The sequence below is a fragment of the Kitasatospora herbaricolor genome (genome assembly GCF_030813695.1).
GTDB lineage: Bacteria > Actinomycetota > Actinomycetes > Streptomycetales > Streptomycetaceae > Kitasatospora > Kitasatospora herbaricolor.
In genome coordinates this window covers 3,479,386-3,535,445 of the sequence record NZ_JAUSVA010000002.1, presented here as the reverse complement: position 1 = coordinate 3,535,445, position 56,060 = coordinate 3,479,386, and the positions used below count along the sequence as shown (strand labels likewise).

49 protein-coding genes, 1 tRNA gene, 1 other RNA gene and 1 riboswitch (2 of these 52 only partly in view) are annotated in these 56,060 nt (G+C 73.9%); of the genes, 40 read left to right on the top strand and 11 right to left on the bottom strand.

Annotation, left to right across the window (positions count from 1 at the left end):
* The 8 genes from J2S46_RS15800 to J2S46_RS15765 form a co-directional block, all read left to right on the top strand.
* Positions 1–101: the 3' end of a S41 family peptidase gene (locus tag J2S46_RS15800; RefSeq protein ID WP_191290116.1), read on the top strand. The gene continues 1,048 nt to the left of window position 1, outside the view; only the last 101 of its 1,149 coding nucleotides appear in the window; the start codon falls outside the window, past its left edge; the stop codon is at positions 99–101.
* Between the two features lie 115 nt (positions 102–216).
* Complete coding sequence (smpB, locus tag J2S46_RS15795; RefSeq protein ID WP_073923016.1) at positions 217–693, top strand: SsrA-binding protein SmpB; 477 nt, start codon at positions 217–219, stop codon at positions 691–693.
* Between the two features lie 159 nt (positions 694–852).
* Positions 853–1,232: a transfer-messenger RNA gene (ssrA, locus tag J2S46_RS15790) on the top strand.
* 196 nt (positions 1,233–1,428) lie between these two features.
* Entirely contained in the window at positions 1,429–2,805 is a 1,377-nt protein-coding gene (locus J2S46_RS15785; protein WP_191290115.1) for a nitrate/nitrite transporter, read from the top strand.
* A 135-nt stretch (positions 2,806–2,940) separates the two neighbouring features.
* Positions 2,941–4,155, top strand: a complete 1,215-nt coding sequence (locus tag J2S46_RS15780) for a uroporphyrinogen-III synthase (protein ID WP_191290114.1) — start codon at positions 2,941–2,943, stop codon at positions 4,153–4,155.
* A gap of 150 nt (positions 4,156–4,305) precedes the next feature.
* Positions 4,306–6,591 carry a HelD family protein gene (locus J2S46_RS15775; protein WP_229912722.1) on the top strand — a complete coding sequence of 762 codons (2,286 nt, stop codon included), beginning with the start codon at positions 4,306–4,308 and terminating at the stop codon, positions 6,589–6,591.
* A 525-nt stretch (positions 6,592–7,116) separates the two neighbouring features.
* On the top strand, positions 7,117–8,592 hold the full coding sequence (locus J2S46_RS15770) for an NAD-dependent malic enzyme (protein WP_191290113.1): 1,476 nt from the start codon (positions 7,117–7,119) through the stop codon (positions 8,590–8,592).
* Positions 8,593–9,112: 520 nt separating this feature from the next.
* Positions 9,113–9,394 carry an HU family DNA-binding protein gene (locus J2S46_RS15765; RefSeq protein ID WP_030059737.1) on the top strand — a complete coding sequence of 94 codons (282 nt, stop codon included), beginning with the start codon at positions 9,113–9,115 and terminating at the stop codon, positions 9,392–9,394.
* A 163-nt stretch (positions 9,395–9,557) separates the two neighbouring features.
* Here the strand turns inward: J2S46_RS15765 and murA are convergent, their stop codons facing one another.
* The gene (gene murA / locus J2S46_RS15760; protein WP_073923020.1) at positions 9,558–10,898 is read right to left on the bottom strand and encodes a UDP-N-acetylglucosamine 1-carboxyvinyltransferase; all 1,341 of its coding nucleotides are present in this window, start codon (positions 10,896–10,898) and stop codon (positions 9,558–9,560) included.
* Between the two features lie 296 nt (positions 10,899–11,194).
* On the opposite strand from murA, the gene J2S46_RS15755 reads away from it, so the two are divergent.
* From J2S46_RS15755 to J2S46_RS15730, 6 genes are all read left to right on the top strand, one after another.
* On the top strand, positions 11,195–11,764 hold the full coding sequence (locus tag J2S46_RS15755; RefSeq protein WP_191290112.1) for a YqgE/AlgH family protein: 570 nt from the start codon (positions 11,195–11,197) through the stop codon (positions 11,762–11,764).
* An 85-nt stretch (positions 11,765–11,849) separates the two neighbouring features.
* Entirely contained in the window at positions 11,850–12,137 is a 288-nt protein-coding gene (locus tag J2S46_RS15750; RefSeq protein ID WP_073923022.1) for a DUF3039 domain-containing protein, read from the top strand.
* A 96-nt stretch (positions 12,138–12,233) separates the two neighbouring features.
* Positions 12,234–13,850 (top strand): beta-N-acetylhexosaminidase, encoded by a 1,617-nt coding sequence (locus tag J2S46_RS15745; RefSeq protein WP_191290111.1) that lies wholly within the window; start codon positions 12,234–12,236, stop codon positions 13,848–13,850.
* A gap of 339 nt (positions 13,851–14,189) precedes the next feature.
* Positions 14,190–15,056 (top strand): FAD binding domain-containing protein, encoded by an 867-nt coding sequence (locus J2S46_RS15740; protein WP_073923132.1) that lies wholly within the window; start codon positions 14,190–14,192, stop codon positions 15,054–15,056.
* The gene (locus J2S46_RS40860; RefSeq protein WP_370882192.1) at positions 15,053–16,555 is read left to right on the top strand and encodes a 2Fe-2S iron-sulfur cluster-binding protein; all 1,503 of its coding nucleotides are present in this window, start codon (positions 15,053–15,055) and stop codon (positions 16,553–16,555) included. The genes J2S46_RS15740 and J2S46_RS40860 overlap by 4 nt, the downstream gene beginning before the upstream one ends.
* Entirely contained in the window at positions 16,552–18,894 is a 2,343-nt protein-coding gene (locus J2S46_RS15730) for a xanthine dehydrogenase family protein molybdopterin-binding subunit (RefSeq protein ID WP_191290110.1), read from the top strand. The genes J2S46_RS40860 and J2S46_RS15730 overlap by 4 nt, the downstream gene beginning before the upstream one ends.
* A 219-nt stretch (positions 18,895–19,113) precedes the next feature.
* On the opposite strand, the gene J2S46_RS15725 is transcribed toward J2S46_RS15730, so the two are convergent.
* A tRNA-Cys gene (locus J2S46_RS15725) sits at positions 19,114–19,185 on the bottom strand.
* A gap of 254 nt (positions 19,186–19,439) precedes the next feature.
* Positions 19,440–19,495, top strand: a riboswitch (guanidine-III (ykkC-III) riboswitch).
* Between the two features lie 46 nt (positions 19,496–19,541).
* On the opposite strand from J2S46_RS15725, the gene J2S46_RS15720 reads away from it, so the two are divergent.
* Positions 19,542–19,856 carry a DMT family transporter gene (locus tag J2S46_RS15720; RefSeq protein WP_191290109.1) on the top strand — a complete coding sequence of 105 codons (315 nt, stop codon included), beginning with the start codon at positions 19,542–19,544 and terminating at the stop codon, positions 19,854–19,856.
* A gap of 94 nt (positions 19,857–19,950) precedes the next feature.
* Positions 19,951–21,396 carry an MFS transporter gene (locus tag J2S46_RS15715; protein WP_191290108.1) on the top strand — a complete coding sequence of 482 codons (1,446 nt, stop codon included), beginning with the start codon at positions 19,951–19,953 and terminating at the stop codon, positions 21,394–21,396.
* A gap of 4 nt (positions 21,397–21,400) precedes the next feature.
* On the opposite strand, the gene J2S46_RS15710 is transcribed toward J2S46_RS15715, so the two are convergent.
* Complete coding sequence (locus J2S46_RS15710; protein ID WP_191290107.1) at positions 21,401–22,699, bottom strand: polysaccharide deacetylase family protein; 1,299 nt, start codon at positions 22,697–22,699, stop codon at positions 21,401–21,403.
* Between the two features lie 268 nt (positions 22,700–22,967).
* On the opposite strand from J2S46_RS15710, the gene J2S46_RS15705 reads away from it, so the two are divergent.
* Together J2S46_RS15705 and J2S46_RS15700 are read left to right on the top strand one after the other, a co-directional pair.
* Positions 22,968–25,568, top strand: a complete 2,601-nt coding sequence (locus tag J2S46_RS15705) for a phosphatidylglycerol lysyltransferase domain-containing protein (protein WP_191290106.1) — start codon at positions 22,968–22,970, stop codon at positions 25,566–25,568.
* A gap of 270 nt (positions 25,569–25,838) precedes the next feature.
* The gene (locus J2S46_RS15700) at positions 25,839–26,402 is read left to right on the top strand and encodes a class F sortase (protein ID WP_191290163.1); all 564 of its coding nucleotides are present in this window, start codon (positions 25,839–25,841) and stop codon (positions 26,400–26,402) included.
* Between the two features lie 79 nt (positions 26,403–26,481).
* Here the strand turns inward: J2S46_RS15700 and J2S46_RS15695 are convergent, their stop codons facing one another.
* A complete protein-coding gene (locus tag J2S46_RS15695; protein WP_191290105.1) occupies positions 26,482–26,919 on the bottom strand; it encodes an SsgA family sporulation/cell division regulator in 438 nt (145 codons plus the stop codon).
* Between the two features lie 187 nt (positions 26,920–27,106).
* Here J2S46_RS15695 and J2S46_RS15690 point away from each other — a divergent pair, with 187 nt between their 5' ends.
* The 7 genes from J2S46_RS15690 (at position 27,107) to J2S46_RS15660 (ending at position 32,908) form a co-directional block, all read left to right on the top strand.
* Positions 27,107–27,310, top strand: coding sequence for an Arc family DNA-binding protein (locus J2S46_RS15690; RefSeq protein WP_229912721.1), 204 nt, complete (start codon positions 27,107–27,109; stop codon positions 27,308–27,310).
* Positions 27,307–27,693, top strand: a complete 387-nt coding sequence (locus J2S46_RS15685; RefSeq protein WP_191290104.1) for a type II toxin-antitoxin system death-on-curing family toxin — start codon at positions 27,307–27,309, stop codon at positions 27,691–27,693. Before J2S46_RS15690 ends, J2S46_RS15685 begins: the two co-directional genes overlap by 4 nt.
* A gap of 162 nt (positions 27,694–27,855) precedes the next feature.
* Positions 27,856–29,685: a DEAD/DEAH box helicase gene (locus J2S46_RS15680; RefSeq protein ID WP_229912730.1), complete on the top strand. Its 1,830-nt coding sequence runs from the start codon at positions 27,856–27,858 to the stop codon at positions 29,683–29,685.
* 639 nt (positions 29,686–30,324) lie between these two features.
* Complete coding sequence (locus tag J2S46_RS15675) at positions 30,325–30,561, top strand: TM2 domain-containing protein (RefSeq protein ID WP_229912720.1); 237 nt, start codon at positions 30,325–30,327, stop codon at positions 30,559–30,561.
* 3 nt (positions 30,562–30,564) lie between these two features.
* Positions 30,565–31,029, top strand: a complete 465-nt coding sequence (locus J2S46_RS15670; RefSeq protein ID WP_191290102.1) for a DUF2752 domain-containing protein — start codon at positions 30,565–30,567, stop codon at positions 31,027–31,029.
* 348 nt (positions 31,030–31,377) lie between these two features.
* Entirely contained in the window at positions 31,378–32,028 is a 651-nt protein-coding gene (locus J2S46_RS15665; RefSeq protein WP_073923031.1) for an IclR family transcriptional regulator, read from the top strand.
* A gap of 79 nt (positions 32,029–32,107) precedes the next feature.
* Positions 32,108–32,908, top strand: a complete 801-nt coding sequence (locus tag J2S46_RS15660) for a YlbL family protein (protein ID WP_229912719.1) — start codon at positions 32,108–32,110, stop codon at positions 32,906–32,908.
* Positions 32,909–33,035: 127 nt separating this feature from the next.
* On the opposite strand, the gene J2S46_RS15655 is transcribed toward J2S46_RS15660, so the two are convergent.
* Together J2S46_RS15655 and J2S46_RS15650 are read right to left on the bottom strand one after the other, a co-directional pair.
* Positions 33,036–33,815, bottom strand: a complete 780-nt coding sequence (locus tag J2S46_RS15655; protein ID WP_191290101.1) for an IclR family transcriptional regulator — start codon at positions 33,813–33,815, stop codon at positions 33,036–33,038.
* 199 nt (positions 33,816–34,014) lie between these two features.
* Positions 34,015–34,527, bottom strand: coding sequence for an Lrp/AsnC family transcriptional regulator (locus tag J2S46_RS15650; protein ID WP_191290160.1), 513 nt, complete (start codon positions 34,525–34,527; stop codon positions 34,015–34,017).
* Between the two features lie 272 nt (positions 34,528–34,799).
* Between J2S46_RS15650 and J2S46_RS15645 the strand changes: the two genes are divergently transcribed.
* Positions 34,800–35,498 carry a VOC family protein gene (locus J2S46_RS15645; RefSeq protein ID WP_191290100.1) on the top strand — a complete coding sequence of 233 codons (699 nt, stop codon included), beginning with the start codon at positions 34,800–34,802 and terminating at the stop codon, positions 35,496–35,498.
* Between the two features lie 13 nt (positions 35,499–35,511).
* On the opposite strand, the gene J2S46_RS15640 is transcribed toward J2S46_RS15645, so the two are convergent.
* Complete coding sequence (locus J2S46_RS15640) at positions 35,512–36,057, bottom strand: hypothetical protein (protein ID WP_191290099.1); 546 nt, start codon at positions 36,055–36,057, stop codon at positions 35,512–35,514.
* A 203-nt stretch (positions 36,058–36,260) separates the two neighbouring features.
* Between J2S46_RS15640 and J2S46_RS15635 the strand changes: the two genes are divergently transcribed.
* The 6 genes from J2S46_RS15635 to J2S46_RS15610 all read left to right on the top strand — a co-directional run bounded on the left by J2S46_RS15635 (position 36,261) and on the right by J2S46_RS15610 (position 43,846).
* Positions 36,261–36,980, top strand: a complete 720-nt coding sequence (locus tag J2S46_RS15635; protein ID WP_191290098.1) for a response regulator transcription factor — start codon at positions 36,261–36,263, stop codon at positions 36,978–36,980.
* 71 nt (positions 36,981–37,051) lie between these two features.
* Positions 37,052–38,548: a sensor histidine kinase gene (locus J2S46_RS15630; RefSeq protein WP_307352775.1), complete on the top strand. Its 1,497-nt coding sequence runs from the start codon at positions 37,052–37,054 to the stop codon at positions 38,546–38,548.
* Positions 38,549–39,042: 494 nt separating this feature from the next.
* Positions 39,043–40,593, top strand: coding sequence for a glycoside hydrolase family 18 protein (locus tag J2S46_RS15625; protein ID WP_191290097.1), 1,551 nt, complete (start codon positions 39,043–39,045; stop codon positions 40,591–40,593).
* A 245-nt stretch (positions 40,594–40,838) separates the two neighbouring features.
* Positions 40,839–41,657 carry a WXG100 family type VII secretion target gene (locus J2S46_RS15620; protein WP_191290096.1) on the top strand — a complete coding sequence of 273 codons (819 nt, stop codon included), beginning with the start codon at positions 40,839–40,841 and terminating at the stop codon, positions 41,655–41,657.
* A gap of 2 nt (positions 41,658–41,659) precedes the next feature.
* Positions 41,660–42,211 (top strand): WXG100 family type VII secretion target, encoded by a 552-nt coding sequence (locus J2S46_RS15615; protein ID WP_191290095.1) that lies wholly within the window; start codon positions 41,660–41,662, stop codon positions 42,209–42,211.
* A 162-nt stretch (positions 42,212–42,373) separates the two neighbouring features.
* Entirely contained in the window at positions 42,374–43,846 is a 1,473-nt protein-coding gene (locus J2S46_RS15610) for a glycosyltransferase 87 family protein (RefSeq protein WP_229912718.1), read from the top strand.
* Positions 43,847–43,909: 63 nt separating this feature from the next.
* Here J2S46_RS15610 and J2S46_RS15605 read toward each other — a convergent pair whose 3' ends face one another.
* On the bottom strand, positions 43,910–44,353 hold the full coding sequence (locus J2S46_RS15605) for an SsgA family sporulation/cell division regulator (protein ID WP_191290094.1): 444 nt from the start codon (positions 44,351–44,353) through the stop codon (positions 43,910–43,912).
* Positions 44,354–44,760: 407 nt separating this feature from the next.
* Here J2S46_RS15605 and J2S46_RS15600 point away from each other — a divergent pair, with 407 nt between their 5' ends.
* Positions 44,761–46,761, top strand: a complete 2,001-nt coding sequence (locus tag J2S46_RS15600; RefSeq protein WP_191290093.1) for an RDD family protein — start codon at positions 44,761–44,763, stop codon at positions 46,759–46,761.
* Between the two features lie 68 nt (positions 46,762–46,829).
* Positions 46,830–47,558, top strand: a complete 729-nt coding sequence (locus tag J2S46_RS15595; protein WP_191290092.1) for an RDD family protein — start codon at positions 46,830–46,832, stop codon at positions 47,556–47,558.
* A gap of 99 nt (positions 47,559–47,657) precedes the next feature.
* On the opposite strand, the gene J2S46_RS15590 is transcribed toward J2S46_RS15595, so the two are convergent.
* Positions 47,658–47,933, bottom strand: coding sequence for a hypothetical protein (locus tag J2S46_RS15590; protein WP_191290091.1), 276 nt, complete (start codon positions 47,931–47,933; stop codon positions 47,658–47,660).
* Between the two features lie 371 nt (positions 47,934–48,304).
* Between J2S46_RS15590 and J2S46_RS15585 the strand changes: the two genes are divergently transcribed.
* From J2S46_RS15585 to J2S46_RS15565, 5 genes are all read left to right on the top strand, one after another.
* The gene (locus J2S46_RS15585; RefSeq protein ID WP_191290090.1) at positions 48,305–49,012 is read left to right on the top strand and encodes an endonuclease V; all 708 of its coding nucleotides are present in this window, start codon (positions 48,305–48,307) and stop codon (positions 49,010–49,012) included.
* 202 nt (positions 49,013–49,214) lie between these two features.
* Complete coding sequence (locus tag J2S46_RS15580; protein ID WP_191290089.1) at positions 49,215–49,700, top strand: DUF2563 family protein; 486 nt, start codon at positions 49,215–49,217, stop codon at positions 49,698–49,700.
* Between the two features lie 70 nt (positions 49,701–49,770).
* A complete protein-coding gene (locus J2S46_RS15575; RefSeq protein ID WP_191290088.1) occupies positions 49,771–51,219 on the top strand; it encodes a WXG100 family type VII secretion target in 1,449 nt (482 codons plus the stop codon).
* Positions 51,220–51,376: 157 nt separating this feature from the next.
* Complete coding sequence (gene mycP, locus J2S46_RS15570) at positions 51,377–52,675, top strand: type VII secretion-associated serine protease mycosin (protein WP_191290087.1); 1,299 nt, start codon at positions 51,377–51,379, stop codon at positions 52,673–52,675.
* Positions 52,676–53,056: 381 nt separating this feature from the next.
* Entirely contained in the window at positions 53,057–53,488 is a 432-nt protein-coding gene (locus tag J2S46_RS15565; protein ID WP_191290086.1) for an HIT family protein, read from the top strand.
* Positions 53,489–53,660: 172 nt separating this feature from the next.
* On the opposite strand, the gene J2S46_RS15560 is transcribed toward J2S46_RS15565, so the two are convergent.
* Positions 53,661–54,149 (bottom strand): GNAT family N-acetyltransferase, encoded by a 489-nt coding sequence (locus J2S46_RS15560; RefSeq protein ID WP_191290085.1) that lies wholly within the window; start codon positions 54,147–54,149, stop codon positions 53,661–53,663.
* A gap of 143 nt (positions 54,150–54,292) precedes the next feature.
* Between J2S46_RS15560 and J2S46_RS15555 the strand changes: the two genes are divergently transcribed.
* Positions 54,293–54,895 carry a DinB family protein gene (locus tag J2S46_RS15555; RefSeq protein WP_191290084.1) on the top strand — a complete coding sequence of 201 codons (603 nt, stop codon included), beginning with the start codon at positions 54,293–54,295 and terminating at the stop codon, positions 54,893–54,895.
* Positions 54,896–54,946: 51 nt separating this feature from the next.
* Here the strand turns inward: J2S46_RS15555 and J2S46_RS15550 are convergent, their stop codons facing one another.
* Positions 54,947–56,060, bottom strand: partial view of a DUF2332 domain-containing protein gene (locus J2S46_RS15550; RefSeq protein WP_191290083.1) — the 3' portion only. It continues 68 nt past the right edge of the window; only the last 1,114 of its 1,182 coding nucleotides appear in the window; its start codon lies beyond the right edge, outside the window — the gene reads right to left on this strand; the stop codon is at positions 54,947–54,949.

Here is a 56,060-nt window from a genome sequence, read left to right as displayed (position 1 = left end):
CGGAGGGCACCGGGCTGAACCCCGACGTGCCGGCGCCGGACGCCGCGAGCGCGCCCGCACTGGCCCTGCGGGTCCTGGCGGGGCTGGGCCGGCAGGCGTGACGCCCGCGGGCGGGGCGGCCCGCGGGCGGTGCGACCGGCGCCGGGCGGGGTGACTCGCGGGCGGGCGTAAAGGGGCTGCCGGGCGCGGCCGCGGAGTGCGAGAATGATCGGCGCTATGGCAAAGGAAACCGGAAACAAGCTGATCGCGCAGAACAAGAAGGCGCGGCACGAGTACACGATTCTCGACACCTACGAGTGCGGCATGGTGCTCACCGGCACCGAGGTGAAGTCACTGCGGGAGGGCCGGGCGAACCTGGTCGACGGGTACGCCTACATCCAGAACCACGAGGTCTGGGTCGACAACGTCTTCATCCCCGAGTACACCCAGGGGACCTGGACCAACCACTCGGCGCGGCGCAAGCGCAAGCTGCTGCTGCACCGGATGGAGATCCGGAAGATCGAGTCGAAGCTCAGCGACGCGGGCCACACCCTCGTCCCGCTCTCGCTCTACTTCAAGGACGGGCGGGTGAAGATCGAGGTGGCGCTCGCGATCGGCAAGAAGCTGTATGACAAGCGGCAGACCCTGCGGGAGAAGCAGGACACCCGCGAGACGGCCCGCGCGGTGGCGGCGGCCCGCCGGCGCCAGCGCTGAGCCCCGTCCGCCGACCACCGCGGGCCACCCGGCCCTAATGAGCTGGACCGCCGACAGACCGACCGCGTACCATGGCTCCTGCATCACCGGGAGGGCGACCGACCGGGAGCTGCGGAGCAGAAAGCTGCTCGTCGTAGTAGATGTTTGTCAAATAAACATGGGGATGATCGGTTTCGACAGGGGACGTCGAAACAGGAGAAGCGAGCCGAGGAACGCGGCAATGATCTCGTTAACCATCTGTCGCAAAAAAATAATCGCCAACACTAAGCGCGATTCCCAGTTCGCTCTCGCTGCCTAATTAAGCAGCGATAGCGCAAGGGTGTCAGCCCGGGGAGTTCCCGACCCGGATCCTGGCATAATCTAGGGAACTCAACCGTCCACCCGGGCTACGAGGGTGGGCGGGAAATCAAACAGTAGCTGGGCCTGTTGGCGGCTTGTCCGCGTGACTGCCAGGGCCGAGAAAAGCACAGCGGACTGCGCTCGGAGAAGTCCTGAATCCACTCCACTGGACCCGGGTTCGATTCCCGGCATCTCCACCACCCCATGTTGCAGATCCAGCCCGAAAGCCGTTCTCCGCCCAGCGGAGGGCGGCTTTCGTGTGTTCCGGATCCCTCACACCCACCCCGCGGAGCGGGTGAGAGGACGGTTCCGTAGCCGTCACAGGAGACAACGAGGCGGAAACTCCCGCCTCCTAGCGTCAGTTGGGACAGGGAGCCGGCAGGCAAGGGGAGAGCGATGAGCACGAGCACGGCAGGTACGTCGAGAACAGGCGGCCGCTGGATCCAGCAGTGGGATCCGGAGGACGAGGCCTTCTGGGAGAGCACCGGAAAGCGCACCGCCAACCGCAACCTGATCTTCTCGGTCCTTTCCGAACACATCGGCTTCTCGATCTGGAGCCTCTGGTCGGTCATGGTCCTCTTCATGGGCCCCAAGTACCACGTGGACCCGGCCGGAAAGTTCTTCCTGGTGGCGATGCCCACCCTGGTCGGCGCCTTCGTCCGGATCCCGTACACCGTCGCGGTGGCCCGCTTCGGCGGCCGCAACTGGACGGTGGTCTCCGCCCTTCTGCTGCTGCTGCCGACCCTCGCGGCCGCGTACGTGATGCACCCGGGCACCTCCTACACCACCTTCATGCTGGTGGCGGCGCTCACCGGCCTCGGCGGAGGCAACTTCGCCTCCTCGATGACCAACATCAACGCCTTCTTCCCGATGCGCCGCAAGGGCTGGGCCCTGGGTCTCAACGCGGGCGGCGGCAACATCGGCGTCCCGGTGATCCAGCTGATCGCGCTCGCCGTGATCACCTGGGCCGGCGCCACCCACCCCCGGATCGTGCTCGGCATCTACCTGCCGCTGATCATCGTCGCCGCCGCCTGCGCGGCCCTCTTCATGGACAACCTGGCGCCGATGAAGTCCGACACCGGGGCGCTCGCCGCGGTGATCAAGGAGAAGCACACCTGGCTGATGTCCGTGCTGTACATCGGCAGCTTCGGCTCCTTCATCGGCTTCAGCTTCGCCTTCGGCCTCGTCCTGCAGAACCAGTTCGGCCGCACCCCGCTGCAGGCGGCCCAGCTGACCTTCATCGGCCCGCTGCTCGGCTCGCTGATCCGCCCGATCGGCGGAAAGCTGGCCGACCGCTTCGGCGGCTCCCGGATCACCTTCTGGAACTTCGTCGCGATGGCCGCCGCCACCTGCGTGGTCGTCCAGGCCTCGTCCGTGAAGTCCCTGCCGGTCTTCCTGGTCGGCTTCATCGCCCTGTTCGTCTTCGCCGGGCTCGGCAACGGCTCCACCTACAAGATGATCCCCGGCATCTTCGACGCCAAGGCCCAGGACCGGATCGCCGTCCACGGCGACACCCCGGAGCAGGCCGCCGCGTGGTCGCGGCGGATGTCCGGTGCCGCGATCGGCGTCATCGGGGCGGTCGGCGCCCTCGGCGGCCTCCTGATCAACCTGGCCTTCCGCCAGTCCTTCCTCACCGCCAAGAGCGGAACGCCCGCCTTCGTCTCCTTCCTGGCGGCGTACGGGGTGTGCTTCGCCCTCACCTGGGCGGTGTACCTGCGCCGCCCCTCGGCCGCCCCCGCCGAGACCAAGCGCCCCGCCCTCGCCGAAGTCTGACCTGGTCAGGACCGACGCGAACCCGACAACCCGACAGTAGCCCGCGGACGAGGAAACGCTGCGGAAACCACCCGGACCCCGGGGCGACACCGCCCCGGGGGACGATTTCGGTCCACCCGACGAAGGACCTGCACCATGGACGACCAGACGACCGGCCGCGAGCCGGACGCCGAGACCGTGTCGCCGCCGGCAGCCGTACCGCCCCTGGCAGGCTTCACCATCGGCATCACCGCGGCCCGCCGAGCCGACGAACTCGCCGCCCTGCTCCAGCGCAGGGGGGCTGCCGTCGTGCGGGCCCCCGCCCTGCGGATCGTGCCGCTGCCCGACGACGCGGACCTGCTCGCCGCCACCCACACCCTGATCAACGAGCCGCCCGACATCGCGGTCGCGACCACCGGCATCGGCTTCCGCGGCTGGATCGAGGCCGCCGAGGGCTGGGGCCTGTTCGACGAACTCACCGAGTGCCTCGGCAAGGCCTCCCTGCTGGCCCGCGGGCCCAAGGCCAAGGGCGCGATCCGGGCGGCCGGCCTGCGCGAGGAGTGGTCGGCCCGCTCCGAGTCCTCGGTGGAGGTGCTGGAGCGCCTGCTGGAGCAGGGCGTGGAGGGCCGCCGGATCGCCGTCCAGCTGCACGGCGCCCCGCTGCGGGACTTCGTGGACTCGCTGCGGGCCGCCGGCGCCGAGGTGGTCGAGGTGCCCGTCTACCGCTGGCTGCCGCCCGTCGACCTGGCTCCGCTGGACCGGCTGCTGGACGCCTGCTGCGGCGGCGCGCTGGACGCCGTCACCTTCACCAGCGCCCCCGCCGTGCTCGGCCTGCTCGACCGGGCCGAGCAGCGCGGCCTGACCGCCGACCTGCTGCACGCCCTGCGCCGGGACGTGCTGCCGGTCTGCGTGGGCCCGATCACCGCCGTGCCGCTGGAGGAGCTGGACGTCCCCACCGTGTGGCCCGAGCGGATGCGGCTCGGCGCCATGGTGCAGACCCTCACCGCCGAGCTGCCCGAGCGCTCCCGGCAGCTGTCCGTGGCCGGGCACCGGCTGGAGCTGCGCGGGCAGGCCGCGCTGGTCGACGGCGGGCTGAGGCCCGTCTCGCCGGCCGGGATGGCCCTGCTGCGGGCGCTGGCCCGCCGCCCCGGCTGGGTCGTCCCGCGCGCCGAACTGCTGCGGGCGCTGCCCGGCAGCGGCGACGACGAGCACGCGGTGGAGACCGCGATGGCCCGGCTGCGGGCCGCACTGGGGGTGCCCCGGCTGGTCGCGACCGTGGTCAAACGCGGTTACCGGCTGGCCGTCGACCCGGCGCCGGGCCCCGCGCCCGACCCGGAGGGCAAGTACGGGGTGGCCGCCGTACGGGTCTGAACGGCAGGTGGTGCGGCGGTGACCGGTGCCTCGGGCGTAGGATCTTCTGTCCGCTCATTCCCGAGGCGGACGACCACCGCAGGATGTACGTCAGGGGGCTCCTTGGGCGCGCACGGCTCAACCCAGTACACCGCCGCAACCACCGAGGCCATGCAGAGCAACACTGAGATCGACACCGTCCGCGACCGCGAGATCGCCGGGGAACAGCGCCACCTGGACAACGTCTACCACCGGTTGGAGGAGAAGCTCGCCGAGGCCGAGTACATCCTCGAGGACGCCGCCAAGCGGGTCCAGGTCGGTACTCCCGGCGCGCTCGCCGAGCGCGACGCCCAGGTCTACCGGGCCGGGGCGCACCTCCAGCGGCTGAACAACGAGTTCGAGGACTTCCTCTTCGGCCGCATCGACCTCCAGCGGCCGGACGCCCCGGAGGAACACGGCATCCCCTCCAACACCCCGCTCGACCCGGCCGACCCGGCCGTCGCCGAGACGCTGCACATCGGGCGGCTCGGGGTGCTGGACGCCGAGTACGGCCCGCTGGTGATCGACTGGCGGGCCCCGGCCGCCGCGCCCTTCTACCGCTCCACCCCGCTGGAGCCGGGCCGGGTGATCCGCCGCCGGGTGATCCGCTCCAAGGGCCGCAAGGTGATCGGCGTCGAGGACGACCTGCTGCGTCCCGACCTCACCCCGACCCTGGCCGGCGAGGAGCTCGCGGTGGTCGGCGACGGCGCGCTGATGGCCTCGCTCGGCCGGGCCCGCAGCCACTCCATGCGGGACATCGTCTCCTCGATCCAGAAGGAGCAGGACGAGGTGATCAGGGCGCCCGCCGCGGGCGCCACCCTGGTCACCGGCGGCCCGGGCACCGGCAAGACCGCGGTCGCCCTGCACCGGGCGGCCTTCCTGCTCTACCAGGACCGCCGCCGGTACGCCGGGGGCATCCTGGTGGTCAGCCCGACCGCCCTGCTGGTCTCGTACACCGAGGGCGTGCTGCCCTCGCTGGGCGAGGAGGGGCAGGTCGCGATCCGCGCGGTCGGGTCGCTGGTCGACGGCATCGAGGCGGACACCTACGACACGCCGGAGGCGGCCCGGATCAAGGGCTCGGCCAGGATGGTCCAGCTGCTCCGCAGGGCCGCCAGGGCGGCCCTGGAGCTGGGCGCGCCGACCGAGCTGAAGGTGGTCGCGCGCGGCGAGGTGCTGCGGCTCGACGCGGGCCGCCTGAAGGCCGTCCGAGGCAACGTCGTCGGCGCCGGCGGCACCCCGCTCAACCTGCTGCGCCCGCGGGCCCGCAGGCTGCTGCTGGACGCCCTGTGGTCCGAGCTGACCCGGCACCTGCCGCGGCCGGCCGACCACTACGCGCGCGAGCAGCGCCAGGAGGAGAAGGAGTCCTTCGACGAGTACGTCTCGGACGAGGCGTCCTTCCTCGACTTCCTGGACGCCTGGTGGCCCGCGCTGACGCCGCGTCGGGTGCTGGCCACCCTCAAGCAGTCCCGGCACACCAACCGGATCGCCCGCCGGGCGGTCACCCCGGAGGAGGCCCGGGTGCTGGCCGGCTCCTGGCGCGGGCTGACCGACCGCGGCGAGGGCCCGCTCTCCCCGCACGACGTCGCGCTGGTGGACGAGCTCCAGCTGCTGCTGGGCGAGCCGGCCCGGCCGAAGGTGCGCGAGGTGGACGCGGTGGACCTGCTGTCCGGCCTGGACGAGGTGACCACCTACGCCGACCGCAACTCGCGCCAGCGCGAGCGGCTGCCGGTGGAACGCACCGAGTACGCGCACATCATCGTGGACGAGGCCCAGGACCTCACCCCGATGCAGTGGCGCATGATCGGCCGCCGGGCCCGGACGGCGACCTGGACGATCGTCGGCGACCCTGCGCAGAGTTCCTGGCCGCACCCGAAGGAGGCCCAGGAGGCGCTGGACGAGGTGCTCTCCGGCAAGCCGCGCCGCCGGCACACGCTGACGGTGAACTACCGCAACCCGGCCGAGATCGCCGAGGTGGCGGCCAAGGTGCTGGAGCTGGCCGCGCCGGGCACCCCCTCGCCGAGCGCGGTGCGCTCGACCGGGGTGGAGCCGCGCTTCGCGGCGGTCACCGACCCGGCGCCGGAGGCCTTCGCCGACGCGGCGCGGGCCGAGTTGGTCCGGCTGCTCGGCGAGGTGGACGGCACGGTGGCCGTGGTGGTGCCGATGGACCGCCGGGCGGAGGCCGCCGGCTGGATCGCCGGTCTCGGCGAGCGGGCCGTCGCCCTGGGCAGCCTGGAGGCGAAGGGCCTGGAGTACGACGCCACCGTGGTCGCCGACCCGACCGGCATCGCCGGCGAGTCGGAGGCGGGCCTGCGGGTGCTGTACGTGGCCCTGACCCGGGCGACCCAGCGGCTGACCGTGCTGTCCGGGCCGGACGACCTGCCGGACGCGGACGGGGTGCCCGCCCTGCTGCTCGGCTGACCGCGCCGGTCCGCCTCACCGGCCGCCACCGACCCGGCGGCGGCCGGCGGGGCGGTCGGTGCCGGCGGCCGGCGGCCCGGTGCTGCCGGCCCGTCGGCCCGGCCGCTGGGCGCTCCGGCGGCGCGCTGTCAACGCTCCGTCAACGGCGAAGGCCCCCACCGGTGGTGGGGGCCTTCGCGCGACGTTGGTGACACCGACCCGCCATGCTCGCCTCGCGGCAAGTGGTCGCTCGAAGCGACTAAGGTTGGGCCCGGGGGCTTGGATCGAGCCGGTGTCCCGTCCAATGTAACGCATCCGCTCCGAACGCCAAGAGCACGCGGCGGATTTCCGGTGCGAGGTTCCGCCGGCCGGAGACTCTTTTGTGGAGTCCGGACACTCAATGAACTTTATTTCTGCGTACCCCCTGGTAGGTGCGACGATCGAGGTCTAACATGCGCTGGGCGCGATCTTCAACACTTTGTTGAAGGCGTCTCGGTGTTGCAGACCCTCAGAGTCATACCCTCAGTGGACGGAAGAAGGACGTCGATGGCGACCGTGCCCAGTGTCTCCAACTCGATCACGGTGCGGATGGAGGTCCCGGCCTCGGGCAGCGCCGTCAGCTCGATCACCACCGCCGTGGAGTCCTCCGGCGGCTCGGTCACCGGTCTCGACGTCACCGCCTCCGGCCTGGAGGCGCTGCGGATCGACGTCACCGTCGCCGCGTCCTCGGTCGCGCACGGCGAGGAGATCGTCGAGAAGCTCCGCGCGATCGACGGCGTCACCATCGGCAAGGTCTCCGACCGCACCTTCCTGATGCACCTCGGCGGCAAGATCGAGATGTCGTCCAAGCTGCCGATCCGCAACCGTGACGACCTCTCGATGATCTACACCCCGGGTGTCGCCCGGGTCTGCATGGCGATCGCCGAGAACCCCGAGGACGCCCGCCGCCTCACCATCAAGCGCAACAGCGTCGCCGTGGTCACCGACGGCTCCGCCGTGCTGGGCCTGGGCAACATCGGCCCGGCCGCCGCGCTGCCGGTGATGGAGGGCAAGGCGGCCCTGTTCAAGCGCTTCGCGGGCATCGACGCCTGGCCGCTCTGCCTGGACACCCAGGACACCGACGAGATCGTGGCCATCGTCAAGGCGATCGCCCCGGGCTTCGCCGGCATCAACCTGGAGGACATCTCCGCGCCGCGCTGCTTCGAGATCGAGGCCCGGCTCCGCGAGGCCCTGGACATCCCGGTCTTCCACGACGACCAGCACGGCACCGCGATCGTGGTGCTCGCCGCGCTGACCAACGCGCTCAAGGTGGTCCGCAAGGACATCTCCGAGATCCGGGTGGTGATGTCGGGCGCCGGCGCGGCCGGCACCGCGATCCTCAAGCTGCTGCTGGCGGCCGGCGTGGAGCACGCCACCGTGGCGGACGTCCGCGGCGTGGTCCACGGCGGGCGCGAGGACCTCAACGACAGCCTGCGCTGGATCGCCGAGCACACCAACCGCTCCGGCCGCACCGGCACCCTCAAGGAGGCCGTGGCGGGCGCCGACGTCTTCATCGGCGTGTCGGCCCCCAACCTCCTGGACGGCGACGACCTCGCCACCATGGCGAAGGACGCGGTGGTCTTCGCGCTCGCCAACCCCGACCCCGAGGTCGACCCGGCCGTCGCCCGGCAGAGCGCCGCCGTGGTCGCCACCGGCCGCAGCGACTTCCCGAACCAGATCAACAACGTGCTGGTCTTCCCGGGCGTGTTCCGCGGCCTGCTGGACGCCCAGAGCCGCCACGTCACCACCGAGATGATGCTCGCCGCCGCCCGCGCGCTGGCCACCACGGTCGCGGACGAGGAGCTGAACGCGAACTACATCATCCCCAGCGTCTTCCACCCGGACGTGGCCAAGACCGTCGCCGCGGCCGTGCGCGAGGCCGCGCTGGCCAACGCCGGCCCGTGTGAGCCCGCCCGGGACCGGCCCACCCCGGGCTTCGTGGGGACGCTGGACACCTCGTCCTTCCCGGCCGTCGAGCTCTGAGCCGTCCGGCCCGGAGCGGGCCGTCAGGGGCGTCACGCCGCCGGGCAAATGACCGGCTCGCGACCCTACCCGCCCGAGCCGGGCCCGAACCCTTGCGACACAAGGGCGAGGGGCGTGTTTGGGCTTGTCCGCGCCAGGGCGTACGGTAGCCCTGAACGGGGCAGGCGTGTCCGACAAGTACGGAACGTCCCCCCGGCCTACCGGCGTGTCGTCCCGACCGCCGCCCGCTCCGGTGCACCGGAGCCGACGGAGCGTCACCGTTCCGACGGGCGGGCGCTGTTCGGGTCAACAGCGCCGGGGCCCGATTGGCTTTCTCGGGCCCGGTCGGGGCAGGATTCGTACCCAGGCAGGCACGCGGGCAGAAAATGCACGGCGCGCGGCTCGGGGTACGAGCCGACCCCTGACCGACCCCATGCCTGAATGAGCACAGTGTGCGGACCAGCGGCCACCCGGGTGCCCCCGGAGGGACGACCGCTGGGTCCCCTGCACACCGCAACGCGAACAGACCACAGGAGTACACATGAACCGCAGTGAGCTGGTGGCCGCGCTGTCCGAGCGCGCCGAGGTGACCCGCAAGGACGCCGACGCCGTTCTGGCCGCTTTCGCCGAGATCGTCGGCGAGGTCGTCGCCAAGGGCGACGAGAAGGTCACCATCCCCGGTTTCCTGACCTTCGAGCGCACCCACCGCGCGGCTCGCACCGCCCGCAACCCGCAGACCGGCGAGCCGATCCAGATCGCGGCGGGCTACAGCGCCAAGGTCAGCGCCGGCTCCAAGCTGAAGGAAGCCGCCAAGGGCGCCTGACGCCGCAGGCTCCCAGGAGCCCCGCAGCAGCTGTGAACCGCCGGGGGCGGACCGACTCGGGTCGGTCCGCCCCCGGCGGCGTCGTGCGGCCCGGTGAACGGGCGTGGAACGGCCGGTGGCCGGACCCCCTCGGGGGTCCGGCCACCGGCCGTTCTGCGGGCTGTCAGGCCGTCACCAGCTCCTCGCTGGGCAGCTCGACGTGGGCACCGAGGTCACGGAGCTTCTCCATGAAGTTCTCGTAGCCGCGGTTGATCAGGTCGATCCCGTGCACGGTGGAGGTGCCCTCGGCGGCCAGCGCCGCGATCAGGTACGAGAAACCGCCGCGCAGGTCGGGGATGACCAGCTCGCCGCCGATCAGCTTGGACGGGCCGGAGACGACCGCCGAGTGCTGGAAGTTGCGCGCGCCGAAGCGGCACGGCGTGGAGCCCAGGCACTCGCGGTAGAGCTGGATGTGCGCGCCCATCTGGTTCAGCGCGCTGGTGAAGCCGAGCCGCGACTCGTAGACCGTCTCGTGCACGATCGACAGGCCGCTGGCCTGGGTCAGCGCGACCACCAGCGGCTGCTGCCAGTCGGTCTGGAAGCCGGGGTGCACGTCGGTCTCCAGGGCGATCGCCTTGAGCTCGCCGCCCGGGTGCCAGAAGCGGATGCCCTCGTCGTCGACCTCGAAGGCCCCGCCGACCTTCCGGAAGGTGTTGAGGAAGGTCATCATCGGGATCTGGTCGGCGCCGCGGACGTAGATGTCGCCCCGGGTGGCCAGCGCCGCGCAGGCCCAGGAGGCGGCCTCCAGGCGGTCCGGCAGGGCGCGGTGGTTGTAGCCGCCCAGCTCGTCCACGCCGGTGATCAGGATGGTGCGGTCGGTGCCCAGCGAGATGATCGCGCCCATCTTCTGCAGCACGCAGATCAGATCGACGATCTCCGGCTCGATGGCGGCGTTGCGCAGCTCCGTGACGCCCTCCGCGAGGACGGCGGTGAGCAGCACCTGCTCGGTCGCGCCGACCGAGGGGTAGGGCAGCTCGATCTTGGTGCCGCGCAGCCGCTGCTGGGCCACCAGGTAGGTGCCCTGCGGGTGCTTCTCGATGGTGGCGCCGAACTGGCGCAGCACCTCGAAGTGGAAGTCGACGGGCCGGCCGCCGATGTCGCAGCCGCCCAGGCCCGGGATGAAGGCGTGGCCGAGGCGGTGCAGCAGCGGGCCGCAGAACAGGATCGGGATCCGCGAGGAGCCGGCGTGCGCGTCGATGTCCGCGACGTTGGCGCTCTCGACGTGCGAGGGGTCGAGGATCAGCTCGCCGTCCTCGTCGCCGGTGCGGACGGTCACACCGTGCAGCTGCAGCAGGCCGCGCACGACCTTGACGTCGCGGATGTCCGGGACGTTGCGCAGCCGGCTGGGGCCCTGGCCGAGCAGGGCGGCGACCATGGCCTTGGGGACCAGGTTCTTCGCACCCCGGACCCGGATCTCGCCTTCGAGCGGGTTTCCGCCGTGAACCAGCAGGACGTCGTCGGTCATCGTTCTCGCAATCCGGGGTGCCAGAGGTCGGGTCCGGGCTCCGCGGGAGAGCCTGGCGTGGTGGGGTCGAACGGGCGGCTGTGGGGCCCGGGCGAGCGAGTTTCCGCCGCGAAAGGGCGTCCACCATCAGTAGATGGTAGTAGGCGTGTGATTGGTTCCCGTCTGCTCCTCCGGTGATGGTGCTCTCTCCGGGTGGTGGCGCGCCCCCGGAAGGGGCCGTACGGGTGGTGGGCGGGCCCGGCGGGGTTTCGTGTTGAGGTGCCCCGGACGGGCTCTCCTGCGGGATCATGTGAGGCATGACCGCGGCGCACTCGCACACCGGCCGGCTGCTCGTCGCGACTCCCGTGCTCACCGATCCCAACTTCGCGCGGGCCGTCGTGCTCCTCCTCGACCACGATGCCGAGGGGGCGCTCGGCGTCGTGCTGAACCACCCGACGCCGATCGAGGTGGGGGCGGTGCTGGACGGGTGGGGCGCGATGGTCGGGCAGCCCGCGGTGGTCTTCCAGGGCGGCCCGGTGGCGCTGGACGCGGCGCTGGGCCTGGCCGTCGCGCCGGGCGAGCCGGGGCAGGCCGAGCCGCTCGGCTGGCGGCGGGTGCACGGCGCGATCGGCCTGGTCGACCTGGAGGCGCCGCCCGAGGTGCTGGCGGGGGAGCTGGGCGGGCTGCGGATCTTCGCCGGGTACGCGGGCTGGTCGCCGGGCCAGCTGGAGTCGGAGATCGCCGAGGGCGCCTGGTACCTGGTGGACTGCGAGCCCGGTGACATCTCCAGCCCCGAGCCGGAGCGGCTCTGGCGCTCGGTGCTGCGGCGTCAGCGCGGGCCGCTGGCCCTGCTGGCGACGTACCCCGAGGACCCCACCCTGAACTGAGGCCGGGCCGGGCGGGGCCGGGCCCGGCGGCGGGCCGCGCCGCACACTGGCCCGCCCTCGCGGCGCCCCCATAGACTTGGCACTCATGAGCACTCTTGAGCCCGAGCGCGGCCTCGGCACCGGCACCCTGGTCGAGCCCGTCCCGCAGGTGTCCCACGGGGACGGCGACCACGAGCGCTTCGCGCACTACGTCCAGAAGGACAAGATCATGGAGAGCGCGCTCTCCGGGTCTCCCGTGGTGGCGCTGTGCGGCAAGGTCTGGGTGCCGGGCCGTGACCCGAAGAAGTACCCCGTCTGTCCGATGTGCAAGGAGATCTACGACGGCATCGGCCAGCCGGCCGACGGCAAGGGCGGCGGCAAGGACAACGGCTGACCTGCGCAGATCAAAGGCGGATCGATCCTGCGGCCCGGCCGAACCGATCCCACGATTGGTCTATGCCATTTGGGTTCGGCGGGGCAGGATGGCGGCATGGACCTCATCCCTGCCCCGCTGAGTTCTGTCCGCCTCGCCGACCAGGACCTCCTCCTCGACCAGGACACCACGCTCACCGCCGCGCCCGGCCTGGAGCCGGTCGAGCAGTGGCTGCGCACCGCCCTCACGGCGGCGACCGGGCTGGCGCTGCGCCCGGCCCCGCCCGGTTCGGCGGCCGGCGTCGAGCTGGCCCTCGACGACACGCTGGAGGCCGAGGCGTACCGGATCTCGGTCCGGGCCGACCGGGCCGTGGTCACGGCCGGCGGCCCCGCCGGGGCGCTCTGGGGGGCGCAGACCCTGCGCCAGCTGCTCGGCCCGGACGCCTACCGCCGGGCGCCGCTGCGCCGGACCGGCTGGGTGCTGCCCGGCGGCGACGTGGAGGACGCGCCGCGGTTCACCTGGCGCGGCGTCCTGCTCGACGTCTCCCGGCACTTCCTGCCCAAGTCCGACGTGCTGCGCTTCCTGGACCTGATGGCCGTCCACAAGCTCAACGTCCTGCACCTGCACCTGACCGACGACCAGGGCTGGCGGATCGAGATCAAGCGGTACCCGCGGCTCACCGAGGCGGGCTCCTGGCGGGAGCGCTCGATGACCGGCTACCGGGCCGGGCAGCGCCGGGACGACCGCCCGCACGGCGGCTTCTACACCCAGGACGACCTGCGCGAGATCGTCGCCTACGCGGCCCAGCGGCAGATCACCGTCGTCCCCGAGATCGAACTCCCCGGCCACGCCCAGGCGGCCGTCGCCGCCTACCCGGAGCTCGGCAACGGCGACGTGGTGGACACCGCGGCGCTCGGCGTCTGGACGGACTGGGGCGTCAGCCCGAACGTGTTCAACGTCTCGGACGAGACCCTGCGCTTCCTGGAGGGGGTGCTGGAGGAGGTCCTGGAGATCTTCCCGTCCGAGTACGTCCACATCGGCGGCGACGAGTGCCCCAAGGAGCAGTGGCGGGCCAGCGCCGCCGCCCAGGCGCGGATCAAGGAGCTCGGGCTCGCCGACGAGGACGAGCTGCAGAGCTGGTTCGTCCGGCACTTCGACGGCTGGCTCGCCGAGCGGGGCCGCCGGCTGGTCGGCTGGGACGAGATCCTGGAGGGCGGGCTGGCGCCCGGCGCCACGGTGTCCTCCTGGCGGGGCTACGGCGGCGGGGTGGCGGCCGCGCGGGCCGGGCACGACGTGGTGATGTGCCCCGAGCAGCACGTGTACCTGGACCACCGGCAGGGGCCCGGCGACGACGAGCCGATCCCGGTCGGCTGGGTCCGCTCGCTGGAGGACGTCTACCGCTTCGAGCCGGTGCCGGCCGAGCTGGACGAGGTCGCCGCCCGGCACGTGATCGGCACCCAGGCCAACCTCTGGACCGAGTTCATGGACAGCGCCCGGGACATCGACTACCGGGCCTTCCCCAGGCTGGCGGCCTTCGCCGAGGTCGCGTGGTCCCGGCTGCCGGCCGACCCGGCGGCGCGCGACTACGCGGGCTTCGAGCGACGGATGACGGCGCACCTGGCCCGGCTGGACGCGCTCGGCGTCGAGTACCGCCCGGCCGCGGGCCCGCACCCGTGGCAGCAGTGGCCCGGGGTGCTGGGCCGCCCGATCGAGGGCACGCCGCCGCGGGTCTGACCGGCGCGCCCCCCTGGCGCCGGCGGCGGCACCGCGGGCGCCAGGGGGGGCGAGCGGGTGTGACGGCGGCGTCGGGAACTTCGACCCGGTCGTCGTGCGTCAAGAAAAGGTGAACAATCGGCTCCGGTTCGTACCGGACCGGAGCTGATACCGGCTGGTTTCGGCCACAATCGGGCACACCTGTCCACCGGCCCAGAAATGATCATCAAGCTTTGTGTGCCAGAGTTGCCCAACCCTGCCCGATCGCCCGTACCCTACGGGCCAGGCCGTGCTGCCAGATGGGGGCGGGTCGTCGATGAGCAAGTGGAGCACGGTGGGACCCAGGTGAACCGGACGATCATGCTGCCGGCCTCCCTCGACGAGGCCGTCGAGGCGCTTGCCGCCACCCCGGCCGCGGTACCGGTGGCCGGCGCCACCGACCTGATGGAGGCCGTCAACGCAGGGCGGCTGCGCCCCGCCGCCCTGATCGGCCTGGGCCGGATCACCGAGCTGCGCGGCTGGCGCTACGAGGACGGCGGCACCGCCGTCCTCGGCGCCGGCCTCACCCACGCCCGGATGGACCGCCCCGACTTCGCCGCGCTCATCCCCGCCCTCGCCGACGCCGCCCGCACCGCCGGCCCCCCGCAGGTGCGCAACGTCGGCACCCTCGGCGGCAACATCGCCACCGCGGCCCCGGCCGGCGACACCCTCCCGGTGCTCGCCGCCCTCGAAGCCACCGCCACCCTGGCCCGCCCCGGCGCCACCCGGGAGGTCCCGGTCAGCCACCTGCTGACCGGGCTGGACCCGCTGCGCCCCGGCGAGCTGCTCACCTGGGTGCGGGTCCCGCTGCTGCACGCCCCCCAGGTCTTCCTCAAGGCCACCGGCCGCAGCGGCCCGGCCCGCGCCACCGCCTCCGTCGCCGTCGTGCTGGACCCGGCCCGCCGCGCCGTGCGCTGCGCCGTGGGCGCCGTCGCACCGGTGCCGCTGCGCCCCCTGGAGGCCGAGACCTGGGTCGCCAGCTGCATCGACTGGGAGGGCTCGCGCGAGATCGACCCCGCCGCGACCGCGGCCTTCGGCGAGTACGTGGCCGCCGCCTGCGTCCCCGACAGCTACGCCGCGGAGGGCCCCTGGGAGGCCGTGACCGAGGGGCCGACCGCCGCCGCCGTCCGGCTGCGGCGTACCGTATCGGTGCTGGCCCGCCGGGCACTGGGAAGGGCGCTGAAGTGACCACCGAATCTCTCGACTCCGGCCCGCTCGACCCGGCCCCGCCGGTGAGTGCGGAGATGCGCCCCTGCGCCTCGTACACGCTGCGGGTCAACGGCTTCGAGCGCCCCGTCACCGACGCCTGGATCGGCGAGAGCCTGCTCTACGTGCTGCGCGAGCGGCTCGGCCTGGCCGGCGCCAAGGACGGCTGCGAGCAGGGCGAGTGCGGGGCCTGCTCGGTGCAGGTGGACGGGCAGCTGGTGGCCGGCTGCCTGGTTCCGGCCGCGCTGGCCGCCGACAGCGAGATCAACACCGTCGAGGGCCTCTCGGCCGGCGGCGCCGCCAGCGACGTCCAGCAGGCGCTGGCCGAGTCGGGCGCGGTGCAGTGCGGCTACTGCACCCCCGGCATGGCGATGGCCGTGCACGACCTGCTGCAGCGCAACCACCGCCCCAGCGAGGTCGAGGCCCGCCAGGCGCTCTGCGGCAACCTCTGCCGCTGCACCGGCTACCGCGGCGTGCTGGCGGCCGTGCAGACCGTCGCCGAGGCGCGGGCGGTCGAGGCCGAGCAGGCCGACGACGGCTCCGCGCCGGCCGAGGAGGGCACCGCCGAGCGGCCCGCCGCGGCCCCGGTGGCCACCGAGCAGTCGGCCGCCGACGTGCCGCTGGCCGGTGAGCTCCCGGTCTACGCGGACTCCGACGCCTGGGTCGAGCACGACCCGCAGCCGCCCGCGGCCGAGCAGCAGCCCGTCCAGCACCAGGGGCACCACGAGCACCAGGTACATCACGGGCAGCCGGGGCACCACGGGCAGCCGGCGGCCGGGCCCTCCGGCGAGCACCACGCCGGCCCCTACGGCGACGGCACCGGCCAGCCGACCGCCGCCGGCACCGGCACCGGCATGGGGATGGCCTACGGCGGCCACGAGCAGGGCGGGCAGCCCGGCGCGTCCTACGACGCCGGCGTCTACGACACCGCGGTGCTGCCGCCGGTGCCGTCCTTCCCCACCCAGCAGGGCCCCGCCGGTCAGCAGCACGGCCAGGGCTACTACCAGCAGCCCGGGTACCCCGAGGGGGCCTACGCCGGCACCCCCGCGCACGGCGCCTACCTGCCCGGCGCGCCCGGCTACCAGGAAGCCCCGTACGAGGGCATGCCCTACCAGGTCCCCGGCCAGCAGAACGGCCAGCAGGGCGTCCCGCAGAACGGCCACCCGAACGGCCAGCAGGGCGTCCCGCAGGGCGCGCCCTACCCCGGCCCGGCCTACCGCAGCGGCGAGTACGACACCACCGACTTCGAGCACGCCCCGTACGACGGCCCGGTCTACGAGAGCACCCCCGCGCACGGCACGGCCTTCGACGGCACCGGCTACGACGGCACCCCGGCGCAGGGCACCCCGTACATCCCCACGCCCCCGCACGGCGTCCCGACCGACGGCGCCCCGGCGGGCGTCCCGTACGGCGCCGACCCCGCGCACGGCATCGTCCCCCAGCCTTCGGGGACCTCCATTCCCGAGGACCGCCACGCATGACCTCGCCCAGCGACATCGCGGCAATGCCCCCCGCGGACAACGCCCGGCCGGACGGCGGCGAGGGCGAGCCGCCCGAGCCGTTCGGCCTCGGCAGCTCCCCGCTGCGCACCGACGCCCTCCCCAAGGCGCTCGGCATCTACCCGTACGCCTCCGACCTGTGGGCCGAGGGGCTGCTCTGGGGCGCCGTGCTCCGGGCCCCGCACCCGCACGCCCGGATCGTCTCGGTCGACACCTCCGCCGCGCTCGCGCTGCCCGGCGTCCGCGCCGTGGTCACCGCCGAGGACCTGCCGGCCGGCCCGGACGGCGGCCGCGACGGCGCCCCGCAGGGCCCGGTGGTCGCCGACCGCCCGATCCTGGCCGCCGGCGTGGTGCGCCACCACGGCGAGCCGGTCGCCGCGGTCGCCGCCGAGCACCCCGACACCGCGCGCCTGGCCGCCGCCCTGATCGTGGTCGACTACGAGCTGCTGGAGCCCGTCACCGACCCCGAGCAGTCCTTCACGGCCCCGCCGCTGCACCCGGACGGCAACCTGTTCCGCCACCTCCCGCTGCGCACCGGCGACCCGGAGGCCGTCGGCGAGGTCGTCGTCGAGGGCCTCTACCAGGTCGGCCGTCAGGACCCGGCGCCGCTGGGCGCCGAGGCCGGCCTCGCGGTGCCCCGCCCGGACGGCGGCGTCGAACTGCACCTGTCTTCCACCGACCCGCACGGCGACCGCGACCGCACCGCCGCCTGCCTGGGCCTGGAGCCCGACCGGGTGCGCCTGGTCGTCACCGGCGTGCCCGGCGCCACCGCCGACCGCGAGGACCTCTCCTTCCAGGTCACCCTGGCCCTGCTCGCCTTGCGCACCGGCCGCCCGGTGAAGATGACCCTCACCCGCGAGGAGTCCTTCCACACCCACACCACCCGGCACCCGGCCCTGCTGCGCTACCGCCACCACGCGGACGCCGAGGGTCGGCTGGTGAAGGTCGAGGCGCAGATCCTGCTGGACGGCGGTGCCTACGCCGACGTCTCCGCCGAGGCGCTGGCCGCCGCCACCGCCTTCTCGGTCGGCCCCTACGTCTGCCCGAACGTCTTCGTGGACGCCTGGGCGGTGCGCACCAACAACCCGCCGGCCGGCCGGATGCGCGGCGAGGGCGCCCTGCAGACCTGCTTCGCGTACGAGTCCCAGCTGGACCAGCTCGCCGTCCGGCTGGGCCTGGACCCGGTGGAGATCCGCCGCCGCAACGCGCTCTCCACCGGCGACTCGATGCCCACCGGCCAGGCCGTCACCTGCCCCGCGCCGGTCACCGCGCTGCTGGACGCCGTCGCCTCCGAGCCGCTGCCCGCCCTGCCGGTGGACGACCCGGACGCCGACTGGCTGCTGCCGGGCGGGCCCGGCGGCGCCGGCGACCCGGCCTCGGTGCGGCGCGGCATCGGCTACGCGGTCGGCATGGTGCACATGCTCGGCGCCGAGGGCGAGGACGAGGTCTCCACCGCGACCGTGCGGGTCAGCGGCGACCACGCCACCGTGATCTGCGCCGCCGTCGACTCCGGCCAGGGCTTCGCCACCCTGGCCCGGCAGATCGTGCAGAGCGTGCTCGGCGTCAGCGAGGTCTACATCGCGCCGGTCGACAGCGACCAGTCGATCGCCGGGCCGTCCGCCCGCGGCCGGCACACCTGGGTCTCCGGCGGAGCCGTCGAGCGGGCCGCGCTGATGGTCCGCCACCAGCTGCTGCAGCCGATCGCCGCCAACTTCGGCATGTCGGTGGAGCTGCTCTCGATCGCCGACGGCAAGATCACCTCCTACGACGGCGTGCTCGGCATGCCGGTCGGCGAGGCGCTGGAGGGCAAGGAACTCTGGGCCACCGCCCAGTGCCGCCCGCACCCGACCGAACCGCTCGACGAGGCCGGCCAGGGCGACGCCTTCGTCTCGATCGCGTTCTGCGCGATGCGGGCCGTGGTGGACGTGGACATCGAACTCGGCGCCGTCCGGGTGGTCGACGTCACCGTCGCGCAGGACGTCGGCCGGGCACTCAACCCGCGCCAGATCGAGGACCGGATCGAGGCCGGTGTCGCCCAGGGCGTGGGCCTGGCTCTGCTGGAGGACCTGCGCACCGAGGGCGGCATGCTGGTCAACCCCTCGCTGACCGGCTACCGCCTGCCGACCGCGCTGGACACCCCCGAGGTCCGGGTCGCGGCCCTGCTGGAGGAGCGCGACGTGGTGGCCACCTTCGGTGCCAAGGCCGTCAGCGCGGCCCCCGCCGTGGTCGCCCCCGCCGCGGTCGCCGCCGCCGTCCGCGCGGCCACCGGCCTCCCGGTCGGCCGCCTGCCGATCCGGGCCGAGGACGCCGTCAGCGCCTGACCTCCGACGCCGGACCCCCGACGCCCTCCCGGCCCCCGTTTCGGCGGGGGCCGGGAGGGCGTCGTCGTCGTGGCGGCGGACCTCACCGGCCGGGGCCGTCGTCGCGGGCCCGGCCGCGTGCGGGGCAGGGGAATCCCGCCGCCGGATTCCCGGGGAATGTCCGAAGAATGACATGAAGAATTGCCGGTCGGCATTTCTGCCGACCGGCAATTCAAGGCGAGGCCATGACGGGAATCGAACCCGTGTAAACCGCTTTGCAGGCGGTTCCCTAAACCACTCGGGCACACGGCCGTGGGGGTGACGAGGGCTCAGCCCTTCGTCGGGGGAGGGAAGCTGCGCTCAGGCGCAGGGACAGGGCCGACAACACCGGGGAGCGGCACAGGTGCGGGGCGCCGAGAGGGCCACCGGCTTCCTGTTCATGTCCAACTCCTGTCGTCGCGCTGTTCGGTGAATTCATCTTATGCGGACCTGGGTGGGGTGCGTCAATATCTATTGTAAATTCCGTGTGGCGGCTTCGGCGGCGGTGCGTGCTACGGTCGAAGGCAGGCGAGCGATCGCCCCGGACGAGCGCGTCGTACCCGGCACGACAAGACGGCGCAGGACAGTGGCAACCCGGCCGCTGATCACTGCGAAGGATCGGTTCCGTCATGGCTTGGCTCGTGCTCCTCCTCTCCGGCGTCCTGGAGACCGTCTGGGCGGTCGCCCTCACGAACTCCAAGGGCTTCTCCCGCCTCGTCCCCACCGTCGTCTTCGCCGTCGCCCTGGTGCTCAGCATGGGCGGCCTGGCCTACGCGATGCGCTCCATCCCGATCGGCACCGGTTACGCGGTCTGGGTCGGCATCGGCGCGATCGGCACCGCCCTCTACGGCATGACGGCCCTCGGCGACCCCGCCACGGCGGCCCGGATCGGCTGCCTGCTGCTGATCGTCTCCGGCGTGGTCGGCCTCAAGGTGCTGCACTGACGTCACTGGGTGCCCGGGCCCAGGACTCGCGATGTAGTCGATCAAGGTCGCAAGTCAGGGGTCATCGGAGCCGTCGCGCCTTACCATGGCGGGTATGACCACAGCCTCCCCCACCTCGGTCGACCCTGCCCCCGACCGGCTCCCCCCTGGTACGAACGACTCCGACGGGGTGATGGGCGGGCGCTACCGGGCGCTGACCCTCGGCATCGTCTCGGTGGTGCTGCTGCTGGCCTTCGAGGCGACCGCGGTGAACACCGCGATGCCGGTGGCCGCCCGCCAGCTCGACGGGATCGCGCTCTACGCCTTCGCCTTCTCCGGCTACTTCACCACCACGCTCTTCGCGCTCGTCGTCTCCGGCCAGTGGTGCGACCGCAGCGGCCCGCTGCGGCCGCTGTTCACCGGTATCGCGGTGTTCGGCGCCGGCCTGGTGGTCGCGGGCACCGCGCCGGGCATGTGGACGTTCGTGGCGGGCCGCGCGGTGCAGGGGCTGGGCGGCGGGCTGGTCATCGTCGCCCTGTACGTGGTGGTCGGCCGGGCGTACCCGGAGCGGCTGCGGCCGGCCGTCTTCGCGGCCTTCTCCTCCGCCTGGGTGCTGCCCTCGATCATCGGTCCCGTGGTCTCCGGCGCCGTCACCCAGCACCTCGGCTGGCGCTGGGTGTTCCTGGCCGTGCCGGTGCTGGTCCTGCTGCCGCTGGCGGTGATGGGCCCGGCGCTGCGCCGCTCGGAGAAGGAGCAGCCGGCGGCCACCGGGGAGCCGTTCGACCGGCGCCGCAGCGGCCTGGCCGCGATGGCCGCGCTCGGCGCCGGACTGCTGCAGTACGCGGGCCAGCGGCTGGACCTGCCGGCGCTGCTGCCCGCCCTGGCGGGTGCGGCGCTGCTGCTGCCCGCGGTGCTGCGGCTGCTGCCGCCCGGCACCCTGCGGGCTGCCCGCGGGCTGCCGACGGTGATCCTGCTGCGCGGGGTCGCGGCGGGGGCGTTCTTCGCCGCCGAGGCGTTCATCCCGCTGATGATGGTGACCCAGCGCGGCCTGTCGCCGACGCTCGCCGGGCTCACCCTGACCAGCGGCGGCCTGTCCTGGGCGCTGGGCTCCTGGCTGCAGGGCCGTCCGGGGGCGGAGAGGTACCGCGACGCGATGATCCGGGTGGGCTTCGTGCTGACCGCGGTGGCGATCGCGGGCGCGGCGCTGGTGCTCTTCCTGGCCGTGCCGACCTGGGTGACCGCGGCGGCCTGGGCGGTCGGCGGGATCGGGATGGGCCTCGCGGTGGCCAGCATCAGCGTGCTGATGATGAAGCTCTCCACCCCCGAGGAGGCCGGGGCCAACTCGGCCTCGCTGCAGATGAGCGACGCGCTGGGCAACGTCCTGCTGGTGGGCCTGGCGGGGGTGCTGTTCGGCGCGCTGGGCGGCGGCTCGCTCGCGGCCGGCCACGAGGGCGCCGAAGGCACCGGCTCGGCCGGTGCCTTCGCGGTGATCTTCCTGACGATGACGGGGGTGGCGCTGCTGGGCGCCGTGCTCGGCGGCCGGACCAGGGCCCGGGCCTGAGGGCTCAGCCCGCCGGTGCGGTGGCGGGGGCCGGGGCGGCCGGCGGGGCGGCGGGGGTGCCGAGGAAGTTCTCCCAGCCGCCGGCCGGCGACTGGCCGGGGTTCAGGCCCTGCAGCTTGCGCAGCACCGCCGGGTCCTGGGCCTCCAGCCAGTTGACGAGCTGCCGGAACGACACCAGCCGGACCTCGGGACGGCTCGCGATGGTGGTCAGCACCTCCTCGACGGCGTTCATGTAGATGCCGCCGTTCCACTGCTCGAAGTGGTTGCCGATGTAGAGCGGCGCCCGGTTGCCGGTGTAGGCCCGCTCGAACCCGGCGAGGTAGGCGTCCCGGGCCTGGGTCTGCCAGGCGGGGTACATGCCGGAGTCGCCCTTGGTGTTGTTGCCGGACTGGTTGTACATGATGTTGTAGTCCATCGAGAGCACCTGGAAGCTGTGCCCGGGGAACGGGACCGACTGCAGGGGGAAGTCCCACAGCGCGCCGCCCTGGAACTTCTGCGGCCAGACCTGGAGCCCGCCGGGGCCGCTGCTGTCGTACTTCCAGCCTCGCTTGGCGGCGGTCGGCAGCAGGCCGCGCTGGCCCTCCAGGCACGGGGTGCGGCCGCCGATCAGCTCCTTGCGGTAGTCGAAGGGCAGCGGGGGCAGGTCGGTGAAGCCGGTGTTGGTCCGCCAGTTCATGACGAAGCCCATCGCCTGCTCGATCTCGCTGTCCCACTCCTCGGGGGACCATTTGCCGCCGCCGTTGGCGCCGCAGAAGTGCCCGTTGAAGTGGGTGCCGATCTCGTGGCCCTCCAGCCAGGACGCCCCGATCTGCTCGATGGTGTCGTGGATGTGCTGGTCGGTCAGGTACCCGATGTCGGAGGCGCCGACGTTGTGCTGCGGCGGGCGGTAGAGGTCCTTCTTGCCCTCGGGGAGCATGTAGATCCCGCTGAGGAAGAAGGTCATCGAGGCGTTGTGGTCCTGGGCGAGCTTGCGGAACCGGGAGAACAGCCGGTTGTCCAGCTCCCCGGCGCCGTCCCAGGAGAACACCACGAACTGCGGCGGCCGCTCACCGGGCTTCAGCTGCTCGGCCTTCGGCTGGTTCGGCTGCGGGCCGGTGTCCGAGGTGGAGCCGTCACCGATGGTGGTGGCCGGCGGCTTGGGGACGGCCGTGGGGCTCTCGGTGCGCGCCGCCGGGTCGGCCTGGACCGGCGCGGGGGCCGCCGCCTGGCCGCCGCCCGTGCCGCTGCCGGAGCAGCCGGCCGCGAGGGTGGCGGCGGTGGCGGCGCCTGCGGCCAGCAGAGTCCGACGGGAGAGCGCGTCCATGGTCACTCCGTTCGTGAGGAAGTCCGGACGTCCAGTCCGACAAATGGGGTGATAGGCCTTCGGGCCCGATGTGCGCACAGCATGGCATGCCGTCCGGTCACCGGGGCGGACGTGCCACGCGATCCCCCGGGCGGGCGCCGGGTGATCGCCCGATCGGACCAGCAGCCGGGCGAGCCGGAGGGAAAAACGGGATGAACCGGCGTCAGATGGGAGAAATCGCCGAGCCGTCCTGCTGAGTGGCAGCCGGCCCGAGCGGGGGGACGGTCCCATGTGGCAGGCGCTGCTCGACACGTACCGGGAGCGGATCGTCGACAGCGGCCGCCAGCCGCTCTTCCTGCTGCTGATCGGCCTGATCGGCTCCTTCCTGTTCATCCGCTTCAGCGTCCGGATGATCCGCCGCGGCACCAGCTGGTGGCCCGGCAACGTCACCCCCGGCGGGCTGCACATCCATCACGTGGTGTTCGGTCAGGCCCTGATGGTCGTCGCGGGCGTCGGCTCGTTCACCGTCCGGGGCTGCGGCGAGGCGCCCTGGGACGTCCTCGGCCTGGCCTTCGGCATCGGCTGCGGGCTGGTGCTGGACGAGTTCGCGCTGGTCCTGCACCTGGAGGACGTGTACTGGAAGGAGCAGGGCCGCAAGTCCGTGGACGCGGTGATCATGGCGGTGGCCATCATCGGCCTGCTGCTGGTCGGCGAGCTGCCGCTGGGCGGCTTCAAGCGGCACCTGACGGCCGGGCAGCTGGTGGTCGCCGCGGTGCTGCTGGCCCTGGTCGTGATCAGCCTGCTCAAGGGCAAGCTGTGGACCGGCCTGATCGGCCTGATGGTCCCGCTGTTCCCCCTGGTCGGCGCGATCCGGCTGGCCCGGCCGCAGAGCCCGTGGGCGCGCTGGCGCTACCGCAGCCGGCCCAAGCGGCTGGCGCGGGCCGAACGCCGGGACGCCCGGATCCACCAGCGGATCCTCCGCTTCAAGACCTCCGCCTACAACGTGCTGGCCGGCGCCCCCGACCGGGCCCCCGGCGGCGAGGCCCCGCCGGCCGCCGCCCCTGCCGTACCCGTACCCGTACCCGTACCCGTTCAGGCGACCGGGCCGCTGCCCGGACCGCCGCCCGCGCCCGCCCCCGAGCCGGGTCCGGCCCCCGAACCCCTGCGGCCGCTGCCGCCCTGGCGGGCCCGCTGTGCGCTGGCCGCCGAGTGGTACCTGCGGGCGGCCGCGGTGCTCAACCTGCTCGCCGCCCCCATCGCGCCGTTCCGCGACCGGGTCCAGCGGGTCAACTCCGGCGAGTACTTCACCCCCGTCCTGATGACCGCCGGCTTCACCGCCGCGCTCTTCGCCGGCCTGCTCGCCGTCATGCTGCGCCGCCGCAAACGGGCCGCCTGGATCGTCGCCACCACCGTGGTCGGCCTCTACACGGCGATCTTCCTGCTGGCGATGGTGCTGCTCCCCGAGGATCGCGCCCACCCGTTCAACTGGATCTCGGTCGTCCTCAGCCTCGGCCTGCTGGCCGCGCTGGTGCTGGGCCGGCCGGCCTACCGGGTCCGCGGCCAGCACGGCAACGTGGCGCTCGGGCTCGGGGTGCTGGTCGGCGGCGCGATCGTGGTGACCGCGCTGGGCGCGCTGCTGGTGCGGCTCGCCTCGCCGGGGGAGACCCCGCCGAGCTGGGGCGCCAGCTTCCTGTACGCGTCGCTGCGGCTGTTCACCGTCTCCGGCATCGTCCTGGACACCGGTGTCGACCTGGCCGGCTGGGTGGACCTCACCCTCAACATCCTCGGCGCGATGCTGTTCCTGCTGGTCCTGCGGGTGTTCTTCCGCTCCCCGCGCGGCCGGGTCCGGATGGGCGACGAGGACGAGCGGCGGCTGCGCGAGCTCCTGGAGCGCCAGGGCGAGCGCGACTCGCTCGGCTACTTCGCGCTGCGCCGGGACAAGTCCGTCTGCTGGTCGCCGTCCGGCAAGGCCGCCGTGCTCTACCGGGTGGTCTTCGGGGTGGCACTGGCCTCCGGCGACCCGGTCGGCGACCCGGAGGCCTGGCCGCAGGCGATCGAGGAGTGGCGCACGGCGGCCCGGGCCAACGCCTGGGTGCCGGCCGTCACCGGGGCGAGCGAGCAGGCCGGCACCGCGTACGGGCGGGCCGGGCTGAAGGCGCTGGAGTTCGGCGACGAGGCGGTGGTCGAGGTGGCCGGCTTCAGCCTGGAGGGCCGGCCGATGCGCCCGCTGCGGCAGGCGTACAACCGGGTCCGCAAGTCCGGCTACCGGGTGGTGGCGCGCCGGCACCGGGACATCCCCGCGGCGGAGCTGGAGGCCCTGGTGCGGCTGGCCGACGCCTGGCGGCACGGCCGGACCGAGCGGGGCTTCTCGATGGCCCTCGGCCGGCTCGGCGACCCCGCCGACAGCGACTGCCTGATGCTGGAGTGCCGGGACGAGAACGACCGGGTCTGCGCCCTGCTCAGCTTCGTGCCCTGGGGCGGGCGCGGGCTCTCGCTCGACCTGATGCGCCGCGACCGGGAGTCCGACAACGGCCTGGTCGAGTTCCTGGTCACCGAGCTGCTGCTGAGCGCCGGGCGCGGCGAGCTGCCGGTCGACCGGGTCTCGCTGAACTTCGCGATGTTCCGCTCGGTCTTCGAGCAGGGCGGGCGGCTCGGCGCCGGCCCGGTGCTGCGGCTCTGGCGCTCCGTCCTGCTGCTGTTCTCCCGCTGGTGGCAGCTGGAGTCGCTGTACCGGGCGAACGCCAAGTACCAGCCGGCCTGGCATCCCCGGTTCCTGCTGTACGAGCGCTCCTCGGAGCTGTTCGCGATCGTGGCGGCCAACGCCGCCGCCGAGGGCTTCGTCACCCGGCCGCGGCTGACCGGGCCCAAGCTGCCGTGGACGCGCGACTGAGCTGCGGCCGGCCCCGTTCGGAGCAGCCCGCCGGCGTCTTCGGCCGGACCGGCCCGCACCCCTGGTGACCTGGGAGGACGCCGGGCCGACGGGCCTTCGCCGGGGCGCCGGCGGCGGATCGCCGGGCGGTGCCGGGCGGCCCGCGCCGGTTCACTGGCCGCAGCGCGGCGAAGCGGGAGCGAGAGGGGCACCGGGGTGGGCGGGCAGCAGAGCAGGAGTCCCTGGCCGGGCACGCTGGCCGTCGGCGCGGCCCTGGTGCTGGGTGCCTGGATGCTGCACGACGGCGGGCCCACCCTGCCGCCGCTGCCCGGCGCCGGGCAGCGGATGGCGGGCTTCGGGCCTGTCTCGGTGGTGCCGCCGCTGGACGCCTCCGCCCCGACCCGGATCAGGATCCCCGCCGTCCGGCTGGACGCCCCCGTCACCGGGCTGGGCCTGGACGGCGCCGGGCACCTGGAGCCCCCGCCGGAGACCGACCGGAACCTGGCCGGCTGGTACCGGGGCGCCGTCACCCCCGGGCAGCGCGGCACCGCGATCCTGGCCGGGCACGTCGACACCCGCAGCGGCCCGGCGGTCTTCTACAGCCTGGGCGCCCTGCACCAGGGGGACCGGATCGAGATCGCCCGGGCGGACGGCAGCACGGCGGTCTTCCAGATCTACGCGATCGAGGTCTACGACAAGCAGGAGTTCCCCGACGACCGGGTCTACGGCCAGGCGGGCGACGCCCAGCTGCGGCTGATCACCTGCGGCGGCGGCTTCAGCGAGCGGGACGGCTACCGGGGCAACGTCGTGGCGTACGCCTTCCTGGTGGACACCGCGCGGGGCGGACGGGCATGACGGGGCGCGTCACCCGCGCCGGTGGACGCGGGCGGGGCGCGGGCGGCCGGGGCGTCGGGAGGTACGGGCCGGCCGGGTGTCAGCCGAGCAGCTCGGCCAGGGCCCGGTCGGCGTCCAGGTGGTGGTGCTCCTCGCCCTCGGGGACGGCCCGGAAGCTCAGCCGGAGGAAGTGCCGCAGGTCCGGGGTGTCGAACCGGAGCAGGGCGACCCCCTCTGCGGCGCGCAGCTCGACCATGGTGTGCGGGCCGAGCGCGGGCCGGACGTGGACGTCCCCGATCCCGGCCGGGCCGGCGAGCCCGGCGGCCAGCAGCTGCCGGGCGAAGACCCAGGTCACCTCGGGGCGGGCGGGCTGCTCCTCCGTCCCGGTGGCGTCCAGCGAGTACTCGGCGGGGAAGAGCATCCGGACGGCCAGCGGGTCGTCGGCGCGGTAGCGCAGGGTGACGCGGAGCAGCGCGGAGCGCCGGGTGGAGAGGACCAGGCGGGCCTCTACGGCCTGCTCGACGGCGGGGGTGGGCACGGGGGATTCCTCCGAGGGTACGAGTGGGGCCCGAGTGACGGACGGTGCTGCTGCGGCCCCACGTGTGGAGAGAGTCGCCGGGGCGCCGCCGATTACCCGGCTTCACCCCTCGGGTCATGGTGACTCGGATCACAGTCCGAGCGGAAAAGTAGTACTGAAATGACCCCACGATCAGTACCGTTTCGGTATGGCGATGAATCTGCGACTGACCGAGGAACAGCAGGAAGCCCTCCGTGAGCGGGCCGAGGCGGAGGGCCGCAGCATGCACGCGGTGGTCGTCCGGGCGATCGAGCGCTACCTGGACGAGGGCACCGACCGCGAGGCCGTGCGCAAGCTGGGCGCCAAGTACGCCGCCCGCCACTCCGACCTGCTGCGAAGGCTCGGCGAATGAAGTACCTGAGCGTGATGGAGATCCTGGAGCTCGCCGAGTACGCCTGCCAGGAGCAGGAGGTAGGCGTCCGCGATCTCGGCCTGCTCTCCTCCGCGGCGCACCGGCCGGAGTCCCAGATGTTCGGCGTCGAGGCGTACTCCGGGCTGTTCGAGAAGGCGGCCGCGCTGCTGCACTCGCTGGCGATCAACCACCCCTTCGTCGACGGCAACAAACGGACGGCCTGGATGAGCGCGGTGGTCTTCCTCGACCTGAACGGGGCCGAGATGACCGACATCGACCAGGACGCCGCATACCTGCTGGTGGTGGGCGTGGCGGCCGGTGAGATCGGGGACGTGGACGCCATCGCGGAGCAGCTGCGGGCACTCCACCAGGGGCAGTCCTGACCCCCGTCCGCCCTCCGTGTCGGGCGCCGCTCCGGCGCCCGGCCCGGTAGGCTAGGCGGGTTGTCCGACCGCCGCCCGACCGCGGGGCGGGGCCGCTAGAGTGCCCCTGACCTGCGACGATCCCCCTCGGAGACCGTGAGTACCGCAGCCGCTTCCGCCGCCATGTCGCCCCTGTTCTCCGACGCGGTCGAGCCGCACGCACCGGTGCACCCGGGTGCCGCGGGGGCCCCGTCGCACCACCTCTCGCCGGCCTTCCCCGGGCGCGCGCCCTGGGGTACGGCGGGCAAGCTGCGGGCCTGGCAGCAGGGTGCCCTCGACCGGTACATCGAGAAGCAGCCCCGGGACTTCCTGGCCGTCGCGACCCCCGGCGCCGGTAAGACCACCTTCGCGCTCACCCTGGCCTCGTACCTGCTGCACAACCACCTGGTCCAGCAGGTCACGGTCATCGCGCCGACCGAGCACCTGAAGAAGCAGTGGGCCGAGGCGGCCGCCCGGATAGGCATCAGGCTCGATCCGGCGTACTCCTCGGGGCCCCTGTCGAAGGACTACCACGGCATCGTGGTCACCTACGCGGGCGTGGGCGTCAACCCCATGCTGCACCGCAACCGCACCGAGGCCCGCAAGACCCTGGTCATCATGGACGAGATCCACCACGCCGGTGACTCGAAGTCCTGGGGCGAGGCCTGCTTCGAGGCCTTCGAGCCGGCCACCCGCCGGCTCGCGCTGACCGGTACGCCCTTCCGCTCCGACACCAACCCGATCCCCTTCGTCCAGTACGAGGCGGGCAGCGACGGCATCCGCAAGTCCGTCGCCGACTACACCTACGGCTACGGGCACGCCCTCGCCGACCACGTCGTGCGCCCGGTGATCTTCCTCTCCTACAGCGGCAACATGCGCTGGCGCACCAAGTCCGGCGACGAGCTGGAGGCCCGGCTCGGCGAGCCGATGACCAAGGACCTCATCGCACAGGCCTGGCGCACCGCGCTGGCGCCGCAGGGCGAGTGGATCCCGAACGTGCTGCGGGCCGCCGACAAGCGGCTCACCGAAGTCCGCAAGGCCATCCCGGACGCGGGCGGCCTGGTGATCGCCACCGACCAGAACGCGGCCCGCGCCTACGCCAAGATGATCCGGGAGATCACCGGCGAGGGCGCCACCGTGGTGCTCTCCGACGAGGCCGAGGCCTCCCAGCGGATCTCCGACTTCTCGGCCGGCACGTCCCGCTGGATGGTCGCCGTCCGGATGGTCTCCGAGGGCGTCGACGTGCCCCGCCTCGCGGTCGGCGTGTACGCCACCTCCATCTCCACCCCGCTGTTCTTCGCCCAGGCCGTCGGCCGCTTCGTCCGGGCCCGCAAGCGCGGCGAGACCGCCTCGGTGTTCCTGCCGTCCGTCCCGACCCTGCTCGGCTTCGCCAACGAGATGGAGCTCCAGCGCGACCACGTGCTGGACCGGCCGAAGAAGGAGGGCGACGGCCTCTTCGACGAGGAGGACCGCCTGCTCGCCGAGGCCGAGCGCGCCAACGACGGGCCGGACGGCGCCGGCGGCGACGAGTTCTCCTACGAGGCGATCGGCTCGGACGCGGTCTTCGACCGGGTGCTCTACAACGCCATGGAATTCGGCATGCAGGCGCACCCGGGCAGCGAGGAGGAGGACGACTACCTCGGCATCCCCGGCCTGCTGGAGCCCGACCAGGTGCAGATGCTGCTGCAGAAGCGCCAGCACCGGCAGATCCAGCGCAGCAGGGCCAAGCCCGCCGAGGAGGCGGACCTGCTGGAACTCCCGGCCGACCAGCGGCCGGTGGTGACCCATCAGGAACTGCGGGACCTGCGCAAGGAGCTCAACGGGCTGGTCGCCGCCTGGCACCACCGGACCAACCAGCCGCACGGCACCATCCACAACGAGCTGCGCCGCCAGTGCGGCGGGCCGCTCACCGCCCAGGCGACGGCCAATCAGCTCAAGGCCCGGATCGCCAAGGTCAAGGAGTGGGCGGCCTGACCGCCGTGCCCCGTCGGTTCGCTGACGGGGCATGAGCGACGCCCCGTCGGCCTGCGGGTGTCGAGCCGCCCGTGCGCCGGGGGCTGGCCGGAGACATCCGGGCACGGCGTCCGACCGTTGCCGGTGTGCCCGGGGTCTGCCGTTCCCGGCCCGTTCCGGGGTGCGGCCGGGCGGCCGGGTGCGCGAGGCGCCGGAGCCGGTACCCGACGGGGCCCGGGAGCAAGGAGCGGGTTGTCCGCGGGCGGGCGGTGCCGGCGTATGGGCGGACGTCTCCGGAGAGCTCCCTCCCGACGCGTCCGGCTCGCCCGGGGGATGACGGGTCGTGGACGACTCATGGTCACTGTGCGGAACACTGCGACGATTTCTCTGACGCAGCGTAACCAAATGGTCATGGGGGATTAATGGATCGGCGGAGAATTCGTGGAGACAGCCGGTGTGATCATCCGCTAGTGTTCCGCGTGCTACGCCGCCACGGGGGGACCGCCACGGCTTCGGGCCGTCACGGGCGGCCCGCCGAAGTCCCGTCGAGGACGAACGGTGTCGTGTCCCTTCCTCTTCGAACGCTCCGCCCGAGCGTTCCGCCCGGGCGGCCGGAGACCCCTGCCGACCGGTCATGTCGTCCCAAGGAGCAGACCGAACGTGTCGTACCCCCAGAACAACGCCCAGCAGTCCGACAAGTCCAAGGTCGTCGCGGGCGTCCTGCAGATCTTCCTCGGCGGCTTCGGCGCCGGCCGCTGGTACACCGGTCACACCGGCATCGCCATCGCCCAGCTCCTCACCTGCGGCGGCCTGGGCGTGTGGGCCCTGATCGACGGCATCCTCTTCCTCACCAGCAACGACCGCACCGACGCCCAGGGCCGTCTGCTGAAGAGCTGAGCCATGCGCTCTTCGCGCCCCGCGCGCGAGCCGCGATCCCTCCGCCCCGGTGAGGCTGCCCGGGGCGGAGGCTTCGCCGTTCCCGCGGCCGTCCGGCTGCGCGCCGCGGCCGCGCCGCTCGGGCTGGCCGCCGCCGGCGTCGCCGGGGCGGCCTACCTCTGGTCGCGCGACCCGCACCTGCCGGGGCAGTTCCTGCCGTTCTGCCCCTGGTACCGGCTCACCGGCCTGCGGTGCCCGGGCTGCGGCGGCACCCGGATGGCCTTCGACCTGCTGCACGGCGATCTCGCGGCCGCCTGGCACGACAACGCGGCGCTGCTGCTGGCGCTCCCGGCGGTGGCCGCGCTGTACCTCACCTGGCTGCGGCACGGCCTGGCCGGGCGGAACTGGCGCCCGGTGCTGGGGCGCCGGGGGACGGTCGCGGTCCTCGGGGCGGCCGCGCTCTGGACGATCGCCCGCAATCTGCTCTGAAACCGGCATTCCGACCGGCGGGGTGTCCGAAGTCCGGACTGTGATCGAACTGGTGCCCAGGGAACCGCTGTGAATTAGACGCTTTTGTCCGGTTATGTCGGATCGAATCAAAACGATCATGACCGAATTTTGGACAAGCACTTCCCCAGTGAGCATCTCCTTCACTACCTTTCCCCCACGCTCACTCGCCAGGCAATCCCCCGCGAGCGGGGCACCCCCGCAGGGCCGCACGCCCGTCAACGACGACGGCAACGGCGTGCCCTGGCGCGGCCCACCCAACCTGCGCGCGACACCCCCACCCGGACGGCCCCGCCGCTCCGGTGACCGCCGCGGAAAGGAATGCGCGTCGTGACTGCCGAGACCTCCCAAACCCTGGACCGCGGAGTACGGGTCCTCAAACTGCTCGCCGACTCGGAGCGCGGGCTGACCGTCACCGAGCTGGCGGCCCGCCTCGCGGTCAACCGCACCGTCGTCTACCGGCTGCTCGCCACCCTGGAGCAGCACGGGCTGGTCCGCCGCGACATCGGCGGCCGGGCCCGGGTCGGCCTCGGTGTCCTTCGGCTCGCCCACCGGGTCCACCCGCTGCTGCGCGAGGCCGCCCTGCCCGCCCTGCGCAGCCTCGCCGAGGACCTCGGCGCCACCGCCCACCTGACCCTGGTGGACGGCAACGAGGCGCTCGCCGTCGCCGTGGTCGAACCCAGCTGGACGGACTTCCACGTCGCCTACCGGACCGGCCTGCGCCACCCGCTGAGCGAGAGCGCGGCCGGCCGGGCGATCCTGGAGGCGCGGGGCTTCCCCGGTCAGCGCCGGCCCGAGGACGGCTTCGTGATCACCCGTGCGGAGGAGCAGTCCGGCGCCAGCGGTGCCGCCGCCGCGCTGGTCGGGCTGAGCGGCATCGAGGGCAGCGTCGGCGTGGTGATGCTCAACGGGCTCGTCCCCGAGCGGGTGGGCCCCCGGGTGGTCGAGGCCGCCACCGAGGTCGCCGACGCGCTGCGCTGACGGCCGGCGCCGAGGACCGGCGCAGCCGGGACCTCGTGCCCGGACCCGCCGGGCGCCCCCGGTGTGTTTGGATGCCTCTGTGCCCGACCAGAAGCTGCCCCCCGCCCTGACCGCCCCGCGGACGCGCGCGCTGACGCTGTGCGGCGTGCTCGTCGCCGCCCTGTTCGGCGTGGCGGCCTTCGTGCCGCTGCCGTACACGCTGACCATGCCCGGCGTCACGGCCGACACCCTGGGCGACTACCAGGGGCGGCCGGTGATCACCATCACCGGTGCGCCGGTGCGCCCGACCGACGGACAGCTGCGGATGGTCACCATCTCGGCCACCAACCAGGACGAGCGGACCAGCCTCTGGCGGGCGCTGCAGGCCTGGGCGGACCCGGACGAAGCGGTCCGGCCGACCGACTCCGTCTACCCCAAGTCCGACCCGGTGAAGTCCGAGCAGGTCAACGCGCAGCAGATGACCGAGTCGCAGGACAGCGCCACGGTCGCGGCGCTGGACTACCTCCACCTCTCGCCGGCCCAGGTGAAGGTCAGCATCGACCTGGGCGACATCGGGGGCCCCAGCGCCGGGCAGATGCTCGCCCTCGGCATCGTCGACAAGCTCGGCGGCGTCGGCGGCGGCCTCACCGCGGGCCGGACCATCGCCGGCACCGGCACCATCGACGACGCGGGCAACGTGGGTGCGGTCGGCGGCGTGCCGCTGAAGACCCAGGCGGCGGCGCGGGACGGTGCCACGGTGTTCCTGGTCCCCAAGGGCGAGTGCTCGGACGCCAAGGTGAACACCCCCGAGGGGCTCCGGCTGGTGCCGGTCTCCACGCTCGCCGAGTCGGTCTCGGCGCTCAAGGCGCTGCGGGACGGCGGGGACGTGCCGAGCTGCTGAGGCGTCGCGCCACCGGCGCACCGGGCCGTGCCCACGGCGCCGGGGCTCCGGTTCGCCCTTGATCCGTCGGCCGCCGACGGTAGGGGCCGGGCGCATCCCCGTTCGCCCGGCCGGTGGGGGCCGGGTGTCAGAGGCCGAAGGCCACCGCGACGAAGTCGTCGCTCAAGCGGGTGCGGAGCTGCGCGGCGATGGCGGCTAAGCGGTGCGCCTGGGCCATCGGGAGGGACACCGACACGGCGGCGATGCCGTTCCCGGCGACGATCGGCACGGCCGCTCCGGCGGTGCCGAGCGCGTACTCCTGGTACTGGGTGATCGGGGCGGCCCGCTGCGGGCCCTGGCGGGGCAGCAGCGGCAGATGGGCGGGTTCCCGCAGGGTGTACGGGGTCAGCGCGACCATGGGGTAGCGGGCCAGGTGCGAGCGGCGCTCCTCGGCGGACATCAGGGCGAGCAAGGTCTTGCCGGCCGAGTGGGCGTGCGCGCCCGCGCGGAAGTTGCGGTGGTCGACCACCGGGGCGCCGGGCGCCGGAACCGAGGCGACCAGGTCCACCTCGCCCTGCCGGTACCAGGCGAAGTAGACGGCCGCGGACAGTTCGTCCGACAGCAGGGTGAGCAGCCGGTCGAGCCGCTCCCGGCCCGCCACCGGGCTCTCCCGGCCGGTGAGCCCCGAGACCGCCGGGCCGGTCAGGTAGTGACCGTCCAGGCGTTCCAGGTAGCGGTCGTGCACGAGGGTCCGCAGCAGGTGGTACGCGGTGCCGAGGGCGAGCCCGGTGTCCCGGGCCAGTTGCTTGGCGGTGGCACCCTTCGGGTAGCGGGCGGCGGCCTCCAGCAGTCGCAGGGCCCGCCGGGCGGAGGCGATCAGCGTCGGTGCCGCGTCGGCGTCGGCCGGGGGCGTCCTGGTGGCGCTCATCGGTCGGCCTCCCGGGCGGCCCTCGGGCCGGTGGGAGGGGGCGTCGGGACGGTGCGCGGAGATGACGGAACGTTCATGCACGGATCATTGCTGCACGGGCCGCTGGCATATGCCTTCATTCGCGGCGGGTCGTGGCCGGAGTCGGCGAACCGCCGCCGGGCCGTCAGCCCCGGCCCTCCTCAGGGGCTCTGAGTCGCCCTCACTCCGCCGCGGCCTGGTCCACCAGCGGCAGGATCCGGTACGGCACGGGGTTCTCCAGGGCGATGGCGGTGGAGGAGCGGACGATCCCGTCGAAGCCCACCACCCGGTCGATCACCCGCTGCAGATCGGCGTTCGAACGGGCCACGATCCGCACCATCATGTCCCCGTGGCCGGTGATGGTGTGCAGCTCCAGGACCTCTGGGACGGCCGACAGGTGGGCGCGCACGTCGGCGCCCTGGCCCTGCGAGATCTCCAGGGTGGCGAAGGCCGTGACGGGGTAGCCGAGCGCCGCCGGGTCGACCTCCGGGCCGAATCCGCCGATCACCCCCTTGGCCTGCAGCCGGTCCAGCCTGGCCTGCACCGTGCCACGGGCGACCTGCAGCCGGCGCGAGCACTCCAGCACCCCGATCCGCGGCTCCTCGGCCAGCAGCCTGATCAACTTGCCGTCCAGGGCGTCGATCGCGTCGTTCGCCGACCCGGCCGGCCGGGCGGCCGCCGGGCCGGCCGCCAGCGGGGCGCCGGCGGCCGCGGGAGCGCCGGGGACACCCGGGGACCCGGGAGAACTGGGGGAGTTGGCGGGAGGCATCGCGGGCTCCGTCCGGATGGGCATTCTGTACAACGGTGCCGCCAATTCTCCGGCCCGGCAGCGCACCTTGCCCAGGAGGAATCGGAACAGTTGCGCATCGGTGTGCGGGGCGCCACCCTCCAGCGACACCCCGTGGGCCGGCCCCCACCGCCCGGCGGGGCGCGTACTGGTCCGCACGCCCACCGGGAGGGCTCGTCATGACCGAAACCGCCGCCGAACAGGCCACCGTGCACACCTTCCCCACCCGTACCCGAACCGACCGGGGAACCGGCCGAGGGGCCGGGTACGACCCGGCCCGCGACCTCGGTCCGGACACCGGGCCCCGTACCCGCCCGGGGGGACACCCCGAGCACGGCCCCGCGGCGGCCCCGGCGGACGACGACGGCGGGCCGCTGCCGGGCGGCCGCACCGACGCGGTGGTCTTCGTGGTCCGGGACGCCGAACGCGCCGCCCGGCGCTACCTCGACCTGCTCGGCCTCAGCTGTACCGCCTACGCCGGGCCGGACACCGGCGAGCCGGAGACCGTCTCCTACGTGCTGCAGGGCCCCGGCAGCAGATTCGTGCTGACCTCCGTCGTCCAGGTGATCGGCGAACGCGGCCGCACCCTGGCCGCCCACCTCGCCACCCACGGCGAGGGCGTGGTCGACCTCTCCGTCGCCGTGCCCGACGTCCACTACGCCTACGACTTCGCGGTCGACCGCGGCGCCCGCTCGTACGCCGAGCCGTACGAGGCGCGGGACCGCCACGGCACGGTGCTGCTCGCCGTCATCGGCGCGCCCGGCGGCATCCGGCACACCCTGGTCGACCGCTCCCGGTACGCCGGGCCCTACCTGCCCGGGTTCGTCGCCCCGACGACCGGACCGACCGTCAGAACGGCCACGGGCGGGACCGGTTGACCGTAGCGACGGATCAGCGCACCACGGTCTGGACGTCCGGCTCGTGCCCGTTCCAGGTCACGAAGACCGAGTTGGCGTCGCCGCCCTTGGAGAAGTCGATCCGCATCCACTGGTCGCCGTGCCAGACCTGCATCTGCCAGCCCGGATCGGGCGTCGCGGAGACCAGTTCCGCACTGGTCGGCCGCAGGTCCAGTGCCACCCGGCCGCCCGGCACCAGGAAACTGCGCACCGAGGTCGCGGCGGTCTTGCGGGCGGCCGGCGCGGTGCTCGGGGCCGGCGCCGGGGGCGGTGAGGGGGGCGGCGTGCTCGGGGCGGCGGCCCGCTGGGTCGCCGTGCCGAGCGCGGCCTCCGGGGTGGACTCCACCCGGGAGGCCGAGGGCGGGCGCGTGGCCGACTCCGACTCCGCCACGTCCTTGGCGGCGGGGGAGGGCAGCGGCAGGGCGGTCGGCTGCTCGAAGGCGGCGCCGGTCAGCACCGCGTGCACGCCGAGCCAGGACAGCGCCACCGCCGCGCCGGTGGCCGCCGCCCAGGCGCCGAGTTGAACCAGTCCGTTCCGCATCGCCCGCTCATCCTGCCGTATCGGGACGAGCACCAGCTCAGCACCCCTGGCCTTCGGAAGGGAACTTGCACAAACCACCCGGACCCGATCGGGATCCAGCCGACATCCGTCCGAGGCAGACCGGACCCGCCGCCCCGGACTCCGTCGCCAACCCCACCCCGAGGTACAGACCACCTGACCTGGATGGCGTACCGTGCTGGCCCATGGCAACAGTGCTCGTGGTCGAGGACGACCCCTTTGTACGCTCCGCCCTCATCCGGCACCTGACCGACTCGGGGCACGCGGTCCGCAGCGTGGGCACCGCTCTTGAGGCCCTGCGCGAGGTCGCCCAGGTCGGCTGCGACCTGGTGATCCTGGACCTCGGGCTGCCCGACCTGGACGGCAGCGAGGCGCTCAAGATGATCCGCGGCCTCACCAACGTCCCGGTGATCATCTCCACCGCCCGGGACGACGAGGCCGAGATCGTCCGGCTGCTCAACGACGGTGCCGACGACTACCTGGTCAAGCCCTTCTCCGGCGAGCACCTCTCCGCCCGGATGGCCGCCGTGCTGCGCCGGCTCGGCGGCGGCACCGCCCCCGCCGCCAAGATCCTGCGGGTCGGCGGCCTCGCCATCGACCTGCAGCGCCGCGAGGCCGCCCTGGACGGGCGCCAGCTCGACCTGACCCGGCGTGAGTTCGACCTGCTGGCCTTCCTCGCGGCCCGCCCCGGGGTCGTCGTCCCGCGCAAGGAGATCCTCGCCGAGGTCTGGCGGCAGACCTACGGCGGCGACCAGACCATCGACGTCCACCTCTCCTGGCTGCGCCGCAAGCTCGGCGAGACCGCCTCCAACCCCCGCTACCTGCACACCGTGCGCGGGGTCGGCGTCCGGCTGGAGGCCGCCGGGCAGGCCCCCGGGCCGACCTCCCCGGAGCACCGGAGGTGAGGCGGGCAGCGGGCGGGCGCGGGGCGCCGGGACCCCGAGGGGCGTCGGACAGGCCGCCGGCCGGGCACTCGCTGCGCTGGGCGCTGATCAAGGCCGCCGTCGCCGGCACCACCATGGTCGCGCTGGCCTTCCTGATCCCGCTCGGCCTGATGGTCCAGCAGACCGCCCGCGACCGCGCCTTCATCGCCGCCGAACGGCAGGCCGCGGCGCTCGGCCCCGCCCTGGCCATCACCACCGACCAGGACGCCATCTCCCGCGCCGTCGCCAGCACCGACGCCGGCGCCCAGGGCCGGATGGCCGTCCACCTGCCCGCCGTCGCGGGCACCGGCGTGGCCGCCGGCGCCACCGCCGGCAGCTCCGGCCCGGCCCCCACCCCGGCCCCCGGCGCCACCCGCAAGGGGGCCGACTGGGGCGCCTCGACCGGCACCGTCGCCCTCGGGTCCAGCATCGGCGCCGTCCGCAGCCTGGACGCGGACGTCGCCACCGCCGCCAGCCAGGGCCGCTCGTACACCGTCCCCGTCCCCGGCGGCTACGCCCTGCTCCAGCCCGTCGCCGTCGACACCTCCCGGGTCGCGGTGGTCGAGGTCTACGTCGACGACGGCGATCTCACCCGCGGCGTCTCCACCGCCTGGCTGGTGCTCTCCGTCGTCGCCCTGGCGCTGGTCGCGATCTCCGTCCTGGTGGCCGACCGGATGGGCGCCCGGATCGTCGCCTCGGCCCGCTCGCTCGCCGCCGCCGCCCGCTCCCTCGGCGGTGGCAACCTCGCCGTCCGGGTCCCGCTGGACGGCAAGCAGGCCGACGGCAGCCCCGAGGAACTGCGCGAGGCCGCCCACGCGTTCAACTCCATGGCCGACCGCGTCGTCCACCTGCTCGCCGCCGAACGGGAGTTGGCCGCCGACCTGTCGCACCGGCTGCGCACCCCGCTGACCGTGCTGCGGCTGAACGCCGCCTCGCTCGGCGAGGGCGACGCCGCCGACGCCACCCGGCACGCCGTCTCCCAACTGGAGCGCGAGGTCGACCAGATCATCCGTTCGGCCCGCCGGGCCCCCGAGGACGCGCCCGCCGTCACGGTCGGCTGCGACGCCGCCGAGGTGATCCGCGAGCGGGTCGGCTTCTGGTCGGCCCTCGCCGAGGACGAGGGCCGCCGCTGGCAGTTGGCCGGCGCCGAACGGCCCACCCCCGTGCCCGTCCAGCGCGGCGACCTGGCGGCCTCCGTCGACGCGCTGCTCGGCAACGTCTTCCGGCACACCGTCGTCGGCACCGCCTTCTCGGTCGACGTGCTGGCCACCGACAGCTCGGTGATCGTCCTGGTCGGCGACGCCGGCCCCGGCTTCAGCGACCCCGACGCCGCCCTGCAACGCGGCCAGGGCCACGGCGGCGACGGCTCCACCGGCCTCGGGCTCGACATCGTCCGCAAGCTCGCCGAGGCCACCGGTGGCGACCTGGCGCTGGGCCGTTCCGCCGTCCTCGGCGGCGCCGAGATCCGACTGCGCCTGCAGGCCCGCCCCGACGGGACCCCGGCCCGGGCCAGCCGCCGCCGCACCCGCAGCACCCTGTTCCAGCGCTGACGAACCATCAGGGATCGTCCTTGGCAGGGCGATCCCGGTCGCGGGCGAGCCGGCCCGGCAGATCGAGACCCGCCGGCGGGACGGCGACCGGCACCTCGCCGACCAGCCGCTGCCGGACGGCTTCACCCGGACCCACGCCGCCGCCCCGGCCGGCGTCCACCCGGACCTGATCGCCTCCTGCTTCGCACCCGGCCCGGACCGGCCGGCGACCGCCTCCCGGCCGCCCGGCCCCCGCCGGACCCGGACGGCCGCCGCGTCCTTCCCGGTCGCCCGCCAGGCCTGCGAGCGGCACCGGAGGCGCCGCCCGGCGGATCTTCCTTAAGCGCGCCGTAAGGGAGCTGTTCGCCTCCCTGAGCAGGGAGTCCGGCCCCGCCGCACCCCGCTAACGTCGGCCGTGCCCGGGCCGGACGAGGCGTCCAGAGCCCCACCGACGACGCCTCGCCCACCCGCCCGGGCCCCTGTTCCCACGGTCACCTCGCGGAGGTACGCCCACCATGACGTCCCAGCCCACCAGCCGTTCTGGCCACCACCGGCGCAGCCGCAAGGGCACCGTCGTCGGAGCCTCGGTGGTCGCCGCCGCCGTCGTCGCCGGAGCGGTGGTCGCCCTGGCCTCCTCCGCCAGCGCCGCCTCGCTGGGCGCCGTCTACAGCCGCACCAGCACCTGGGACGGCGGCTACACCGGCCAGTACCTGGTGACCAACCCCGCCGGCAGCGCCATCGACGACTGGACGCTCAGTTTCGACCTCCCCGCGGGCGCCAGCATCAGCTCGCTCTGGAACGCCGGGTTCACCGCCGCCGGCCAGCACATCACCGTGAAGCCCGAGTCCTGGAACAAGCACCTCGACCCCGGCAGGACCCTCTCGGTGGGCTTCGTCGTCCAGGGCTCCGGCGCGGCCCAGGCCGAACCCGCCAACTGCCTCATCAACAACGCCTCCTGCAAGGCGGGGGACGGCACCCTGCCGACCCCCTCGGGCCGGCCCACCTCCACGCCGACCGTGCAGCCCAGCGCCTCCCCCTCCGCCACGGCCGCGCCCACCACCGCCGCTCCCAGCCCCACCGCCACCGCCACCAGGACCCCCACCGCCACCCCCACGCCGACGCCCACGCAGACCGCCGCCCCGGTCACCGGCGCCGGCTTCGCGCCGTACGTCGACACCTCGCTCTACCCGCCGTACGACCTGGTCGCCACCGCGAAGGCCACCGGCGTGAAGAACTTCAACCTCGCCTTCGTGGTCTCCGGCGGCGGCTGCACCCCCAAGTGGGGCGGCGTCAGTGACCTCGCCACCGACGCGGTGGCCGCGCAGATCGGCGCGCTGCGCGCCGCCGGCGGCGACGTCCGGGCCTCGTTCGGCGGCGCCAACGGCAGCGAACTCGCCCTGGCCTGCGGCACGGTGGCCGACCTGACCGCCGCGTACCAGAAGACCGTCGACGCCTTCGGCCTGACCAAGGTCGACTTCGACGTCGAGGGCGGCGCGATCGCCGACGCCGCCGCCAACACCCGCCGCGCCCAGGCGATCGCCCAGCTGCAGAAGAACGCCGCCGCCAAGGGCCGTACCCTGGACGTCTCCTACACCCTCCCGGCGCTGCCCACCGGCCTCACCCAGGAGGGCGTCAACCTGGTCGCCGACGCCAAGAAGAACGGCGTCGCCATCGGCGCCGTCAACATCATGGCGATGGACTTCGGCGACGGCGTCGCCCCCAACCCGCAGGGCCAGATGGGCAAGTACGCCATCGCCGCGGCCACCGCGACCCAGGCCCAGGTCAAGAGCGTCCTCGGCCTCGACGACAGCGCCGCCTGGGCCAAGGTCGCCGTCACCCCGATGATCGGCGTCAACGACGTCTCCACCGAGGTCTTCACCGTCGCCGACGCCAAGCAGCTCGCCGACTTCGCCAAGTCCAAGCACCTGGCCTGGCTGGCCATGTGGTCCGGCACCCGGGACAAGGCCTGCGACGGCGGCGCCAAGCAGTACGCGGACGCCTCCTGCAGCAGCATCGTCCAGCAGCCGCTGGACTTCACCCGGGCCCTGGGCGCCTACACCGGCTGACCCCCGGCGCCCCTTCCCCCCGTCCGGCCGCGACTCCCGCCAGGAGCCGCGGCCGGACCGTTTCCACCCGGCGGACGCCCTGGCCGGACCGGGGTGACGCGCGGTCAGCGCTGTTCGGTGGTGCGGCCGCCCACGACCGGGCGTCCGAGGCGGTGGGTTATTTTGGAACACAGAGCGCGCGGCGTCCGGCCCGCGCGACGGGGGACGGCCCGCCACGGCGGGCGGTGAACGGGGGTGTACGGACGATGCCGATCGACGCGAGTGGGGGCGGCTCCGGGTTCGAGGTGAAACCGGAGGTCCTGGAGAGCGCGGGACAGAACGGCCGGCGGACGGCGGCGCGGGTGCCCGACCAGGCCCAGGGCCTGGCGGCCCCGGCCGAGGCGGCCCGGGGCGCCCTGAAGGGGTGGGGGAGCGGCGCGGCGCTGAGCAACTGCACCGACAGCTGGAAGGCGGCCCTGGACTCCACCGCCGCCGACATGGACCGCTGCGGGGACAACCTGGTCAGGACCGCCGCCAACTACCGCGCGGCCGACCAGGCGAACGCGGGCACGATGGCGGCCGCCGGCGACAGCACCGGCCTCACGGCCATGACCACCATGGCCGCCACCGGTCTCGACGGCGAGCACACCCTGCCGTACCCGGCCCCGCCCCGCAGCGGAAGCGGCCCGGACGCGGTGATCCTGCCGTACCCGGAGCGGCCCGGGGAGGGGGTCGTCCACCCGGTCGCCCCCGGCGGCCGGGACCCGATCGCGCCCGGCCGCCCCGGGATCGTCCCGCCGACCTTCACCGGCCCCGCGCCCGCGATCGTCCACCCGATCGCGCCCGGCCCGGCGCGGCCCGCCAGGGTCACCCCGATCGACTGGATCACGGCGCCGCAGCCGGTGGACGTCATGCCGGTCTTCGTGCCGGGCCCGGTGACGCCCCTGCCCGCCCCGGTGGAGCCCGCGCCCACCGGGCCGGACCGGCCGTTCGAGATCCACCACTTCGACCCGCCGACCAAGGAGGCGCAGGAACGCATGCACCGCGCCATCCTGGGCGAGGGTCCCGCACCGACAGGGCTGTGACCATGGACTTCCGATCGCTGCGCGAGGCCGACCCGAGCGCCCTCGAAACCGCCGCCCAGGCGTACGCCAAACTGCAGGACTCGCTCCAGGACGACCAGCGCGAGTGGCGGGGCGGCACCGCCGAACCCGTCGCCCACTCCGGCTGGCAGGGCCCCGCCGCCACCGCGGCCAACGGCTCCATCGGGCGGACCGGCAAGAAGCTCGACGACACCACCACGGGGATCGCCCCGATGAGCAAGCTGCTGAACCAGGGCGCCGTCGAGATCCGGGCCGCCCAGGTGGACCTCCAGCACACCATCGACGAGGCGACGGCCGACGGCCTGCTGGTCGGCGACGACGGCAGCGTCTCCTGGGAGGCGACACCCACCGCCTACACCGACGAGGCGACCGCCGCACGGCAGGACGCCGACCAGAAGCAGCGGGCCGAGCAGACCAGCGCCAGGATCAGCCGGATCCTGGCGCAGGCCGCCGACACCGACCGGGCCCTCACCGAGCAGCTCGACGCCCTCAGCGGCACCGCGCGCGGCCTGGCCACGCAGGCCCGCCCGGCCTGAGGCCCGCGCCCCGGCGGCCACGACGCCCGTCGTCGTGGCCGCCGGGGCCGGGTGCCCGTCCGGCCCGCGCGCGGCCGTGCTGTCCCGGCGACCACGGCCCGGGACGGCCCTCCACCCATCGGGTAGGGTCGCTAGTTGGTCGAACGGCGGACGGAGCTGACAGTGACAGCGGTGCAAGACGAGCGCAGGGCGGCGCAGGCCGTACCGGGCCCGGATCCCGCCGCCGCGCCGGCCCGGCCGTCCGCACGCCTGGCGGCCGCGCTGGCCGCCCCCGTCCGCGCGGTGCGCGAGGCGCCGCGCCGCCCGATGCTGACCGCCGGCGCCGTGGCCCTCGTCTCACTGCTCACCTACGCGACGGTCCGGCACTTCGTCGGCACCTCGATGGTCGACATGATCGTCTACCGCGCGGAGGGCTCCGCCGTGGTGAACGGCGGCGACCTCTACGGGTTCCGGGTGACCGAGTGGGCCCTGCCCGCCACCTACCCGCCGTTCGCGGCCATGCTCTTCGTCCCCACCACCTGGTTCGGGGTCGGCTTCCTGCGGATCGCCATCACGGTCGGGAACGTCGCGCTGCTCGCGCTGCTCGCCCACCTGTCCTTCAAACTGGTCGGCCGGCCGCGCCGCGAGCTGCGCCCGGTCGGGGTGGTCCTGATCGCCGGCTGCGGGGTCTGGCTGGAGCCGGTCTTCACCACCCTGCGGTACGGGCAGGTCAACCTCGCGCTGGCCTGCCTGATCCTGTGGGACCTCACCCGCTCCGACACCCGGCTCTCCAAGGGCATCGGCATCGGCATCGCGGCCGGCATCAAGCTCACCCCGGGCCTGTTCGCCGTCTACCTGCTCGTCACCGGGCGGATCCGCGCGGCCTTCGTGGCCGGCTTCGCCTTCCTCGGCACCTTCCTGCTCGGCGCGCTGTTCCTGCCCGACGCCACCTGGGGCTACTGGACCAAGTACCTGTTCGACTCCACCCGGGTCGGCAAGACCGAGATCGTCGACAACCAGTCCGTCCGCGGCGCCGTCGCCCGCCTGCTGCACACCGCCGAGCCCGGCACCGCCGCCACCCTGGCGGGCGGCCTGGTCGCCCTCGCCGGTGTCGGCGTCGCGGCCTACGCCTTCCGCAGCGCCCGGGTGATCCCGCGCGCCGAGGCCTGGGGCGTCTGCTGCGCGGCGGTCACCGCGGTGCTGGTCTCCCCGATCAGCTGGACCCACCACTGGGTGTGGTGCGTCCCGGTGCTCGTCCTGCTGGCCGCCGAGGCGGCCCAGGAGGCCTCCCGTCCGGCCGCCGTCCGGCGACTGCGCTGGCGGCCGATCTTCGTGGCCACCCTGATCGCCTTCTGCTCCTTCGCGATGTGGCTCGTCCCGCACAAGGGCGACCTGGACCAGCACCTCGCCCCGCTCAGCCAGGCCCCCGCGGCGGTGTACCCGCTGGTCGGGGTCTGCTTCCTGCTGGTCGCCGCCCTGCGGACCGGGTCACGCCGCCGCGCGGCCGGCCTGCCGCTCCTCGGGTGGCACGACCACCCGCCGGCCGGGCGGGCGGACGCGGACGCGGTCCCGGTCGCCGCGCCGGAGCCGCCGGTCACCGGCGCCGGGCCGGCGAGCACCGACGCCGGGCGTCAGCAGGCCCCCGCGGCCGGCTGACACCCCCGGACGCCGCCGGTACCCGCAAGCCCGCACCGGCCGGGCCGCCCGGTCGCGGCCCGCTCACGCCAGCAGCTCGGCGAGCGAGCCGTCCATGTCCAGGGCCGACAGCTCACTGCCCGGCGGGACCAGCCGGTGCGCCCGCTCCAGCCAGGCGGCCACCACCGGCAGCGGCGCCTCCAGCAGCGCGTCCCCGGCCGGCGAGCTCAGCGCCATGCAGAGCACGCTGCGCCGGCCGGCCGTGCGGCCGACGGCCGGGGACTGGGCCGCGGCGGGCCAGATCCGCACGTCCCCCTGCCCGCACGGCCGGAAGGTCCCCTCCACCAGCAGTTCCCGGGCGAACACCCAGGTCACCGGCGTCCCGGTGTCCAGGTGGAAGGTGATGTGCACCGCGAACGGGTCGTGGCTGCCGTACGACAGCCGGGCCGGGACGGGGACGCTGTGCTCGGGGGACAGGATCAGGTTCAGTTCCAGTTCGTGCTCGACCACGCTCGTCGAGTGCTCCATCGTCGCGTTCCTCTCTGCTCTGCCTTCGGTCCGGGCCCGGTCCGCGCCGGGCCCCGCCACCGTTGAGAGCGCGGTCCGCCCGGGGTCTTACACAGGTTTTCGTGGAATCACGGCGAATTCGTAGCGGGGGGTTCCGTCGGATGCCGCCGGGCAGGGGTGAACTTCCCCCGACGGGCGCGTGCACGAGGACGCGCGCCGGGCGTGCGGCGGCCCCGGACGGCACGGACATACCCGTACGGGCGCCCGGCTGTCCGGGGAATGCCCAAGTTCCGCCCTGAGGGGCGCCGAGGTACTACCCTTTGTGACTGCCCGGCGACTGTCCGCCCATGAGTGCAGGCGTGCAGCCGCCGTTCGGCGCGGCCGCTCGTCGGCCCGGCGCACCGGCCCTGCCAGGAAAGAAGACCCTCATGACGGACCTGCCCTTCGCCGGCGGCGCGGACACGACCGTCGGCCCCGTGCCGGGCTACTACGCGGACCCCTCCATCCCCGGCTACGTCCGTTACTGGGGCGGCACCGGCTGGGTGCCCGGCACCAGCCGGCCCACCCCCGCCGAGGGCGAGGTGCTGGAACCGCCGCGCTTCGTGGGCCGCCCCGGCCGGCCCGCGCCCGCCCGCCATGTGCCGCCGCCGTCGGGGTCGGGCGTGGGGGCCGGGACCGCGGGCGGTGCGGCCGCGGGTGGCGCTCCGGCGGGGCGGGGCGCGGACGGCGGCCCGGGCAGCGGGACGGTGCTCGGCCCCGGGGACACCGGGCCGGTGTACTTCGACCAGACCACCGGCGGGGCGTCCTTCGTCCTCGCCCCGCAGGCGGAGCTGGAACTTCGCCGGCAGGCGGAGATCGAGGCGCGGGCGGCGCGGGAACAGGCACCGGCGCAGAGGCCGATGCCGGCGCCCGGGCGGACCCCGGGGCAGGCGCACGGGAACGGGCCGGACCAGGGGCCAGGGCCAGGGCAGGGGCCAGGGCAGGGCCAGGGACAGGCCAAGGCGCAGTGGGGCGGACACCCGTTCGCCTCGCCGCTCCCGCCGTCGGGCGAGGAGCGCGGCCCGCACGTGCCCGGCGCCGTCCTCCGGGTCGCCGAGCCGATGCCGCGCAACGCGGCTGGCGTCGCGGCCACCGTGAGCCGGTCCGAAGGCGCCTCCCCGACAACCTACGGCGACCCGCAGCCGGCGCCGGCGCCGGTGCCGCACCAGGCGACCGGCGGGGCCGAGACGGCGGACCCGGTGCCGGCCGCCGGCGGCTCCGGCTGGCAGGCCGACCCGCGCGCCCAGCGCGGGCTGCTGGAGACGGGCGGCTCCCCGCGCTGGGTCTCCTGGGGTGTGCTGCCCGGTTCGGCAGAGGCCCATCCGGAGGCCCACGCCGAGGCCCATGCCGATGTCCACGCCGAGGTCCGTCCCGAGGTCCGGTCCGAGGTCCGCTCCGCCGCGGGGCCCGAGGCTCCCGAGGCGCGGGCGGCGATCCCCGAGCCCGCCCGGACGAAGGTCGACGGCTGGAACCGGACCGAGGTACGGACCGAGGTGCGGGCCGAACCTCGGGTCGAGTCCGGGGCGGAGCCCGGGTCCGTGGCGGGGGTGGCCGACGGGCCGGCGTCCGGGGCCACGTCCGGGGCGACGACGAGCGCGAGACCCGGGGCCGGCCGTGCCATGTCGCCCGACGCAGAGGGAGCCGGACGCCCGGCCGGCGCCACGCGTGCCACCGTGCCCGCTCCGGCCGGCGCCGCCGCTGCGGCGGCCCAGCCCGCGCGTCCGGCCGCCGACCGGGCTCCCGCGCCCGGCGCGCCGTCGGCGGGCCCGGCCCGGCGTCCGGCCACAGCCCGGAAGCCCGCCCCGCGCCCCGCGGCCGGCCTGGGCCGCCGCCTCCTCGCCCGGATCGTGGACACCACGGTGATGGCGACCGTCGCGGTCGCGACCGGCCTGCCGCTCGCCTCCTCGGCCACCGAGCACGTCCAGGACAAGCTGGACCGCGCCAGGACGGCCAGCAACCTGGCCGGCCGTCAGATGCAGGTCTGGCTGGTGGACGGCGTCGTGATGGGCAAGGCCGGAGTCCTGCTGGCCGTCCTGCTGTTCGTCGGTGTCCTGTACGAAGTCCTCCCGACCACCCGGACCGGTCAGACCTTCGGCAAGCGGCTGATGGGCATTCGCGTGATCGACGCGGCCGCCGGGGCCCGCCCGGCCGCCCGCGCCAAGGGGAGCGCCACGGCCCGGCCGGCCGCCCGCAAGGGCGCCGCCGCGCCCCGGGCGAAGCGGCGGCCGGGGGGAGCCGGAACGCCCACGCTGGGCCGCTCCTTCCTGCGATGGACGGTCGGCCAGCTCGCCTCGGTCCTGGTGATCGGCCTCTGCTGGCCGCTGTTCGACCGGAAGGCCCGGCGGGGGTGGGGGGACCGGGCGGCCCGTACCCGAGTGGTCCGGGCCTGAATACCGCGCCTGGATAAAACGGACTAAATGTCCCGAGCATGCATGAAAATGGATGTTCTACTCGGGGCATGAGCACCTACGACCCCTCAGGGCCCGAGCCGGAGGAGGGCGGTAAGCCCTCGTTCGACAAGAACCCCCCGCCAGCGGGCGGCACGCCGTCAGGTGCGCCGTCCGACCCGTACGGCACGCCGACGCCCCCGCCCAGCGACCCGTACGGGACCCCGCCCCCCGCCGGGAGCCCGTACGACCGGCCCGGCCCCTACGGCGGTACCTACGGAGGCGGCCCCTCCGACCAGCCGCCGCCGGGCCAGGGCTACGGCACCGGCTACGGCCCCGGCGCCCAGGGCGCGCCCGGCGCCGGCCCGGTGCCCGGCATGCCGCCGCTGGGCAGCTGGCCGAACCGGATCCTGGCCCGCGTCATCGACTACCTGCTGGTGCAGATCGTCGCGATCCTGCTGGTGCTGCCCTTCGCCAGCCTCGGCAACCGCAGCGGCTCGACCGGAGCCTTCTGGCTGGCCTGCGTCCTCTGGTTCCTCTACGAGGGCCTCATGCTCAGCCGGGACGGCCAGACCCTCGGCAAGAAGGCCATGAAGGTCCGCGTCGCCATGCTGGTCGACGGCAACATCCCCACCAAGCCGGCCGCCTGGACCCGCTCGGCCGTCTTCATCGTCCCCGCCGTGGTCTGCTGCGCGATGCTCTGGTGGGTGATCGACGGACTGTTCGGCGTCTTCGACAAGCCCTACCGCCAGTGCATCCACGACAAGTCGGCGAAGACCGTGGTGGTCTCCACCGCCTGACCTCGCCCGGGTCGTCGGGCCGCCGGGCGGACAGGGGCGACAGGGCGTGGGGGAGGCCGCCGGACCGGTGGCCTCCCCCACGCCCTTCCGCTCGGATGCTCAGCCCTGCCGCGCGTACTCGCGGGTGGCGGAGGAGGTCCGGACGCCGGGCCCGGTCGGAACGGCGGGCTGCGCGGCGGCGGGCCCGGGGGCCGGCCGGCGGCGACCGCCGGACATGGACAGCGCGGTGGCGAGAGTGCCGAGGGCCAGGGCCACGGCCACCACGACCGCGATCTCCAGGGCGCCGGTGGCCCCCGAGACGCTGAGCAGGGCCACGGTGGCGACGACGACGGTGAGGGTGCCGGTGCAGATCTGAGCGACTGTGGGGCGCGGCATGGCGGTCGGTCCTTCGCGCGTCGGGGGCTGCGGAGTGGTCGGGCGGTGGAGCTGTGCGAGGTGGAACACCTTCTGGAGAATGCCTACCCAGCTTGGGAGTTCGGTAAGTTCACCCTAACTCGGCATATGCGGGGCACAGGGGGCGCACAGGCTCATCACATGGTCGTGCGCCCCAGCGGACGGCCGAAAACCGACCTCGGTACGGTGATCACAGCACCCCGTCGTACCGCCCCCTACGTACCGCTCCGCCCGCCCGCTCCGGCCGCCCGTTCTGACCGCCTGTTCTGACCGCCCTGCTCCGCTCGGCCCGTGGCGCCCGTCCGCTCCGCGGCTCCGGCGTCCGATCCGCACCGACACCGCCTGGGGGACCCGTGCCCATTCCCGCCGACTGGCCGACCACCGAGGCCGAGGCCCTCGCCGAACAGCAGCGCCTGCGAACCCTGGTGGACCCGCACGGCCCGGGCCCGGCCGACGGCGACCTCGTGGCCGGCGTCGACGTCGCCTACGACGACGAACGCGACCTCGTGGTCGCCGCCGCCGTCCTCCTCGACCACAGCACCCTGGAGGTCGTCGAGGAGGCGACCGCGGTCGGCCGGATCGCCTTCCCCTACATCCCCGGCCTGCTCGCCTTCCGCGAACTCCCCGCCGTGCTCGACGCCCTGGCCGCCCTCACCCGCACGCCCGACCTGGTGGTCTGCGACGGCTACGGCCTCGCCCATCCCCGCCGCCTCGGCCTCGCCAGCCACCTCGGTGTCCTCACCGGCCTGCGCACCTACGGCGTGGCCAAGACCCCCTTCACCTTCACCAGCAGCGCCCCGGGGCCCGAACGCGGCTCCTGGGCCCCGCTCATGGACGTCCCGGCCGGCGAGGGCCAGGGTGCGGAGGTCGTCGGCCGCGCGGTCCGCACCCGCAACGGCGTCAAGCCCGTGTTCGTCTCGGTCGGCCACCGCATCGGCCTGGACGAGGCCACCGCGAGCACCCTCCACCTCGCCCGCGACTACCGCCAGCCCGAGACCACCCGCCGCGCCGACTCGCTCTGCCGCCGCGCCCTGACGGACCTGCAGCGCGCCTCCGCCTGAACGGCGGAGAGCACCCGGGTCCGGGAGCCGCAGGTCAGGAAGGCTCCGGCAATCCACGCCGGAGGGGCCGTTCTGCCCGTCGTTGCCATGTGTTAGACATAAGGGTTACGGCTTGAAAGCTGCCCCGCCGAAGGTTCGTCGACCGGACCGCAAGGCGGCGGGGCACACAGGATGCACGGGATGTACGGGGGAGGTACGAGGCGTGAGCACGGGGACAGGTTCGAGCGGCGGCTCCGGAAGCGGCTACCGCGTTGAGGTGGACAACCTGAAGGCTTTCGCCGCGCAGGTACGCCGGCTGCTCGCGGAGTTCGAGGCGTACGCGGACGGCACCAAGACGCACGGCCAGAGTGCCATCGGCAAGAACGCGTTCGGCACGTTCGCGGAGGCACAGGACCTCCACGCGCAGTACGAAGTCATGCGGGACGGCCTGCGCGACGTCATGAACCAGCTGCAGGACGCGGTGAACGACGCCCACCGCAAGGCCGAACTCACCGCGGTCAACTACGAGGAGCAGGAGCACGCCACCTCGCAGAAGCTCAAGCTCAGCTCGGACGGCTGGTCCGTCGCCAACCCGTCCGCCGCGAGCACCGCCGCGGTGACCCAGGCCTCCACCCCGCCGGTCAGCCCCACCCAGCCCCGGACCACCGCCGCCGGCCGCCCGGGCCAGCCGGCCCAGCCCGGATGGTGAGGGGCCGCACCATGATGACTGAGATCCAGCCGCAGGCCGGCCGTGCGAGCGGGACGGGAGACGCCCGATCATGAGTTTCACCGACTTCAACAGCTACAGCCACGGCTCGCTCCGAGGCATGGTGCAAGCCATGAACTCGGGCGAGGTGATGAGCGCCAGCGACCCCTGGCGGCGGGCCGCCGAGACCCTCAAGGCGATCCACACCTCCCTCCAGTCCACCTCCGGCGAGGCCGCCCTCGACTGGGAGGGGTCGTCCAGCGACGCCTTCTACTCGAAGATGACGAAGCTCGCCAACAACATCAACAACACCGCCTCCTACGCCCAGGACGCCGCCGAGACCCTCAAGCACATGGCCCAGGCCATCGACCAGGCCAAGAAGACCATGCCCGAGGAGCCTGGCCTCTGGGACCAGTTCACCGACGGCTTCGGCGACACGGTCTCGGCGACCTTCGGCGGTGACGACGAGGACACCAAGACCACCGTCACCGACGAGAAGAAGGCCCAGGCCGTCGCGGTGATGCAGACCCTCGCGATGAAGTACCGGGCGGCCACGCCGGTGCTGAAATCGCCTCGGGATCGATTCGACGAGTCGGGTGAGATTCTTGCTCCTGGGGATCCCACGGGGGCGGCAATCGTGGGATTGATCACCGGGGCCGGTCTGGGAACGGTGGGTTCCGGCAGTTCCGGGACTGGTGGGAGCGGCAGCCGGTCCTCGCAGTCCAGGCCCGGTGGCAGCAGTGTCGCCTCAACCCCCAAGGCACCCAAGGCAAACGCCGCCCCTGCACCTGTGGACCCGGCCATCAGGGGTGGCTCCGCGCAGCCCCTTCCCAAGCCGCCGACACCGGCCAACGTCGGTCCTGGCACCGGAATCGACGGTGCCGTCCTGGCGCCGTCCCCCGCCGGGTCGGGCGCCGGTTCGTCGAATCTCGGGGGCACCGGAGGAGGCGCGACCGGAACCGGCCACGCCGGTTCGGGCGGCCTCGGTGGTGGCGTGCCCCAGGGAGGCCTCGGCGGACTCGGAACCGGTAACAAGTCGCAGGGCGGCGGGACGGGAAGCCTCTCCGGCGGCCAGAACAAAGCCGGTGCTGCCGGCAAGGAATTCGGCCGTGGTGGTACCGGATCTGGGGCCGCCCGCGGGGGCAGCGCCTTCGGTGCCGGCGGAATGAACGAGGGCGGGTTCGGCGGCGGCCGTGCTGGTGCTGCTGGCGGTCGCGGTGGCGCAAGCGCCGCGCGCCGTGCTGGTGGCGTCGCTGGTGAGGCCAACGGGATGGGGGCCGGTCCCGGTCGCAAGGCCTTCACTGAGGGCGGGTCCGGCCTGGGGGCACGTGCCCGTCTGCAGGCGGGGCACGCCTCGGGCCCGCAGGGTGGCAAGGGTGCCCAGGGTCAGGGCATGCCGCTCAGCGACGCGCAGCGCCGCAAGAAGGACCGGGACAAGGGTGGCAAGCGCCCGGACTACCTCGTCGAGGATGAGGAGACTTGGGTGTCGGGCCAGCACAGCAATCCGAACGTGGTGGAATGATTCCCTGTCCGCCTGAGGACAGTCCGATCTGACCGCTCGTCCCGCAGATCTTGATCTGCGGGACGAGCGCTTCGCTTGAGTGGGGTGACCAGGCTTGACGACCAGCCGACCGGTTCGCGGCATGGCCGCGCTAGCTGCAGGTGCTTTGCTCTGGGGTATGGCAGCGGGGCCCGCTAGCGCTGACAACATCCGCGCCGGACAATGGGCCCTGGCCAAATATGAGGCGGAGAGCAAGGTCTGGCCCATCAGCCAGGGGGACGGCGTCACCGTCGCCGTGATTGACACCGGCGTTTCAGCTGACCATCAGGATTTGACCGGCCAGGTCGTTCCAGGTGTGGACTATTCGAGCGGGCAGGGCGATGGCCGGACCGACACGGAGGGACACGGTACCGGGCTGGCTAGCCTGATTGCTGGCCATGGCCACGGTGATCAGGCTGGTGTGATGGGGCTCGCGCCCAAGGCCAGGATTCTGCCGGTGCGCATCAAGCTCTCAGGTGATGGTGACTTCGTTCCCAGTGAGGACCACTTCGCGGAGGCTCTTCGCTATGCCGTTGATCACGGGGCAAACGTGGTCAACATGTCCTTCGGTGGTGGCGTGCGAACAAATGCACGGGCCCGCGAGGCTCTCAGCTATGCGCTTTCCAAGGATGTCGTACTGGTGGCAAGTACGGGGAATCTAGGAAATCACGCCACTCCCGTTGCCTATCCGGCTGCCTTTCCCGGTGTGATCGCCGTCGGCGCCGTCGACCAGAATGGTCAGATGTGGGAGAAGTCGAGCTATGGTCCCGAGACCACAGTCGTAGCTCCCGGCGTTGAGATCTATTCGGCGGACAGCAAGTCCACCTCCGCCTACCGCACCGCGAACGGCACTTCCGACTCCACCGCCTACGTCTCCGCCATCGCCGCCCTGGTCCGTTCCAAGTACCCGAACCTCTCGGCCGGGCAGGTGATCAACCGGATCATCAAGAGTGCGGTGGCTCCGCCGGACGGCTCGGCGGTGCCCAACGACCACTACGGGTACGGGATCGCTTCGCCGTCGAAGGCCTTGGCCGCCAATCCTGAGGTGGACAACGGGCCGAAGGAGAACCCGCTGCTGTCCCGTCCGGAGTCGCAAGGGTCTCCGGGCTCGCCCGATCCTGTTCCGACGGGTGATGCCCAGACCCCGAAGGCCGAGGACGGGTCCGGCGCACCGGTCTACGTCTATGTCCTGGCCGGCGCCCTCGGGCTGCTCGTCGTGGTGGGTGTCGCCTTCCTGATCGTGCGCAGCCGGAAGAACGGTGGCAGCGGGCCGCCCCCGCCGCCGGCCCCGGTGCCCTACGGGCAGGGCCCGCCGTACGGGGAGGCCCCGCAGGCGCCCTACGGGGGTGCGCCGCAGCAGCCGTACGGGTACCCGCAGGGGCCGCCGGCTCCGCCGTCCGGGCCGCCCGTTCCGCCGTCGGGGCAGCCGTACCGCTGACGCGCCCACGGTCAGGCGAATGGCCGGAGCAGTACAGGGCCCTTCCGATAGTGATGGTTCTCCATCGACTATCGGAAGGGCTCCGTCATGTTCAGACCCCAGCTTCGCCTTCTCCCCGTATCCGCGTCCGCCTTCGCCTCTCTGCTCGCTCTGGTTCTGGTCGCCGCCGTGGCGGCGGTGATGCTGGCTGCTCCGGCGCGGGCGGAGGGGTCGACCGGGCCCAAGAATCCTCAGGAGGCGGCAGTCTGTGCGAGCCTGCTCGGCTGGGTGCTGCCGGGCGGCTCGGGGTCGAGCTCGGTGAGCGCGCTCTGCGCGGTGCAGGGGAGCGGCAGCTGACGCATTCGCCCCCGGCCCGCGAGGCAGGTGAACTAGCCTCCGGGAATGGACTGTTACAGCTGTGAGCGGGAGGCCGGGTTCGCCGGCCTCCCGCCGCGTGAGCGGATCGCGGTGGACGAGCACTGGCGGGTGGCGCACGCCGTGGGGAGTGCGCTGCCGGGCTGGCTGGTGCTGCTGCCGCGCCGTCATGTCACCACGATCGGGGAGCTGACCGACGCGGAGGCGGCCGCGCTGGGGAGCTGGCAGGTCCGGCTGTCGCGTGCGCTGGGCGCCGTGACCGGGTGCGCGAAGACGTACGTCGCGCAGTTCGCGGAGGCGGAGGGCTTCGCCCACGTCCACTTCCACATCGTGCCGCGCGCCGATGACCACCCGGTGGAGCTGCGCGGCCCCAGGGTGTTCGGACTGCTCGGGGCGGAGCAGCCGGTCCCGGAAGATCGGATGGACGAACTGGCGCTCCGGATCGGTGCCTTGCTCTGACCCGGGGTGACCTCCCCGGGGTGACCTCCCCGGGCGACCTCCCCGGGCGACCTCCCCGGGCGACCTCCCCGGGCGACCGCCCCTGGCGACCGCCCCTGGCGACCGCCCGGGGCGCCTGCCCCGGGCGGGGAAGCCCGCTCCTGGAAACGAACGAAATGCCGTCCTGCCGGGGTCAGAGCTTCCGGTACATCACGAGGAGCCCGACGTACCCCTTGTCGGGGTGCCGGAAGGCTTCGGGGACGGTGGTCAGCACCTCGAAGCCGAGGGACTGCCAGAGTGCCACCGCGCGGTGGTTGGTCTCGACGACGGCGTTGAACTGCATCGAGCGATACCCGTCGGCGCGAGCCTGCTCCAGGACGTGGGCGCACAGGGCCCGGGCGACTCCCCGGCCCGTGTGGCGGGGGTCGACCATGAAGCCGGCGTTGGCGACGTGCGAGCCGCCGCCCATCTGGTTGCGGTGGGTCTCGGCGGTGCCGAGGACGGTGCCGTCCTCGTCCACCGCGACGAAGGTCCGGCCGGGGGCCTCCTTCATCCACATCGCGCGGGCGTCCGCCTCGGTGATGTCGCGGTCCCAGGTGAAGGTGTCACCGGCGGCGACGATCGTGTGTAGGAAGGGCCAGATCTGCGGCCAGTCGGCGGCGTCGGCTTCGCGAATGAGCATGCCGCCAGCATGGCTCCCGCTCACGCCCCCGACCAGTGGTTTTCGGCCGGGGCGTTCACGGCCGGCCCGCTGGCGGCATTTCGGCGCTCCGTGGCGGGATGGCCGCTGGTGAGGTGACCGCAGGGCCCGCCACCATGGGACGCATGACCACTGCTGAGAACGCCGCCGCCGTCGCCGCTCCCGTCCACGGAGGGACGGCTGCCCCCGCCGACGCGATCACGCCGGACGACAAGGACTGGACCTGGGTCCTGGAGCGCTCCTGCCCCGACTGCGGGTTGGACACCCCGTCGGTCGTCCGCGAGGAGGTGGCCGGTCTGGTGCGCGCCAACGCGGTGTCCTGGCTGGCCGTGCTCGACGCGGAGGAGGACGGGCTGCGCCGCCGGCCCCGGCCCGACGTGTGGTCGGCCCTGGAGTACGCCTGCCACGTGCGGGACGTCTTCCGGCTGTTCCACGTCCGGCTGAACCTGATGCTCGACCAGGACGGCCCGCTCTTCCCCAACTGGGACCAGGACGAGACGGCGCTCGCCGAGCGGTACGGGGAGCAGGACCCGAAGACGGTGGCCGCGGAGCTGGCCGAGGCGGCCGAGATCCTGGCGGGCGCCTTCGACCGGGTCGCCGGTGAGCAGTGGCAGCGGACCGGGGACCGCAGCGACGGCGCGCGGTTCACGGTCGAGACCTTCTCGCGCTACCTGATCCACGATCCGGTGCACCACCTGTACGACGTGACGGGCGGGCCGGCCGCCTGACGCCCGGCGCAGGCGTGCGGGGTGGGGCGGGGCCGGCCACCGGGCGAGCGACTACTCCGGCCGCTCCTCGAACGGTCGTGCGGGCAGGCCGTGCGGCGGGGCTTCGGACAGCACCTCCGGCTCGCCCGCGCCCGCCCGCACGGTGAGGACGAAGCGGTGCCCGGCCCCGGTGCCGGAGCGGAGCGGTTCGAAGGCGAGGTGCGCGAACGGGGCCTCGGCGCTGCTCGCCTCCGCCAGCCGCGTCAACTCCTGCTCGACACGGGCCCATTCGTCCTCCGGGACGTACTGGCGCATGATCGAGTGCCAGACCACGGTGAGCGCGCCCGGTTGCACGTTCACCTCCCGTAGGAAGGCCGCCGCGCCGATCGGCCGGACCTCGGGGGGCCGTTCGGCGGCCAGGGCCAGGGCGCCGGCCAGGCGGGCGGTGCGCCCGGGCTGGTCCGGCCAGACGTAGGCGCGCAGGGCGAGGGCGCCCTCGGGGGAGGCCGGGTCGATCGGGCGGAGGTCGCAGCCGTGGCGTTCGGCGAAGGTGAGGGCGGGGGTGGCCGCGGCGGCCTGCCGGAGCCAGTCGGGTGGGGCGTCCTGCCAGGCGTTCCGCAGCACGACGGGGGAGTCGTCCGGGCCGTGGCCGAAGGAGCCGGCGGTGTACCGGAAGCGGTCGGCGAGCAGGTTGAGGCCGGCGCTGGCACCCAGCTCGAAGAGCCGGACGGGGAGCCCGGCCGGGAGGACCCGGAGCAGGCCGGTGACCAGCAGGACCGCCCGGCCGACCTCGTTGGTCTGCGGGGGTCGGGTCACCCAGTCCCGCACCCAGGGCAGCTGGTCCTTGACGGTGACGCGGAAGGCCGGCCAGCCGGCGTCCGGTCGCAGGGGATCGAAGCTGCCGCCCGCGCTCGGGTAGTGCTTCGCGAGCCCCGGCGCGCGACCGGTCAGGACCAGCGCGTGGACGCCGCCGAGCAACCGCAGCGGAACGGCGTCCGCATCGGAAGCCTCCTCGTACCCGGCCAGGGCCTCCGCGCAGGGGCCGCCGGCCGAGACGTCCTCGGCGACCCGGCGGAGCAGGGCGCCGTAGAGCGGCGAGCCGAGCCGGTCGCAGGCGGCGGCCTGCCGGCCGGCCAGCTCGGCCGTGCGGGCGCGGGAAGGCCGCCGCGAGGGCTCCGCGCCGGCC

Excerpts from the sequence above, each read along its gene's own strand:
- smpB (WP_073923016.1), top strand. The coding sequence starts at position 217 with ATGGCAAAGGAAACCGGAAACAAGCTGATCGCGCAGAACAAGAAGGCG.
- J2S46_RS15785 (WP_191290115.1), top strand. The coding sequence starts at position 1,429 with ATGAGCACGAGCACGGCAGGTACGTCGAGAACAGGCGGCCGCTGGATC.
- J2S46_RS15780 (WP_191290114.1), top strand. The coding sequence starts at position 2,941 with ATGGACGACCAGACGACCGGCCGCGAGCCGGACGCCGAGACCGTGTCG.
- J2S46_RS15775 (WP_229912722.1), top strand. The coding sequence starts at position 4,306 with ATGCAGAGCAACACTGAGATCGACACCGTCCGCGACCGCGAGATCGCC.
- J2S46_RS15770 (WP_191290113.1), top strand. The coding sequence starts at position 7,117 with ATGGCGACCGTGCCCAGTGTCTCCAACTCGATCACGGTGCGGATGGAG.
- J2S46_RS15765 (WP_030059737.1), top strand. The coding sequence starts at position 9,113 with ATGAACCGCAGTGAGCTGGTGGCCGCGCTGTCCGAGCGCGCCGAGGTG.
- murA (WP_073923020.1), bottom strand. The coding sequence starts at position 10,898 with ATGACCGACGACGTCCTGCTGGTTCACGGCGGAAACCCGCTCGAAGGC.
- J2S46_RS15755 (WP_191290112.1), top strand. The coding sequence starts at position 11,195 with ATGACCGCGGCGCACTCGCACACCGGCCGGCTGCTCGTCGCGACTCCC.
- J2S46_RS15750 (WP_073923022.1), top strand. The coding sequence starts at position 11,850 with ATGAGCACTCTTGAGCCCGAGCGCGGCCTCGGCACCGGCACCCTGGTC.
- J2S46_RS15745 (WP_191290111.1), top strand. The coding sequence starts at position 12,234 with ATGGACCTCATCCCTGCCCCGCTGAGTTCTGTCCGCCTCGCCGACCAG.
- J2S46_RS15740 (WP_073923132.1), top strand. The coding sequence starts at position 14,190 with ATGCTGCCGGCCTCCCTCGACGAGGCCGTCGAGGCGCTTGCCGCCACC.
- J2S46_RS15730 (WP_191290110.1), top strand. The coding sequence starts at position 16,552 with ATGACCTCGCCCAGCGACATCGCGGCAATGCCCCCCGCGGACAACGCC.
- J2S46_RS15720 (WP_191290109.1), top strand. The coding sequence starts at position 19,542 with ATGGCTTGGCTCGTGCTCCTCCTCTCCGGCGTCCTGGAGACCGTCTGG.
- J2S46_RS15715 (WP_191290108.1), top strand. The coding sequence starts at position 19,951 with ATGACCACAGCCTCCCCCACCTCGGTCGACCCTGCCCCCGACCGGCTC.
- J2S46_RS15710 (WP_191290107.1), bottom strand. The coding sequence starts at position 22,699 with ATGGACGCGCTCTCCCGTCGGACTCTGCTGGCCGCAGGCGCCGCCACC.
- J2S46_RS15705 (WP_191290106.1), top strand. The coding sequence starts at position 22,968 with ATGTGGCAGGCGCTGCTCGACACGTACCGGGAGCGGATCGTCGACAGC.
- J2S46_RS15700 (WP_191290163.1), top strand. The coding sequence starts at position 25,839 with ATGCTGCACGACGGCGGGCCCACCCTGCCGCCGCTGCCCGGCGCCGGG.
- J2S46_RS15690 (WP_229912721.1), top strand. The coding sequence starts at position 27,107 with ATGGCGATGAATCTGCGACTGACCGAGGAACAGCAGGAAGCCCTCCGT.
- J2S46_RS15685 (WP_191290104.1), top strand. The coding sequence starts at position 27,307 with ATGAAGTACCTGAGCGTGATGGAGATCCTGGAGCTCGCCGAGTACGCC.
- J2S46_RS15680 (WP_229912730.1), top strand. The coding sequence starts at position 27,856 with ATGTCGCCCCTGTTCTCCGACGCGGTCGAGCCGCACGCACCGGTGCAC.
- J2S46_RS15670 (WP_191290102.1), top strand. The coding sequence starts at position 30,565 with ATGCGCTCTTCGCGCCCCGCGCGCGAGCCGCGATCCCTCCGCCCCGGT.
- J2S46_RS15655 (WP_191290101.1), bottom strand. The coding sequence starts at position 33,815 with ATGAGCGCCACCAGGACGCCCCCGGCCGACGCCGACGCGGCACCGACG.
- J2S46_RS15645 (WP_191290100.1), top strand. The coding sequence starts at position 34,800 with ATGACCGAAACCGCCGCCGAACAGGCCACCGTGCACACCTTCCCCACC.
- J2S46_RS15640 (WP_191290099.1), bottom strand. The coding sequence starts at position 36,057 with ATGCGGAACGGACTGGTTCAACTCGGCGCCTGGGCGGCGGCCACCGGC.
- J2S46_RS15635 (WP_191290098.1), top strand. The coding sequence starts at position 36,261 with ATGGCAACAGTGCTCGTGGTCGAGGACGACCCCTTTGTACGCTCCGCC.
- J2S46_RS15625 (WP_191290097.1), top strand. The coding sequence starts at position 39,043 with ATGACGTCCCAGCCCACCAGCCGTTCTGGCCACCACCGGCGCAGCCGC.
- J2S46_RS15620 (WP_191290096.1), top strand. The coding sequence starts at position 40,839 with ATGCCGATCGACGCGAGTGGGGGCGGCTCCGGGTTCGAGGTGAAACCG.
- J2S46_RS15615 (WP_191290095.1), top strand. The coding sequence starts at position 41,660 with ATGGACTTCCGATCGCTGCGCGAGGCCGACCCGAGCGCCCTCGAAACC.
- J2S46_RS15605 (WP_191290094.1), bottom strand. The coding sequence starts at position 44,353 with ATGGAGCACTCGACGAGCGTGGTCGAGCACGAACTGGAACTGAACCTG.
- J2S46_RS15600 (WP_191290093.1), top strand. The coding sequence starts at position 44,761 with ATGACGGACCTGCCCTTCGCCGGCGGCGCGGACACGACCGTCGGCCCC.
- J2S46_RS15595 (WP_191290092.1), top strand. The coding sequence starts at position 46,830 with ATGAGCACCTACGACCCCTCAGGGCCCGAGCCGGAGGAGGGCGGTAAG.
- J2S46_RS15590 (WP_191290091.1), bottom strand. The coding sequence starts at position 47,933 with ATGCCGCGCCCCACAGTCGCTCAGATCTGCACCGGCACCCTCACCGTC.
- J2S46_RS15575 (WP_191290088.1), top strand. The coding sequence starts at position 49,771 with ATGAGTTTCACCGACTTCAACAGCTACAGCCACGGCTCGCTCCGAGGC.
- mycP (WP_191290087.1), top strand. The coding sequence starts at position 51,377 with ATGGCAGCGGGGCCCGCTAGCGCTGACAACATCCGCGCCGGACAATGG.
- J2S46_RS15565 (WP_191290086.1), top strand. The coding sequence starts at position 53,057 with ATGGACTGTTACAGCTGTGAGCGGGAGGCCGGGTTCGCCGGCCTCCCG.
- J2S46_RS15560 (WP_191290085.1), bottom strand. The coding sequence starts at position 54,149 with ATGCTCATTCGCGAAGCCGACGCCGCCGACTGGCCGCAGATCTGGCCC.
- J2S46_RS15555 (WP_191290084.1), top strand. The coding sequence starts at position 54,293 with ATGACCACTGCTGAGAACGCCGCCGCCGTCGCCGCTCCCGTCCACGGA.